This window comes from Streptomyces sp. NPDC047886 (genome assembly GCF_043204435.1).
Taxonomy (GTDB): Bacteria; Actinomycetota; Actinomycetes; order Streptomycetales; family Streptomycetaceae; genus Streptomyces.
Window position 1 is genome coordinate 451,243 of the sequence record NZ_JBIDCF010000005.1, and the last position, 57,671, is coordinate 508,913.

General features: G+C 72.0%; 39 protein-coding genes (1 of these 39 running past the window's edge). 13 read left to right on the forward strand and 26 right to left on the reverse strand.

What is annotated here, in order from left to right; genetic code table 11:
- Window positions 1-130: 130 nt before the first annotated feature.
- From ACGF5U_RS19980 to ACGF5U_RS19990, 3 genes are all read left to right on the forward strand, one after another.
- The gene (locus tag ACGF5U_RS19980; protein ID WP_392713660.1) at window positions 131-1,423 is read left to right on the forward strand and encodes an HRDC domain-containing protein; all 1,293 of its coding nucleotides are present in this window, start codon (window positions 131-133) and stop codon (window positions 1,421-1,423) included.
- A gap of 220 nt (window positions 1,424-1,643) precedes the next feature.
- Window positions 1,644-2,870: a thiolase family protein gene (locus ACGF5U_RS19985; RefSeq protein ID WP_392713658.1), complete on the forward strand. Its 1,227-nt coding sequence runs from the start codon at window positions 1,644-1,646 to the stop codon at window positions 2,868-2,870.
- Entirely contained in the window at window positions 2,867-4,996 is a 2,130-nt protein-coding gene (locus tag ACGF5U_RS19990) for a 3-hydroxyacyl-CoA dehydrogenase NAD-binding domain-containing protein (protein WP_392713657.1), read from the forward strand. The genes ACGF5U_RS19985 and ACGF5U_RS19990 overlap by 4 nt, the downstream gene beginning before the upstream one ends.
- Window positions 4,997-5,087: 91 nt before the next feature.
- On the opposite strand, the gene recQ is transcribed toward ACGF5U_RS19990, so the two are convergent.
- Both recQ and ACGF5U_RS20000 read right to left on the reverse strand, forming a co-directional pair.
- Window positions 5,088-6,938 carry a DNA helicase RecQ gene (gene recQ / locus ACGF5U_RS19995; protein WP_392713655.1) on the reverse strand — a complete coding sequence of 617 codons (1,851 nt, stop codon included), beginning with the start codon at window positions 6,936-6,938 and terminating at the stop codon, window positions 5,088-5,090.
- A 161-nt stretch (window positions 6,939-7,099) separates the two neighbouring features.
- On the reverse strand, window positions 7,100-8,164 hold the full coding sequence (locus ACGF5U_RS20000) for a hypothetical protein (RefSeq protein ID WP_392713653.1): 1,065 nt from the start codon (window positions 8,162-8,164) through the stop codon (window positions 7,100-7,102).
- 221 nt (window positions 8,165-8,385) lie between these two features.
- On the opposite strand from ACGF5U_RS20000, the gene ACGF5U_RS20005 reads away from it, so the two are divergent.
- A complete protein-coding gene (locus tag ACGF5U_RS20005; protein WP_392713651.1) occupies window positions 8,386-8,793 on the forward strand; it encodes an NTP pyrophosphohydrolase in 408 nt (135 codons plus the stop codon).
- 147 nt (window positions 8,794-8,940) lie between these two features.
- On the opposite strand, the gene dxs is transcribed toward ACGF5U_RS20005, so the two are convergent.
- From dxs to ngcE, 8 genes are all read right to left on the reverse strand, one after another.
- A complete protein-coding gene (gene dxs / locus ACGF5U_RS20010; protein ID WP_392713649.1) occupies window positions 8,941-10,884 on the reverse strand; it encodes a 1-deoxy-D-xylulose-5-phosphate synthase in 1,944 nt (647 codons plus the stop codon).
- Between the two features lie 207 nt (window positions 10,885-11,091).
- On the reverse strand, window positions 11,092-12,399 hold the full coding sequence (locus tag ACGF5U_RS20015; RefSeq protein WP_392713647.1) for a sugar ABC transporter permease: 1,308 nt from the start codon (window positions 12,397-12,399) through the stop codon (window positions 11,092-11,094).
- A complete protein-coding gene (locus ACGF5U_RS20020) occupies window positions 12,396-13,190 on the reverse strand; it encodes an ATP-binding cassette domain-containing protein (RefSeq protein WP_392713746.1) in 795 nt (264 codons plus the stop codon). The genes ACGF5U_RS20015 and ACGF5U_RS20020 overlap by 4 nt, the downstream gene beginning before the upstream one ends.
- A 166-nt stretch (window positions 13,191-13,356) precedes the next feature.
- Window positions 13,357-14,454: a substrate-binding domain-containing protein gene (locus tag ACGF5U_RS20025; protein WP_392713645.1), complete on the reverse strand. Its 1,098-nt coding sequence runs from the start codon at window positions 14,452-14,454 to the stop codon at window positions 13,357-13,359.
- 121 nt (window positions 14,455-14,575) lie between these two features.
- Entirely contained in the window at window positions 14,576-15,787 is a 1,212-nt protein-coding gene (locus tag ACGF5U_RS20030; RefSeq protein WP_392713643.1) for an ROK family protein, read from the reverse strand.
- Window positions 15,788-16,113: 326 nt separating this feature from the next.
- Window positions 16,114-16,938, reverse strand: a complete 825-nt coding sequence (locus tag ACGF5U_RS20035; RefSeq protein WP_392713744.1) for a carbohydrate ABC transporter permease — start codon at window positions 16,936-16,938, stop codon at window positions 16,114-16,116.
- 305 nt (window positions 16,939-17,243) lie between these two features.
- A complete protein-coding gene (locus tag ACGF5U_RS20040; protein WP_392713641.1) occupies window positions 17,244-18,167 on the reverse strand; it encodes a carbohydrate ABC transporter permease in 924 nt (307 codons plus the stop codon).
- A gap of 98 nt (window positions 18,168-18,265) precedes the next feature.
- Complete coding sequence (gene ngcE / locus ACGF5U_RS20045) at window positions 18,266-19,723, reverse strand: N-acetylglucosamine/diacetylchitobiose ABC transporter substrate-binding protein (protein ID WP_392713639.1); 1,458 nt, start codon at window positions 19,721-19,723, stop codon at window positions 18,266-18,268.
- A 441-nt stretch (window positions 19,724-20,164) separates the two neighbouring features.
- Here ngcE and ACGF5U_RS20050 point away from each other — a divergent pair, with 441 nt between their 5' ends.
- The 3 genes from ACGF5U_RS20050 to ACGF5U_RS20060 all read left to right on the forward strand — a co-directional run bounded on the left by ACGF5U_RS20050 (window position 20,165) and on the right by ACGF5U_RS20060 (window position 25,919).
- Window positions 20,165-24,040: a GH92 family glycosyl hydrolase gene (locus ACGF5U_RS20050; protein WP_392713637.1), complete on the forward strand. Its 3,876-nt coding sequence runs from the start codon at window positions 20,165-20,167 to the stop codon at window positions 24,038-24,040.
- Between the two features lie 319 nt (window positions 24,041-24,359).
- Window positions 24,360-25,013 carry a DUF1326 domain-containing protein gene (locus tag ACGF5U_RS20055; RefSeq protein WP_392713635.1) on the forward strand — a complete coding sequence of 218 codons (654 nt, stop codon included), beginning with the start codon at window positions 24,360-24,362 and terminating at the stop codon, window positions 25,011-25,013.
- A 309-nt stretch (window positions 25,014-25,322) separates the two neighbouring features.
- Window positions 25,323-25,919, forward strand: coding sequence for a DUF4291 domain-containing protein (locus ACGF5U_RS20060; RefSeq protein ID WP_392713633.1), 597 nt, complete (start codon window positions 25,323-25,325; stop codon window positions 25,917-25,919).
- A 55-nt stretch (window positions 25,920-25,974) separates the two neighbouring features.
- On the opposite strand, the gene ACGF5U_RS20065 is transcribed toward ACGF5U_RS20060, so the two are convergent.
- Window positions 25,975-27,084: a lytic polysaccharide monooxygenase gene (locus ACGF5U_RS20065; protein WP_392818855.1), complete on the reverse strand. Its 1,110-nt coding sequence runs from the start codon at window positions 27,082-27,084 to the stop codon at window positions 25,975-25,977.
- 575 nt (window positions 27,085-27,659) lie between these two features.
- On the opposite strand from ACGF5U_RS20065, the gene ACGF5U_RS20070 reads away from it, so the two are divergent.
- Window positions 27,660-28,208 carry a YbhB/YbcL family Raf kinase inhibitor-like protein gene (locus ACGF5U_RS20070; RefSeq protein WP_392713629.1) on the forward strand — a complete coding sequence of 183 codons (549 nt, stop codon included), beginning with the start codon at window positions 27,660-27,662 and terminating at the stop codon, window positions 28,206-28,208.
- A 132-nt stretch (window positions 28,209-28,340) separates the two neighbouring features.
- Window positions 28,341-29,234: an AraC family transcriptional regulator N-terminal domain-containing protein gene (locus ACGF5U_RS20075; protein ID WP_392713627.1), complete on the forward strand. Its 894-nt coding sequence runs from the start codon at window positions 28,341-28,343 to the stop codon at window positions 29,232-29,234.
- A gap of 310 nt (window positions 29,235-29,544) precedes the next feature.
- Here ACGF5U_RS20075 and acnA read toward each other — a convergent pair whose 3' ends face one another.
- Window positions 29,545-32,262, reverse strand: a complete 2,718-nt coding sequence (gene acnA, locus ACGF5U_RS20080; RefSeq protein ID WP_392713625.1) for an aconitate hydratase AcnA — start codon at window positions 32,260-32,262, stop codon at window positions 29,545-29,547.
- Between the two features lie 172 nt (window positions 32,263-32,434).
- Between acnA and ACGF5U_RS20085 the strand changes: the two genes are divergently transcribed.
- On the forward strand, window positions 32,435-32,821 hold the full coding sequence (locus tag ACGF5U_RS20085; RefSeq protein ID WP_392713742.1) for a DUF6193 family natural product biosynthesis protein: 387 nt from the start codon (window positions 32,435-32,437) through the stop codon (window positions 32,819-32,821).
- Here ACGF5U_RS20085 and ACGF5U_RS20090 read toward each other — a convergent pair.
- Window positions 32,812-32,940, reverse strand: coding sequence for a hypothetical protein (locus ACGF5U_RS20090; RefSeq protein WP_392713623.1), 129 nt, complete (start codon window positions 32,938-32,940; stop codon window positions 32,812-32,814). The two genes, ACGF5U_RS20085 and ACGF5U_RS20090, sit on opposite strands and share 10 nt — an antisense overlap.
- A gap of 99 nt (window positions 32,941-33,039) precedes the next feature.
- Between ACGF5U_RS20090 and ACGF5U_RS20095 the strand changes: the two genes are divergently transcribed.
- A complete protein-coding gene (locus ACGF5U_RS20095; protein ID WP_392713622.1) occupies window positions 33,040-34,569 on the forward strand; it encodes a UDP-N-acetylglucosamine 1-carboxyvinyltransferase in 1,530 nt (509 codons plus the stop codon).
- Between the two features lie 212 nt (window positions 34,570-34,781).
- On the opposite strand, the gene ACGF5U_RS20100 is transcribed toward ACGF5U_RS20095, so the two are convergent.
- Both ACGF5U_RS20100 and ACGF5U_RS20105 read right to left on the reverse strand, forming a co-directional pair.
- Window positions 34,782-37,079 carry a hypothetical protein gene (locus tag ACGF5U_RS20100; protein ID WP_392713621.1) on the reverse strand — a complete coding sequence of 766 codons (2,298 nt, stop codon included), beginning with the start codon at window positions 37,077-37,079 and terminating at the stop codon, window positions 34,782-34,784.
- A 33-nt stretch (window positions 37,080-37,112) separates the two neighbouring features.
- Window positions 37,113-38,603 carry an ankyrin repeat domain-containing protein gene (locus ACGF5U_RS20105; protein WP_392713620.1) on the reverse strand — a complete coding sequence of 497 codons (1,491 nt, stop codon included), beginning with the start codon at window positions 38,601-38,603 and terminating at the stop codon, window positions 37,113-37,115.
- A gap of 260 nt (window positions 38,604-38,863) precedes the next feature.
- Between ACGF5U_RS20105 and ACGF5U_RS20110 the strand changes: the two genes are divergently transcribed.
- Window positions 38,864-43,840: a hypothetical protein gene (locus ACGF5U_RS20110; RefSeq protein WP_392713619.1), complete on the forward strand. Its 4,977-nt coding sequence runs from the start codon at window positions 38,864-38,866 to the stop codon at window positions 43,838-43,840.
- Window positions 43,841-43,891: 51 nt separating this feature from the next.
- Here the strand turns inward: ACGF5U_RS20110 and ACGF5U_RS20115 are convergent, their stop codons facing one another.
- From ACGF5U_RS20115 to ACGF5U_RS20135, 5 genes are all read right to left on the reverse strand, one after another.
- Window positions 43,892-45,496, reverse strand: a complete 1,605-nt coding sequence (locus tag ACGF5U_RS20115; RefSeq protein ID WP_392713618.1) for a molybdopterin-dependent oxidoreductase — start codon at window positions 45,494-45,496, stop codon at window positions 43,892-43,894.
- Between the two features lie 179 nt (window positions 45,497-45,675).
- On the reverse strand, window positions 45,676-47,193 hold the full coding sequence (locus ACGF5U_RS20120; RefSeq protein WP_392713617.1) for a YfcC family protein: 1,518 nt from the start codon (window positions 47,191-47,193) through the stop codon (window positions 45,676-45,678).
- 1 nt (window position 47,194) lies between these two features.
- Window positions 47,195-48,130: a carbamate kinase gene (gene arcC, locus ACGF5U_RS20125; RefSeq protein WP_392713616.1), complete on the reverse strand. Its 936-nt coding sequence runs from the start codon at window positions 48,128-48,130 to the stop codon at window positions 47,195-47,197.
- Window positions 48,131-48,162: 32 nt separating this feature from the next.
- On the reverse strand, window positions 48,163-49,164 hold the full coding sequence (gene argF / locus ACGF5U_RS20130) for an ornithine carbamoyltransferase (protein ID WP_392713614.1): 1,002 nt from the start codon (window positions 49,162-49,164) through the stop codon (window positions 48,163-48,165).
- Window positions 49,165-49,365: 201 nt separating this feature from the next.
- Entirely contained in the window at window positions 49,366-50,589 is a 1,224-nt protein-coding gene (locus tag ACGF5U_RS20135) for an arginine deiminase (RefSeq protein ID WP_392713613.1), read from the reverse strand.
- A 374-nt stretch (window positions 50,590-50,963) separates the two neighbouring features.
- Between ACGF5U_RS20135 and ACGF5U_RS20140 the strand changes: the two genes are divergently transcribed.
- Window positions 50,964-51,923: a universal stress protein gene (locus tag ACGF5U_RS20140; protein ID WP_392713611.1), complete on the forward strand. Its 960-nt coding sequence runs from the start codon at window positions 50,964-50,966 to the stop codon at window positions 51,921-51,923.
- A gap of 85 nt (window positions 51,924-52,008) precedes the next feature.
- Here ACGF5U_RS20140 and ACGF5U_RS20145 read toward each other — a convergent pair whose 3' ends face one another.
- From ACGF5U_RS20145 to ACGF5U_RS20170, 6 genes are all read right to left on the reverse strand, one after another.
- Window positions 52,009-52,692 carry a GntR family transcriptional regulator gene (locus ACGF5U_RS20145; protein ID WP_392713610.1) on the reverse strand — a complete coding sequence of 228 codons (684 nt, stop codon included), beginning with the start codon at window positions 52,690-52,692 and terminating at the stop codon, window positions 52,009-52,011.
- 80 nt (window positions 52,693-52,772) lie between these two features.
- The gene (locus ACGF5U_RS20150) at window positions 52,773-53,774 is read right to left on the reverse strand and encodes a proline racemase family protein (RefSeq protein ID WP_392713609.1); all 1,002 of its coding nucleotides are present in this window, start codon (window positions 53,772-53,774) and stop codon (window positions 52,773-52,775) included.
- Between the two features lie 103 nt (window positions 53,775-53,877).
- Complete coding sequence (locus ACGF5U_RS20155) at window positions 53,878-54,783, reverse strand: dihydrodipicolinate synthase family protein (RefSeq protein WP_392713607.1); 906 nt, start codon at window positions 54,781-54,783, stop codon at window positions 53,878-53,880.
- 70 nt (window positions 54,784-54,853) lie between these two features.
- On the reverse strand, window positions 54,854-56,227 hold the full coding sequence (locus ACGF5U_RS20160; protein WP_392713605.1) for an FAD-dependent oxidoreductase: 1,374 nt from the start codon (window positions 56,225-56,227) through the stop codon (window positions 54,854-54,856).
- A complete protein-coding gene (locus tag ACGF5U_RS20165) occupies window positions 56,217-56,525 on the reverse strand; it encodes a (2Fe-2S)-binding protein (RefSeq protein WP_392713603.1) in 309 nt (102 codons plus the stop codon). Before ACGF5U_RS20165 ends, ACGF5U_RS20160 begins: the two co-directional genes overlap by 11 nt.
- Window positions 56,522-57,671: the 3' portion of an NAD(P)/FAD-dependent oxidoreductase gene (locus tag ACGF5U_RS20170; protein WP_392713601.1), read on the reverse strand. It continues 38 nt past the right edge of the window; only the last 1,150 of its 1,188 coding nucleotides appear in the window; the start codon falls outside the window, past its right edge; the stop codon is at window positions 56,522-56,524. Before ACGF5U_RS20170 ends, ACGF5U_RS20165 begins: the two co-directional genes overlap by 4 nt.

The window sequence follows — 57,671 nt, forward strand, 5'->3', positions numbered from 1 at the left end:
GGCCCGGGGCCGGGCGGGGGGGCGGGCCCCCCGCCCCCCGCCAACACCCCCGCCCCCCCCCGCCGGGGGGCGCCCCTCCCCCGGCCGGGCCGGCCGCGGCCCCCCTTCCGTTCACAGATACCCTTGTCAGGTGACCGACGCCCAAGAGACCGCAGCAGAGACAACACTGCGAACCACCGGGGGCGGCCCCCCGGACGACGGCGTCGCAGGCGTCGGCGCCGACGGGGCGCCGATCCCCTTGCTGGAGCCCCGCGAGGGCATCCCGCCCGTGGTGGCCGACGAGGCCGCCCTCGCCGACGTGATCGCCGCTTTCGCGGCCGCGAGCGGCCCGGTCGCCGTGGACGCCGAGCGGGCGTCCGGCTACCGCTACGGGCAGCGGGCCTACCTGGTCCAGCTGCGCCGGGAAGGCGCGGGCACCGCCCTGATCGACCCGGTGGGCTGCCCGGACCTGACGGGGCTCGGGCGGGCGCTCGACGGCGCCGAGTGGATCCTGCACGCCGCGACCCAGGACCTGCCGTGCCTGCGTGAGATAGGCATGGTCCCGAACGGCCTGTTCGACACCGAGCTGGCGGGGCGGCTCGCCGGCTTCCCGCGCGTGGGGCTCGGCGCGATGGTCGAGTCCGTGCTCGGATACGTACTGGAGAAGGGCCACTCCGCGGTGGACTGGTCCACCCGCCCGCTGCCCGAGCCCTGGCTGCGGTACGCCGCGCTGGACGTCGAGCTCCTCGTCGACCTGCGTGACGCGCTGGAGAAGGAGCTCGACCGGCAGGGCAAGCTGGAGTGGGCGCGCCAGGAGTTCGACGCGATCTCCACCGCCCCGCCGCCGCCCCCGCGCAAGGACCCCTGGCGCCGCACGTCCGGCATGCACAAGGTGCGCCGGCGCCGCCAGATGGCCGTCGTACGGGAGCTGTGGACCGCCCGCGACCGGATCGCGCAGCGGCGCGACGTGTCGCCCGGCAAGGTCCTCAGCGACGCCGCGATCGTGGAGGCCGCGCTCGCGCTGCCGAACGACGCGAACGCGCTGTCCGCGCTGGCCGGGTTCGGGCAGCGGATGGGCAGGCGGCAGCTGGAGCAGTGGCAGGCTGCGGTCGACCGGGCCAAGGCCCTGCCGGACCCGGCGCTCCCCCAGCCCGGCCAGCCGGTGACGGGTCCCCCGCCGCCGCGCGCCTGGGCGGACAAGGACCCGGCGGCCGCGGCCAGGCTGTCGGCCGCCCGTGCGGGGGTCTCGGCGCTCGCCGAGACGCTGAACCTGCCGCAGGAGAACCTGATCACGCCGGACACGGTCCGGCGCGTGTGCTGGGAGCCGCCTGCGGACCTCACGCCCGACGCGGTCGCGGACGCGCTCGCCGGGTACGGGGCGCGGCGCTGGCAGATCGAGCTGGTCACGCCGGTGCTGGTGAAGGCGCTGCGGGCGAAGGACTGAGCCGCCGGACACCGGTTCCGTGAGACGACGAAGGGGTGCTCCCGCACGGACGGGGGCACCCTTTCGCGTGCACGGGTTCGTCCGCTCAGGGGTGTGACCTTCAACGCTCCGGGCGGGGGGACTGTGCAGCATGGTTACCCGTAAGTAGCATGGGGGCAGCAAGCGCGCGCTTAGCCGCGTGCCGCAGCAGTGCCATCCCGCACCCTGGAGGAGAGCCATCGTGCCTCGTACCGTCAGGGACGTCGTCTTCGTCGACGGCGTCCGCACCCCGTTCGGCAAGGCGGGCCCGAAGGGCATCTACCACGAGACCCGCGCCGACGATCTCGTCGTGAAGGCCATCCGGGAGCTGCTGCGCCGCAACCCGGGCCTCGACCCCGCCACGATCGACGAGGTCGCCATCGCCGCCACGACCCAGATCGGCGACCAGGGGCTGACCCTGGGCCGCACGGCCGGCATCCTCGCCGGTCTGCCGCAGTCCGTCCCGGGTTACTCCATCGACCGTATGTGCGCGGGCGCGCTGACGGCCGTGACGGCCACCGCGGGCTCCATCGCGTTCGGTCAGTACGACGCCGTGATCGCCGGTGGCGTCGAGCACATGGGCCGCCACCCGATGGGCGAGGGCGTCGACCCGAACCCGCGGTTCGTGTCGGAGAAGCTGGTCGACGAGTCCGCGCTGTTCATGGGCATGACCGCCGAGAACCTGCACGACCGCTACCCGCACATCACCAAGCTGCGCGCCGACGAGTACGCGGTGCGCTCGCAGGAGAAGGCCGCCAAGGCGTACGCCGACGGCAAGATCCAGCAGGACCTGGTGCCGATCTCGGTCCGCCGCACCAGCCCTGAGGCCGGCGAGACCGGCTGGGGCCTGGTCACCGCCGACGAGCCGATGCGCCCGGGCACGACCCTGGAGAACCTGGCCGGCCTCAAGACGCCGTTCCGCGTCCACGGCCGCGTCACGGCCGGCAACGCCGCGGGCCTCAACGACGGCGCCACCGCGTCGATCATCGCGTCCGAGGACTTCGCCCGCGAGAACGGCCTCCCGGTCAAGATGCGCCTCGTCTCGTACGCCTTCGCGGGCGTCGAGCCCGAGGTCATGGGCTACGGCCCGATCCCGGCGACCGAGAAGGCCCTCGCCAAGGCGGGCCTGGCCATCGGCGACATCGGCCTGTTCGAGGTCAACGAGGCGTTCGCCGTGCAGGTCCTGGCGTTCCTGGACCACTACGGCATCGCCGACGACGACGCGCGCGTCAACCAGTACGGCGGCGCCATCGCCTTCGGTCACCCGCTGGCCTCCTCCGGCGTCCGGCTGATGACCCAGCTGGCCCGTCAGTTCGAGGAGCAGCCGGAGGTCCGCTACGGCCTCACCACCATGTGCGTCGGCTTCGGCATGGGCGCCACGGTCATCTGGGAGAACCCGAACCACAAGGACGCCGGAGGCAGCAAGTGAGTTCCACCGCTGAGCTTTTGAAGGGCGCCGCCGAGCTGTTCCCTGACGAGGTCGTCACGCAGGCGCACGTACGCCACCTCGACCTGCCGTTCGGCGCCGGCCGGTTCGCGCTGATCACGCTGGACAACGGCTTCGACCACACCAAGCCGACCACCTTCGGCCCGCAGTCGCTCGCCAACCTGAACACGGCGATCGACCAGGTCGAGAAGGAGGCCGCCGAGGGCTCCATCGTCGGTGTCGGCCTCACCGGCAAGCCGTTCATCTTCGCGGTCGGCGCCGACCTCAAGGGTGTCGAGCTGCTGAAGCGCCACGAGGACGCGCTCGCCATCGGCAAGGGCGGCCACGACGTCTTCAAGCGGCTCGCCGCGCTGGCCGTCCCCTCGTTCGCGTACTACAACGGCGCGGCGATGGGCGGCGGTGTCGAGGCCGGTCTGCACTGCACGTACCGCACGGTGTCGAAGGCCCTGCCCGCCTTCTCGCTGCCCGAGGTCTTCCTCGGTCTGGTGCCGGGCTGGGGCGGCTGCACGATCCTGCCGAACCTGATCGGCGCCGACCGCGCGGTCTCGGTCATCATCGAGAACTCGCTCAACCAGAACAAGCAGCTCAAGGGCGCGCAGGTCTTCGAGCTCGGCATCGCCGACGCGATCTTCGAGGGCGCCGACTTCCTGGAGCAGTCGCTGCTCTGGACGGCGAACGTCCTCAAGGGCGACATCGCCGTCGAGCGTCCCGAGGTGGACCGCGGCGAGGCGTGGGACGCCGCCGTGGCCCGCGGCCGGTTCATCGCCGACGGCAAGGTGCACGGCGCCGCCCCGGCCGCGTACCGCGCGCTGGACATCATCGAGGCCGCCAAGGACGGCGACCTCCAGAAGGGCTTCGACGCGGAGGACACCGCGCTCGCCGACCTGATCATGGGTGGCGAGCTGCGCTCCGGCATCTACGCCTTCAACCTGGTGCAGAAGCGCGCCAAGCGCCCGGCCGGTGCCCCGGACAAGAGCCTGGCCCGCCCGGTCACCAAGGTCGGCGTCGTCGGCGCCGGGCTGATGGCCTCGCAGCTGGCGCTGCTGTTCCTGCGCCGCCTCGAGGTCCCGGTCGTCCTCACGGACATCGACCAGGAGCGCGTCGACAAGGGTGTGGGCTACGTCCACGCCGAGATCGACAAGCTGCTCGGCAAGGGCCGGATCAACCAGGACAAGGCCAACCGTCTCAAGGCGCTGGTCACCGGCGTCCTGGACAAGGCCGAGGGCTTCGCCGACGCGGACTTCGTCATCGAGGCCGTGTTCGAGGAGATGTCGGTCAAGCAGAAGGTGTTCGCCGAGGTCGAGGCCGTCGCCCCGGCCCACGCGATCCTCGCGACCAACACCTCGTCGCTGTCGGTCTCCGAGATGGCGTCCAAGCTGCGGCACCCGGAGCGGGTCGTCGGCTTCCACTTCTTCAACCCGGTCGCGATCCTCCCGCTGCTGGAGATCGTCCGCGGCGAGAAGACCGACGACGCGTCGCTGGCGACCGCGTTCGGCGTCGCGAAGAAGCTGAAGAAGACGGCCGTCCTGACGAAGGACGCCCCGGCGTTCGTCGTGAACCGCATCCTGACCCGCTTCATGGGCGAGATCCAGAACGTCATCGACGAGGGCACCCCGGTCGAGACCGCGGAGAAGGCCATCGAGCCGCTCGGTCTGCCGATGTCGCCGCTGGTCCTGCTGGAGCTGGTCGGCCCCGCGATCGGTCTGCACGTCTCGGAGACGCTGAACCGGGCGTTCCCGGACCGCTTCACGGTCTCCCCGAACCTCGCCGCCGTCGTCAAGGCGGGCAAGCGCGGCTTCTACGTCTACGACTCGGGGAAGCCCGAGCTGGACCCGGAGGTCGCCGCGCTGCTGAAGCAGGGCGATGTCGTCCTGACCGAGGAGCAGGTCCGCGACCGTGTCCTGGACGCGGTGGCGCAGGAGATCGGCCTCATGCTGGACGAGGGCGTCGTCGCCGAGGCGCAGGACATCGACCTGTGCCTGATCACCGGTGCGGGCTGGCCGTTCCACCTGGGCGGCATCACGCCGTACCTGGACCGCCAGGGCGTGTCGGAGCGCGTGAACGGCAAGCGGTTCCTGGAGCCGGGCGTCGCGAGCGTCCCGGCGTAACCGCCGTTCGTACAGACGGCGACGGGCCGTACGGGAGCTGCCTTCCCGTACGGCCCGTCCGCGTGTGCGCCGCACTGTGCGCGGCGCCCGGTCAGTCCTCGGCGGCGAGGGCGTCGAGGAGCTGCTGCCCGTACTTGGCGAGCTTGTTCTCACCGACGCCGCTGACGCCGCCGAGCTCGGCGAGCGACGCCGGCGGGGCCGTGGCGATCTCGCGGAGCGTCGCGTCGTGGAAGATGACGTACGCCGGGACGCCCTGCTCCTTCGCGGCCGCCGCCCGCCAGGCCCGCAGCCGCTCGAAGACCGGTACGGCCTGCTCGGGCAGGTCCACGGGCGCGGACTTCCGCTTCCCCGGCGACCCGCCCTTGGCGGCCGCGCGGGCGGGCCTGTCCGGCTCGGTGCGCAGCGGCACCTGGCGGCGGCCCCCCAGGACGTCAGCGGCGTCCTCGGTGAGCACCAGGGTGTTGTACTCGCCCCGCACGGCCAGCAGCCGCTGGGCGAGCAGCTGGCGGACGACCCCGCGCCACTGGGCCTCGGTCAGGTCCGTGCCGATCCCGAAGACGCTCAGCGCGTCGTGATCGAACTTGATGACCTTGGCGGTCCTGCGGCCGAGGAGGATGTCGACGATCTGCCCGACGCCGAAGGACTGGTTCCGCTCCCGCTTGAGCCGTACGACGGTCGACAGGACCTTCTGGGCGGCGACCGTGCCGTCCCAGGACGTGGGCGGGGTCAGGCAGGTGTCGCAGTTGCCGCAGGCGGTGCTGGGCTGGCCGAAGTAGGCGAGCAGCTGCACCCGGCGGCACTCGACGGTCTCGCACAGGGCGAGCATGGCGTCGAGGTGGGCGGCGAGGCGGCGGCGGTGCTGCTCGTCGCCCTCGCTCGTGTCGATCATGCGGCGCTGCTGCACGACGTCGTTGAGGCCGTACGCCAGCCACGCCGTGGACGGCAGGCCGTCACGGCCTGCCCTGCCGGTCTCCTGGTAGTAGCCCTCGACGGACTTCGGCAGGTCGAGGTGGGCGACGAACCGCACGTCGGGCTTGTCGATGCCCATGCCGAAGGCGATGGTGGCGACGACGACGAGTCCGTCCTCCCGCAGGAAGCGCGACTGGTTCTCGGCGCGGGTACGGGCGTCGAGACCCGCGTGGTACGGGACGGCGTCGACGCCGTTCTCCACCAGGAACGCGGCGGTCTTCTCGACGGACGCCCGGGACAGGCAGTACACGATGCCCGCGTCGCCCGGGTGCTCGTCGCGCAGCAGGGCGAGGAGCTGCTTCTTCGGCTCGTTCTTGGGGGCGATGCGGTACTGGATGTTGGGCCGGTCGAAGCTCGCCACGAAGTGCCGGGCGTCGTCCAGCCTCAGCCGGCCGGCGATCTCCGTGTGCGTGGCGCGGGTCGCGGTCGCCGTGAGCGCGATCCTCGGCACGTCGGGCCAGCGCTCGTGCAGCTGGGACAGCTGGAGGTAGTCCGGCCGGAAGTCGTGCCCCCACTGAGCGACACAGTGGGCCTCGTCGATGGCGAAGAGCGAGATCTTGCCGCGCTCCAGGAGCCGGATCGTGGACTCGACGCGCAGCCGTTCCGGCGCCAGGTAGAGGAGGTCGAGTTCCCCCGCCGCGAACTCGGCCTCGACCAGGCGCCGTTCGTCCAGGTCCTGGGTGGAGTTGAGGAACCCGGCCCGCACCCCCAGGGCCCGCAGGGCGTCGACTTGGTCCTGCATGAGCGCGATGAGCGGGGAGATGACGACCCCGACGCCGGGCCGGACGAGGGCGGGGATCTGGTAGCAGAGCGACTTGCCGCCACCGGTCGGCATGAGGACCAGCGCGTCTCCGCCGCCTATGACGTGCTCGATGATCTCCCGCTGCTGCCCGCGGAACGAGTCGTAGCCGAAGACCCGGCCGAGCACGTCCAGCGCCGCGTCCGCCGTGGGGACATCTCCAGGGGAAGTCATCCGCCGATTCTACGAGCCCCCGGTGACAACCCCCGAAATCCAGCCGCAGCCCGCCCCGGTCGCCCGCCGTACCGCCCCGGCACCCGCCGCTGCCCCGCCCCGGCCGCCCGCCCGTGGGGCGGCCCCCGGGCGCGGTACGTGACGGCGGACCCGGCGCGCGGTCAGACGCGGGTCCAGGCCCCCAGGGCGAGGCCGTCCTCGTCCTTCTGCCGGGCGATCCGCAGGGTTCCGTCGGTGCCGACGGCCGCGAGGACGATACGGCCACGGCCGTCCAGGGCGAGCGCGGGCACGCCCGCGCACACGTCGCCGGTCGCGGACCAGACCGCGCCGGCCGGCTCGTCCTCCGTGGGGTACGCCGCGAGGGAGGGACGGCCCGAGGCGTCCCGCTGCGCCATCAGGGTGCAGTCGACGCCGTCCACCGGCGTGCGCAGCAGCGCCACCGGGCCGGTGCCGTGCTCGCCACCGAGGCGCTGCGGCGTACCGCCCACGCGCCAGGCCAGCACGGCGCCGCTGTCGGCGTCGCGCCAGAAGTGGGTGAGGCGGCCCTCTCCGGTGACCAGGGCCGACAGGCTGCCGTTGGCGGCGGCGAAGTCGAGCTTGCCGGTGCGGGGGAAGCCGCCGCCCGGCTTCTCCTGCGCCCAGCGGACGAGCACGCCGTGGTTGTGCCCGAGCACGGAGATCAGCCCGGCGTCGTCGGCCGCCGCGTGGATCGTGCCGGTGATGCCCTTGCCGGTGAACTCGGCCCAGCGGGCGTTCCAGCCGCCGTCGCGCGCCTGGCTGCGCAGCGACACGCCGCCCGCCGCGTTGCGGTGGAAGACCCGCAGGCCGCCGGCGGAGTCGATGGCCGCGACGGGCGGGCCGACGGGCAGCGGGCGGGCGCCCTCGTCGGGGGCGACGGGTGAGACGCCGAGCGGATGCCAGTCCCGCAGGGGGCGGCCCGACTGGTACTGGATGGCGTAGACGACGCTCTCGTCGAGGCGGCCGCCCGGCCCGGTCCTGCGCCGCAGCCCCGTCAGGTACACATAGCCCTCGCGGCTCTGCGTGATCGACAGGTACGGCACCATGTCCGGCGCGGGCAGCAGCTCGGGGCCGTGCCAGTGCGGGCCGCCGGGCCGGACCTCGGTCCAGCGCAGGACGCCCCCGGCGGTCGGGGCGTACGCGGTGAGCCGGCCGTCCTTGCCCCGCAGCAGCCAGTTCGTGGTGGGGTGCTCCGGCCGGACCTCCACGGCGGCCACGCTCTCGGGCCGGGAGGAGGGGACGGACGGTCCCGCCTTCTCGCTTTCTCGCCCCCGCGATCTACGCGCCGACCACACGGCCATGGTCTGCCGACCACCTTCCCAGACACCTTGGATCCCGCTGGATCCGGCGACAATAGTACGGGGGCGGATCGGGCGGCAAAGCCGGGGATCATGGCCGTCACCAGCGGGCGACGACAAGGACGATAAGCATGTTCGCGCAGGTTGAGCCGCTGTTGATCGTGGATGGGGCAAATGTGGTCGGTTCCGTTCCGGACGGCTGGTGGCGGGATCGCCGGGGCGCCGCCGAGCGGCTGCGGGACCGGCTCGCCCGACAGGTGGACGGGGCGCGGGAGGGCGGCGCGGCCGTGGCCGGGCTGCCGCCGGGACCGGTGGATGTGGTGCTCGTGGTCGAGGGGCGGGCGCGGGGCGTGGAGCCGGTGCCCGGCGTCCGGGTGGTCTCCGCCCCCGGCAGCGGTGACGACGCGATCGTGGACCTGGCCGAGGCGGCGCAGGCGGCGGGCCGGCCGTGCGTGGTGGTGACGGCCGACCGGGAGCTGCGCCGCAGGGTCGCGGCGCACGGCGCCGAGTGCGCGGGCCCGCGCGCGGTCCACGCATGAGGCGCGCGGTCCACCCCTGACGCGTACGGGCGCACGGGGGCGTACCGGGGGCGTGCCGACCCGACGTACCGGGCGTAACCGCGCGAGGGCCGGCGGCCACCCGTGAGGGTGTCCGCCGGCCCTCGGGGGCGCGGGGTCCGGTGGGGGTCAGTCGCGGGCGGACTCCACCGTCGCGCTCGCGTCCTCCGCCGCGTCCTCGTCCTCGTACCGGCCGTCCAGCTTCGACACGAGGCCGGTGACCTGGCGCGCGATGTCCGGGGCGGTGAGGCCGATCTCGGCCATGACCTCCTTGCGCGACGCGTGGTCGAGGAACTTCGGCGGGATGCCGAAGTCGCGCAGGGGGATGTCGACGCCCGCGTCGCGCAGGGCCTGGGCGACGGCCGAGCCGACGCCGCCGACGCGGCCGTTGTCCTCGACGGTGACGACGACGCGGTGCTTCTCGGCCAGCGGGGCCATGGCATCGTCCACGGGCTTGACCCAGCGCGGGTCGACGACCGTGGTGGAGATGCCCTGCTTGTCGAGGAGGTCGGCGATCTCCAGGCACATCGGGGCGAGCGCGCCGACGGAGACCAGCAGCACGTCGGGGCGGACGATGTCGTCGGCCGGCTTGCGCAGCACGTCCATGCCGCCGACGCGTTCCAGGGCCTCGACGGCGGGGCCGACGGCACCCTTGGAGTAGCGCACGACGGTCGGCGCGTCCTTGACGTCGACGGCCTCGCGGAGCTGGGCGCGTACCTGGTCCGCGTCGCGCGGGGCGGCGATCCGCAGGCCCGGCACGACCTGGAGGATCGACATGTCCCACATGCCGTTGTGGGACGCGCCGTCGGTGCCGGTGATCCCGGCGCGGTCGAGGACGAAGGTGACGCCGCAGTCGTGCAGCGCGACGTCCATCAGGACCTGGTCGAAGGCACGGTTCAGGAACGTCGCGTACACGGCGACGACCGGGTGGAGGCCGCCGGTGGCGAGGCCCGCCGCGGAGACGGCGGCGTGCTGCTCGGCGATGCCCACGTCGTACACGCGGTCCGGGAAGCGCTTGGCGAACTTGTCGAGGCCGACGGGCTGGAGCATGGCCGCGGTGATCGCGACGATGTCCTCGCGCTCCTTGCCCAGCTCGACCATCTCGTCGGCGAAGACGCCGGTCCAGTCGGCGCCGGACGAGGCGATGGGCAGACCGGTGTCGGGGTGGATCTTGCCGACGGCGTGGAAGCGGTCGGCCTCGTCCTGCAGGGCGGGCTGGTAGCCGCGGCCCTTCTCGGTGAGGCAGTGCACGATGACCGGGCCGCCGAACCGCTTGGCGCGCTGGAGCGCGGACTCGACCGCCTCGATGTCATGGCCGTCGATCGGGCCGACGTACTTCAGGCCGAGGTCCTCGAACATGCCCTGGGGGGCGATGAAGTCCTTCAGGCCCTTCTTGGCGCCGTGCAGCGTTTCGTACAGCGGCTTCCCCACGACCGGCGTGCGGTCGAGGATGTCCTTGGTACGGGCGAGGAAGCGCTCGTAGCCGTCGGTCGTGCGCAGGGTGGCCAGGTGGTTGGCGAGGCCGCCGATGGTGGGCGCGTAGGAGCGCTCGTTGTCGTTGACGACGATGACCAGCGGGCGGTCCTTGGCGTCGGCGATGTTGTTCAGCGCCTCCCAGGCCATGCCGCCGGTCAGCGCGCCGTCACCGATGACGGCGACCACGTGGTCGTCCCTGCCGAGGACCTCGTTGGCCTTGGCGAGGCCGTCCGCCCAGCCGAGGACCGTGGAGGCGTGGGAGTTCTCGATGACGTCGTGCTCGGACTCGGCGCGGGCCGGATAGCCGGACAGCCCGCCCTTCATCTTGAGCTTCGAGAAGTCCTGCCGGCCGGTGAGCAGCTTGTGGACGTACGACTGGTGGCCCGTGTCCCAGAGGATCTTGTCCCGCGGGGACTCGAAGACCCGGTGCAGGGCGATGGTCAGCTCGACCACGCCGAGGTTGGGGCCGAGGTGTCCACCCGTCTTGGCGACGGCGTCCACGAGGAAAGTCCGGATCTCCGCTGCCAGCTGGTCCAGCTGCTCCGGGGAGAGCCGGTCGAGATCGCGTGGGCCCGTGATACGGGTCAGCAATGCCACCCGTGCCTCCTTGCGTATTGAGCTGGTCGTGTTGAGCCGGTCGAGCTGCCGATTCCGCCGAGTCTAATGTTCCGTCCCGGACGGCCGACATCGGGCGTGGGCCGGTAGATCACACTGATGGCCGATATACCGGTACGTCATCAGACCGAGACGCACCGATGCCCGGCACCGGTTGAGGGTGCCGGGCGATAAGGGGTGTGAGGTGCGCTACGCGCGCCCCGCGTCCTTCTGGGTGCGCCGGGAGATCGAGTCGATGACCACGGCGGCCAGCAGCACCGCGCCGGTGATCATGTACTGGATCTCGCTGGCCATGCCGAGCATGTTCAGGCCCTGCTGGATCGACTGGATGACGATCATGCCGAGCAGCGCGGACCAGACCTTGCCACGCCCGCCGAAGAGGCTGGTGCCGCCGATCACGGCCGCAGCGATGACCAGCATCAGCGTGTTGCCGCCGCCCAGGCTCTTGGTGGCGCCGCCGGAGAGGCTCGCGACGAAGAGGCCGCCGAAGGCGGCGAGCAGGCCGGAGAGGCCGAACACGGTGATGCGGACGCGGTCGACGTTGATACCGGCGCGCCGGGCGGCCTCGGCGTTGCCGCCGACCGCGAACACCTGACGGCCGAACGTGGTGCGGCGGGCGACGAAGTCGGCGACGACCAGGACGGCGATGAACAGGACCAGGGCCAGCGGCAGGCCGCGGGCGCCGGCGGGCTCGTTCAGCACGTACGCGACGACGAAGCACAGGACGGCGACGACGCCGGTGCGCAGCAGGACCTCGCTCATCGGGCGCGAGGGCAGGCCGGCGGCCTTGCGGCGCCTGCTGTCCAGCAGCAGCGATCCGGCGTACGCGAGGACGGCGAACAGGGCGAGGCCGTAGGCGGCCGCCTTGTCCTCGAAGTAGAAGCCGGTGAGGTTCTCGACGATGCTGCCGGTCGGCGTGTTGATGGAGCCTTCCTTGCCCATCAGCCAGATCTGCAGACCGCTCCAGCCGAGGAAGCCGGCCAGGGTGACGACGAAGGCGGGCACACCGACCTTCGCGAAGAAGAAGCCGTGCAGCAGACCGAGGGCGAGTCCGGCGAACAGGGCGATCGGCACGGAGAGCGCGTCCCCGACGCCGTTGGTCACGCTGAGGACCGCCCAGACGGCGGCGCCGACGCCCGCGACCGAGCCGACGGAGAGGTCGATCTCGCCGAGGAGCAGCACGAAGACGATGCCGACGGCCATGATGCCGAGGCCGGAGCTGTAGACGGCGATGTTGGCGACGGAGCTGGCCGACAGGAAGTTGCTGTTCTGCGACTGGAAGACGACCGCGATGAGGATGAGGCCGATGAACACGGGCAGCGAGCCCAGCTCGCCGCCGCGCACCTTGCGGGTGAACTCGGTCCAGTAGCCCTTGAGGCCCTCCTCGCGGACGAGGAGGCGGGGGTCGACGGCCGGTACGGGCGCCGCCGACGACTGGTCCGTGGCGTCCGCCGGGGCGGTGCCGGGGCGCTGGGGGGTCTTGGCGAGGTCGCTCACTTCGCGTCCTCCTTCGTGGCCGTGCGTGCCTGCCGGCGGGTCACGGCGTTGTCCGTGGCGCCGGTGATCGCCGCGATGATCTCTTCGTGCGAGGTGCCCTGGACGTCGAAGACACCGTTGTTGCGGCCCAGGCGGAGGATCGCGGCGCGGTCCGCGACGGCGCGCACGTCGGCCATGTTGTGCGTGATGAGGATGACGCCGTGGCCGTTCTCGCGCAGCCGCTCCACCAGGTCGAGGACCTGGGCGGTCTGCTCGACGCCGAGGGCGGCGGTCGGCTCGTCCAGGATGACGACCTTGGGGTTGCCGATCAGGGCGCGGGCGATGGCCACGACCTGGCGCTGACCGCCGGAGAGCGAGGCGACCGGGATGCGGACGCTCGGGATGCGGATGGAGAGGGTGTCGAGGAGCTCCTTGGCGCGCTTCTCCATCGCGATCTCGTCGAGGACGGAGACGTGGCGGAGTTCGCTGCCGAGGAACAGGTTGGCGACGACATCGAGGTTGTCGCAGAGCGCCAGGTCCTGGTAGACGGTGGCGATGCCGAGGTCCTGGGCGTCGTTGGGCCGTCCGATGCGGACCTCCCTGCCCTCCCACTCGATGGCGCCTTCGTCGATCGGGTGGACACCCGAGATGGTCTTGACGAGCGTGGACTTACCGGCGCCGTTGTCGCCGAGCAGCGCGACGACCTCACCGGCGTGGATCTCCAGGTCTACGTCGGTGAGCGCCTGGACGGCGCCGAACCGCTTGGAGACTCCGCGCAACGCCAGCACGGGCGTAGCGGACACGTGAATCAGCTCCTTCGCCGCCTGTTCCGGCGGGGATGGTGGTGCCCGGGGGCACGAGGTGCGAGGGAGTCCGGCGCCCGCCCGCGCCGCGGGGCGTGTGAGCGGGCGGGCACCGGACCGGTGCAGGGGGCCCGCCGGCGGGGCGGGCCTCTCCTGTGGGGGTGTCGCGGCCGGCCTACTTGATGCCGGCGGCCTCGCAGGCGGCCTTGTACTCGGCCGTGCAGATGTCGGCGGCCTTGTAGACCTTGTCCGCGATGATCGTGTCGGCGATGTTGTCCTTGGTCACGATCTGCGCGTCGTACAGCTTGGCGGGCGTGCCCTTGTACTCACCGGTGAGGGAGTCGACCTTGGTCGGGGCCAGGTCGTCGATGGCCTTGCCCTGGAGGAGGCGGACGGCGATCTCGGCGGTGGTCTCGGCCTCCGGCTTGATCTGCTTGTAGATCGTGAAGGCCTGCTCGCCCTTCAGGATGCGCTGGAGACCGGCCAGCTCGGCGTCCTGGCCGCCGACCGGGACCTTGACGCCCTGCTTGTTGAGGGCGGTGATGATGCCGCCGGCCATGCCGTCGTTGGCGGAGTAGACGCCCTGGAAACCGTCCTTGCCGAGCGAGTCGATGGCGGCGCCCATCTTCTTGTTGGCCTCGTCGGGCGACCAGTCCGGGATGTCCTGCTCGTAGACGATCTTCTTGACCTGGCTGTCGAGAACGCTGTGCGCGCCCTTCTTGAACAGCGGGGCGTTCGGGTCGGTCGGCGAGCCGTTGATCATGACGACGTTGCTCTGCGCGGCCTTGTCACCGAGCGCCTTGACGAGGCCCTCGCCCTGCAGGCGGCCGATCTTCTCGTTGTCGTACGACACGTACGCGGAGATCGGGCCCTCGGCGAGCCGGTCGTAGGCGACGACCTTGACGCCCTTCTTGGCGGCCTGCTCGACCCAGGACTTGGTGGCCTTGTAGTCGACCGAGTCGAGGATGATGACCTTGACGCCCTGCGTGACCAGCGCGTCGAACTGCTTCTTCTGCGTCTCGGTGTCCTGCGCGGCGTTGTTGTACTTGACCTCGCAGTCGCCGCACAGTTCCTTGATCTTCGCCTCGATGATGGGGCGGTCGAACGTCTCGTAGCGGGTCGTCTTGTTCTCCGGCAGCAGCAGACCGATGGTCTTGCTGTCGCCGCCACCGCCGCCGGCGTCGCCGTCGCCCGCCTTGCCACAGGCGGCGAGGGACACGGCCATGGACACCGCGGCCGTACCTATGACGACGCGTCGCGTCATTGCGTTCATGTGGGTTGCCTCCCTGACGAGGCCGCGACGTTGCGGCCGAGGTGGCTGGAAGTCAACTCGGCCGCCACGCCATCGTCAAGGAGTAAATTCTTAACGAGATGACAACGGTGCCATCCGTTATCTAAGTGAACGCAGGCGTGGTGGCCGCGGGCGCGGCGGGCACGGCGTTCTCCAACAGGGTCGAATCACCCATCTCGCTCAGCACGAGAGCGAGCGCGCCCAGCACCTCGGCCCGGCCGCCGAGGGCCCCAGGGGCCACGGAGAGCTGCCGCGCGGCGCTGGGGATGGCGTACCGCGAGACGGACTCGCGGATGGGCGCCAGGACCAGTTCCCCGGCCTCCGCGAGGTCGCCGCCGAGCACGACCCGGCTGGGATTGAGCAGGTTGCACAGGTTGGCCACGCCGCTGCCGATGTGCCGCCCGACATCGGCGACCACCCGCCGGCAGCCCGGGTCGCCCTCCCGCGCGAGCTGCACGACCCGCTCCATGGTGAGGTCGGGGCCGTGCCCGGGACGGAGGAGCGGCAGGACGTAGCGGGCTGCCGTGAAGGTCTCCAGGCAGCCGCGGTTGCCGCAGCGGCACACCGGGCCCGACTCGTCCAGGGTGATGTGCCCGATCTCCCCCGCCGTACCGCCGGGCCCCCGGTAGATCTGCCCGTCGATGACGAGCCCGGCGCCCACACCGCTGGCCACCTTGATGTACGCGAGGTCCCTGACGCCGCGACCGGCGCCCCAGACCAGCTCGCCGAGCGCGCCGAGGTTGGCGTCGTTGTCCACGTACACGGGGACGCCGAGGCGGCCGGACAGCTCCTGGCTCGGATTGATGCCGGTCCAGCCCGGCAGGATCGAGGTCGACCCGAGTGTGCCGGACGAGACGTCGATGGGGCCCGGTACGCCGAGACCGACGCCGATCACCTTGTCCTGACCGATCCCGGTCGTCTCGATCAGCCGCTTGACCAGCCGTTCCGCCCGGTCGAAGCCCTCCGCCGACGAGGCGTCCACATCGAGCGGCTCGGACTCCTCGGCGAGCACCTGATGGGCCAGGTTTCCCACCGCGACCCGGAGGTGGGTGTGCCCGAAGTCGACGCCGATCACGATGCCGGCGTCCCCGCTGAGCGACACGCTGCGGGCCCGCCGGCCACCCGCCGACGTGGGCGTGACCTCGACGGTGCCACCGTCCTTCAGCTCCCGCACGATGTTGGAGACCGTGGCCGCGGAGAGGCCGGTGGCCCTGGCGATCTCCGCCTGGGTGAGGGAACCGGCCATACGCACCGCGCGTACGACCCGCTCGAGATTGGCCCGATGCAGAGATGTCTGCGACCCCGGAGTCTCCATCGACTCTCTCACTCCTGCCGTTTTCTCCAACATGTGAACTCTAAGCTGAGCGTTTAGGGTTGGCCCCCGTCAAGACCTTGAGCGTCACGAAGCTCCGATGAGCACATAAGGTCCGGAAATATCCGAATTATGCGGAATGCAGTAAATAAAACCGCCCGCCGGCGCGGACTCGCACCGACGAGCGGTTCACTCCTCATACCCACCCTCGGGAGGCGAACCCCCCGACCGCGAAGTCCCGGAAGCGGACCGTCCCCGCGAGGGGAAGCGGTGCCCGGTACGTCACGCGGGAGGGCTCGCGGCCTTCGCGCAGGGGCTCCGGCGGCCCGCTACTTCAGCGCCCCCGCCGTGAGACCGGACTGGACCTGGCGCTGGAAGATCGCGTAGACGATGAGCACGGGCAGCATCGCGATCATCATGCCCGCCATCAGGGCGCCCCAGTCGTTCTCGTAGCCGTTCTGCAGGGCGATCATCGCCAGGCCCTGCGTCAGGACGTACTTCTCCTCCTGCTGGTTGAGGACCATGGGCAGCAGGTACTGGTTCCACTGGCCCAGGAAGTTGAAGATCCCGATGCTGATCAGACCGGGCTTCGCCATCGGCACCATGACCTGGAAGAACGTCCGCGTGTGGGACGCGCCGTCGATCATGGCCGCCTCCGCCACCGAGGTCGGCAGCGTACGGAAGAACGCCGTCATGAAGAAGACGGTGAACGGCAGCGAGTAGGCGATGTAGACCAGGATGAGCCCGTGGTAGGTCGCCAGGAGCGTACTGCCGGGGAAGTCCCGCAGGACGAAGAAGAGCGGGATGACCAGCATGAAGACCGGGAAGGACATGCCTGCGACGAACAGGTAGTAGATGAACCTGTTCCCCGGGAAGGTGAACCGCGCCAGTACGTACGCCGCCATCGAGCCGAGCACCATCGTGCCGACGACCGAACCGCCCACCACGATGGCGGTGTTCAGGAAGTACTGGCCCATGTTCGCTTCGTTCCACGCGTTGGCCCAGTTCTCCCAGTGCAGGACGGTCGGCAGCCCCCACGGGTCGCTCAGGATGCCGTTGCTGTCCTTGAAGGCGCTCCACAGCACCCACAGCAGCGGCACGCCGACCATCAGCGCCCAGGCGATGAGGATGCCGTGGGAGAAGACGTTGAGCACACCGCCCTCGGAGGTACGGCCCGTCGTCGGTCCGAGCCTCCCGCTGACGGTGGAGGCGGCGCGGCCGGTGCGGTCGGCGGGGCCGGTGCGATCGGCGCGGTCGGTACGGCCGGCGGGGCCTGCCGGGGCGGTCGCCGGCTCGGCCTGCGCCGCCTGCGCCGTCTTCGTCGCCTTCGCCGTCACCGCGAACGCCTCGGCGGCTTCCGCCCTCCCGGTCGCCCCGGTCGCCTCCGCCGCTTCCCTCGACTCGGCCGCTTCCGTCGCGCCGGTCGGTTCGGTCTCTTCCGTCGTCATCCGGCGTACCCCTAGTACTCGATCCGCTCGCGGCGCCCGAGGCGCATCGCGAGCACTGCGAACGTCATCGTCACCACGAGCATCGCGACGCCCATGGCCGCGGCGTAGCCGAACTGGGTGTCCCGGAACGCCGTCAGGTACAGCCTCAGCGGCATGACGTCCGTGGCGCCGTCCGGGCCGCCCATGTTGACCGACATGATCTGGACCAGCGCGAAGGCGTCCAGGGCGATGATGCCCATGTACACCCAGCCGGTCTGGACGGTGTCCCACAGCAGCGGGAGGGTGATCTTGAAGAAGGTGTGGAAGCGGCTGGCGCCGTCGAGCAGGGCCGCCTCGTAGATGTCCCGGGGGATGGACGCCATGGCCGCCGAGAAGAGCACCACGTAGAAGCCGACGTGCCCCCAGACCATGACCGCGCTGATGCACCAGAGGGCGAGGCTCTTCTCGCCCAGCCAGGCGTTCTGCAGACCGTCCAGGCCGATCGCGCCGAGCAGTGAGTTGAGCATGCCGTCGTCCGGGTCGGGGTTGTAGATGTTGAACCAGATGACGGCGATGATCGTGATGGAGATGACCTGAGGGAAGAAGAAGACGAACTTGTAGAACTTCGAGCCGGCGACCCCGGCGACCGCCTCGTTCTTCCTGCGGCGGCCGCCCACGTTGAGCATGAAGGCGAAGAAGATCCCGAGCCCGAGCGTGACCACCGGGACCAGCGCCAGCATGTACACGTTGTGGCGGAGCGCGTTCCAGAAGTCGTCGTTGTCCCAGAGCCTGGTGAAGTTGTCCAGGCCCACGAACTCCGCCGTGCCGACCAGGCCGGACCAGTCCGTCATGGAGATCTGGAACGCCTGGACGAAGGGCGAGATCACGAACACGCCGTAGATGAGCAGAGGCAGGGCCAGGAAGCCCACGATGAATCGGTACTTGCCGTGCTGCATGGTGCTTCCCGGCCCTTCCCCTCTTCTGTCCGCCGGACGGATCGGCTGGAATCCCCAGGCGATGGGCGACCGGCGGTAGGCGGTGCGCTGGCGACGTGTCAGGCGGTGCGCTTGAACTTGGTGACGGAATCGTCCTTGGCCACCTTGTCGGCCTCCGCCTGGGTCTTCTTGATCCAGTCGGCGGCCTTCAGCTCACCTGCGAGCAGGTGACCGGTCAGGCCGCCGATCTTCTCGTCGGTGAGGGCGGGGTACCACTCCTGCAGCTGAAGGCTGATCAGGTTGTCCCCGGCCGCCTTGAAGACCTCGCTGGCGGAGGAGAGGCCGGGCGACAGGGTCATGCCCTCGGTGGCGTCCATGACGCAGGTCAGGGACTTCACCTTCGTTGCGAAGTTCTGCGCGTGCTTCTTGGAGAGCATGATGCGGAGCAGTTCCATGCCGCCCGCGGGGTTCTTGCCCTTGCTGGCGACGATGTACGGCTCGCTCGGCTCGGCGCGCAGCGTGCCGTGCGGCATCGCGTCGCCGGTGCCGTCGAAGAGCGCGCCGACCGCCATGCCGAAGTCGGCCGGTGTGGTCGGCGCCGCCTCGTTCTCCACCCAGGAGCCGTTGGGGATGAAGACGGCCTTGCCCTTGTTCCAGGCGGTCTGGGACTGGATGTGGGTCAGGCCCTGGCTGCCCTCCAGGAAGTACTTCTTCGCGGCGAGCTCCTCGTAGTGCTCGACGACCTCCTTGACCGCGTCGTTCGACGTCCAGGCGTTCGGCTCCAGGTTGTCGATCGCGATCCACTTCTCCATGCCGCCGATCTTGGCGATCTGCGCGAACAGGTTGAAGTGCACGTAGTACGGATACTTGCCCGCGTACGTCCAGGGGGCGATGCCCGCCTTCTTGATCTCGCCGCAGAGCGTGACCATCTCGGTCAGGGTCCTGGGGTACGCCCAGCCCCTGGAGTCCAGCAGCTTCCGCGAGTACCAGGTGCCGTAGATGGTGAAGGCGTAGTAGAGCACGTCGAACGTGTCGCCGTGCCTGCCCTTCTCGATGGTGCTCGGGTGGATGGTGTCCCGGACCTTCTTGGCCGGATCGTCCATGGAGGCGGCGTCGAGGAGGGCGGCCAGGTCCTGGAGCTGGCCCTGGGTGGAGAGCTTGTTCATGTCCAGGTGGTCGGCGCCGGAGTTGTCGATGACGTCGGGCGGGTTGCCGCCGGCGAAGCGCGGGGTGAGCTTGGGGCCGACCTGCTGGGTGCCGGTGTGCTTGACCTCGGCGCCGTAGGCCGCCCTGAAGTCGGCCTCCGCGTCCTTCGCGTACTGGTCGCCCAGCCCTCCCTTGAAGATGAAGGCCTCCAGCGGGGCGCCGTGCTTCACGCCCAGGGGGTTCTTCTCGGTCTTCTCGCCGCCGGGCGCCTTGGTCTCCTTCTCGTTGCCGCCCCCGCCGCCGGTGGCGCAGGCGGACAGGAAGCCCATGGTCGGGACGGTGATCGCGGCGAGCGCGGCGGACCGCTTGATCAGACTGCGGCGGCCGAGGCCCTCACTGTCACTGTTGTTGCGGGCGGAGGTGGATCCCATGCTCAAGTCCTCGCCTTCTCCAGGACTCAGGCGGTGTGCCGGTCGCCCGTACTGACTCGCCTGAGGCGAAGGGCCCCGCCACCGCGGTCTACTGCAAGCTGGGTCGTGCAGGGGGTCAGGGGGTCAGGGTCACGGCCGTCGTGAACGGCCGGGTGGACGCCGACAGGTATAGTCCACTTCACGTCAACTGGGCAAGATCGAGAACATGTTTCGCGGATACTCTTTCCCGAGTTGAGACCTGCGGGAAAACCACGCTCACGGCCATGCACGCAGATACCTTCGCAGGCCGGGCATTCGGCGGCGGTCACACTCGCCGGAAAGGCTGAATCCCGCCTTTCGACACGGTCAACACCCTTGACACAACCTGTCACTTGGCTCCCTACTGAGCCTGCCCCCTTGAACTGACAACGTTGTCCAGGTGTGTGTGGAGGCAGATCCGGGATGCGACGCAGACCCTTGTCCACGGCCGCCCTCGTGGCGGCCGCCGCCCTGCTCGTGACGGCCCTGCCGTCGGCCGCGCTCGCCCTTCCCGGGCGTCCCGGGACCGCGCCCGGCGACCGGCCCGCCGCTCAAGAGGCTTCTGCCGACCGGGAGTTCAGCACCTCGTTCGAGGCGGACGAGCCCGCTCCCGCGTGGCGCGACACCGTCGACACCGCCCCCGACGGCACCCCTCGGGCAGCCGGTGTCGACGGCGGCTTCGCCGCCGGGATACCGGGCAACGTGACCGACAGGGTCGCCCAGGTGGCCGCCAGCGGCGAGAACGCCGCCGCGGGCGAGACCAAGGAGAACCTGGTCGACCTCCAGCCGAGCACCAAGTGGCTCACGTTCACCCCCACCGCCTGGCTCGAATTCCGGCTCGACGAACCCGCCAAGGTCGTCACCTATGCCCTGACCTCGGCCAACGACCACGCCGAACGCGACCCGAAGAACTGGACGCTCAGAGGATCGGCGGACGGAACGGAGTGGCGGACACTGGACACCCGCGAGGGCCAGCATTTCGACACACGCTTTCAGACGCGGACGTACGACATCGGCAATGCGGCGGAGTACACGCATTACCGGCTGGAGATCACCGAGAACAACGGAGCCGTAGGCATCACCCAGCTCGCCGACGTCCAGTTCTCGAACGGGGACACCTCCACACCCGTCCCGCCGACCATGCGGACCCACGTCCACCGGGGGCCCGGCGGCTCCCCCACCGCCAAGGCCAACGCCGGGTTCACCGGAACGCGGGCGCTGCGGTACGCGGGCGCCCACCGGCCGGACGGCCGGGCCTACTCGTACAACAGGGTCCTCGACGTCCACACCGCCGTCCGCCGCGACACCGAGTTGTCGTACCGGATCTTCCCGTCCCTGCCCGAGACGGACCTCACCTACCCCGCGACCCATGTGGCCGTGGACCTCGCCTTCACCGACGGCACCTACCTGAGCGAGCTGGGCGCCGTCGACCGCCACGGCGGGGCGCTCACCCCCCGGGGCCAGGCCGCCGCCAAGCGGCTCTACGTCAACCAGTGGAACCAGGTCACAGCGGGCATCGGCACGGTCGCCGCGGGCAAGACCGTGGACCGGATCCTCGTCGCCTACGACTCGCCCGCCGGACCCGCCGTGTTCCAGGGCTGGATCGACGACATCGCGCTGCGCCCCGCCGCGCCCGAACCGCTGTCCGCCCGCCCGTCGGACCATGTGTCGACGGTGCGCGGCACCCACTCCAGCGGCTCCTTCTCACGCGGCAACACCTTCCCGGCGACGGCCGTACCGCACGGCTTCAACTTCTGGACGCCGGTGACCAACGCCGCGTCGAAGAGCTGGCTGTACGAGTACGCGCGCGGCAACAACGCCGACAACCTGCCCACGGTGCAGGCCTTCGCCGCCAGCCATGAGCCGAGCCCGTGGATGGGCGACCGGCAGACCTTCCAGCTGATGCCGTCGGCGGCCGACGGCACCCCGCCCACCGGGCGCGTGGCCCGCGCCCTGCCCTTCCGCCACGAGAACGAGACGGCGAAGCCGCACTACTACGGCGTCCGGTTCGACAACGGCGTACGCGCCGAGATCGCCCCGGCCGACCACGCGGCCGTGATGCGCTTCGGCTTCCCCGGCGGTGACGCCTCCGTCGTCTTCGACAACGTGACGGAGGAGGGCGGCCTGACCCTCGATCCGGCCGGCAGCTCGTTCACCGGCTACTCGGACGTGAAGAGCGGTCTGTCCACCGGTGCCACGCGGATGTTCGTGTACGGCGTCTTCGACGCGCCGGTCACCGACTCGGCGTCGGCGGGCGTCAAGGGCCATCTGCGTTTCGCCGCGGGCCCCGACCGGAGCGTCACCCTGCGCATGGCGACCTCGCTGATCAGCGTGGAGCAGGCCCGCCGGAACCTGGCCGCCGAGATCCCCCCGCACCTGTCCTTCGACGGGGTCAGGGCGCGGGCGCAGGCCGCCTGGGACCAGGTGCTCGGACGCGTCCGCGTGGAGGGCGCGACCCGGGACCAGCTGACCACCCTCTATTCCGGCCTGTACCGGCTGTACCTGTACCCCAACGCCGGTCACGAGAAGGTCGACGGACGGTACCGGTACGCGAGCCCGTTCTCGCCGCAGACCGGCCCGGACACCCCCACCCACACCGGTGCGAAGATCGTCGACGGCAGGGTGTACGTCAACAACGGCTTCTGGGACACCTACCGGACGACGTGGCCCGCGTACTCCCTCCTCACCCCCCGGAAGGCCGGCGAGCTGGTCGACGGGTTCGTGCAGCAGTACAAGGACGGCGGCTGGATCTCCCGCTGGTCGTCGCCCGGGTACGCCGACCTGATGACCGGTACGTCGTCGGACGTCGCGTTCGCCGACGCGTACGTCAAGGGCGTCGACTTCGACGCGGAGGCGGCGTACGAGGCCGCGCTGAAGAACGCGACGGTGGTGCCGCCGAGCCGGGGCGTGGGCCGCAAGGGCATGGAGACGTCGCCGTTCACCGGCTACGCGTCGACCCGGACCCACGAGGGCCTGTCCTGGTCCCTGGAGGGCTACCTCAACGACTACGGCCTGGCACGCATGGCGGACGCGCTGCACGCGAAGACCGGCAAGGCCCGCTACCGGGAGGAGTCCGCGTACTTCCTCAACCGGGCCCGGAGATACGTGAGCCTCTTCGACGCGAAGGCGGGCTTCTTCCAGGGCCGCGACGACAACGGCGACTGGCGGGTGCCGAGCGCGTCGTACGACCCGCGGGTCTGGGGACACGACTACACGGAGACGAACGGCTGGGGCTACGCCTTCACCGCCCCGCAGGACAGCCGGGGCCTCGCCAACCTGTACGGGGGAAGGGCGGCCCTCGGGAAGAAGCTGGACACGTACTTCTCGACGCCCGAGACGGCGTCGCCGGAGTTCGTCGGCTCCTACGGGTCCGTCATCCATGAGATGACGGAGGCCCGGGACGTGCGGATGGGCATGTACGGGCACTCCAACCAGGTCGCCCACCACGTCACGTACATGTACAACGCGGCCGGGCAGCCGTGGAAGACGCAGGAGAAGGTACGCGAGGTCCTGTCGAGGCTGTACGTCGGCAGCGAGATCGGCCAGGGCTACCACGGCGACGAGGACAACGGCGAGCAGTCCGCCTGGTACCTGTTCTCCGCGCTGGGGTTCTACCCGCTGGTGATGGGCAGCGGCGAGTACGCCATCGGCTCGCCGCTCTTCACCCGGGCGACCGTACGGATGGACAACGGCCGCACGCTGGTGGTGACGGCGCCCGGGAACAGCGCCCGGAACGTCTACGTGCGGAGCGTCCGGGTGAACGGCCGGGCGTGGACGTCGACGGCGCTGCCGCACGACCTGCTGGCGCGCGGCGGAACGCTGGAGTTCACGATGGGCCCGAGGCCCTCCACCTGGGGCACGGGACCGGACGCCGCGCCGGTGTCGATCACCACGGACGACGAGGTCCCGTCGCCGCGCCGGGACGTCCTGTCCCGGGCGGGCGCGCTGTTCGACGACACCTCCGCGACGGCCGCCGCGCTGGGCACCGGCCCGGTGGACCTGCCGGTGCCGCCGTCCTCGCCCCGGGCGGTGCAGTACACGCTGACGTCGTCCGCGAAGGACACGGCCCCGGACGGCTGGGTCCTGCAGGGCTCCACGGACGGCGTGACCTGGCAGGAGCTGGACCGGCGGGCAGGCGAGTCCTTCGCCTGGGACCGCCAGACGCGGGTGTTCGCCATCGCCCGGCCGGGGTCGTACGCGAAGTACCGGCTGGTGCCGACGGCTGCCGGCGGCGGGAGCGGTGGGAGCGGCGGTGGGAGCGGTGGGAGCGCGCTCGCGGAGGTGGAACTGCTCGCGTAGCACCGACGGAGCGTGTCCGGGGCGCGTCCCCTCGATTCGGCGCGCCCCGGGTGCCGGGGGCGCGTCCCGTCGATTCGGCGCGCCCCGGGTCCGGCGTGGTGGCATGGACAGGGGCGTGGGGCCAGGCGTGGCCGGGGCCGGGGGCCGCGCCTAGGCTGGAGGAAGGGACGCGGTGGGCACCGCCTCTCCGCTCCCCCGGTCGGCATCGGCCGAACGTACCGGACGCAGGTCCATAGGTCTCCCCCTCCCTGTCGGCGGCCCGCTCGGCCCCTCGTGCCGACGGTCCACCGCGCCTGGACTGGACAAGGAGGAACGGGCGATGACCGAACAGCCCACGATCCCCCGCTGGCAGCTGACCGGCGGCTGGTTCGACACCTGCAAGTGCTCCATCCCCTGCCCCTGCACGTTCGCGCAGGACCCCTCCGATGGCGACTGCGAAGGCGTGCTGGTGTGGCACATCCGCGAGGGCCGCTACGGAGACGTACGGCTCGACGGCCTCAACGTCCTGATGCTCGGCTCCTTCACGGGAAACCCGTGGGAGCGCAGGCACACCGACCCCCTTGCGGCGGTGTTCCTCGACGAGCGGGCCGACGAAGCCCAGCGGGACGCCCTCGGCACGATCTTCGGCGGAGCCGCGGGCGGCTGGCCCCAGCAGTTCGGCGAGATGTTCGGCGCGGAGATTCGCGGGATGGACGTCGCGCCCATCCATGTCGAGATCGCCGCCGACCTCGGCTCGTGGAGCGCCGAGATCCCCGGCCGGGTCACCGCACGCGCCGAGGCCCTCGCGGGCCCCACCACCCCGGAGGGAGCCCGGGTCCAGGTCCACAACGCGCCCGGCGCCGAGGTCGGTCCGGGACAGGTCGCCACCTGGGGCCGCGCCACCCGGGACCGTGCCGACGCCTTCGACTTCACCTGGGACCGCAGCGGCAGGTCCAGCAAGTACTTCCCGTTCGACTGGTCCGGCCCGGACTGAGCCGCGAGCGAGCGGCACCGGGCAGCTGAACGGCACCGAGCAGCGAGCGGGCGCGGGACCCGGCAGCGAGCACCCGGCGGCTCGATCATCCGGCGGATCCGGCCGCCGCCGGACGTCACGGTGGCACCGCGCCCGGTCTTCCCCATCCCCGACGGTCAACGACCGTCGCTCCCACCGGCCCGGCCCGGCGCCCCGGCCCCCATGGCGTCCTCCGCCACCTCACCGACGCCACCGCGCCGCTCTGCCCGTCTGAACCCCATCCGGAAAAACGCCTGGCACCTGGAGCCGCCGGAACGCACCCTGATCGCCATGGACGACTCCCCGTACAGGATTCGCGCGGCCCACACCGACGCGACGGTCACCGTCTACCAGGCGTACGCGCCGCACATCGGCCTGGCCGCCGCGCGGGACGGCCGCTTTCCGGCGGCGTGGCGGCGCGACCGGATGACCTGGATCAAGCCGTCGTTCCTGTGGATGATGTACCGCTCCGGCTGGGGCACGAAGGACGGCCAGGAGACCGTGCTCGCCGTCGAGATCAGCCGGGAGGGCTTCGAGTGGGCGCTGCGCCACGCGTGCCTGGCCCACTACGAGCGCGAGTTGCACGGTGACCCGGCCAGGTGGAGACGGGAGCTGAAACGCGCGCCCGCCCGGGTCCAGTGGGATCCCGAACGGGACGTCCGGCTGCGGCCGCTGCCGTACCGGTCCCTGCAGCTGGGTCTGGCCGGTGAGGCCGCACGCCGGTACGCGGACGAGTGGACTCGGCGCATCACCGACGTCACGCCGCTGGCGCACCGGGTGCGTGCCCTCGTACGGGACGGCGAAGCCGAGGCCGCCCGTGCGCTGCTGCCGGTCGAAGAGCCCTACCCGGAGGCGGGCGGAGTGCTCGACGCGGTGCGGCGGGCGTGAAGCGGAGGGGAGGGGAGGGCGGGCGTGGCGGCTCCCTGGCACGCCCGCCCTCCGGTCAGCCGAGCGTGCAGCGCGGGGCCGTCGTGGTGTCCGGGCCGGGGCCCGAGGCGACGTACCCGAACGTGGCGCTGGCGCCCGGGGCGAGTGAGCCGTTCCAGTCGGCGTGGTGGACCATCACGGCCTGCCCGTGGGCCATCAGCCTGCCGTTCCAGAGACTGTCGATGGTCTGGCCGTCCGGGAGGGTCCAGTCGACCATCCAGCCGAGCATCGGCACCGTCCCGGTGTTGGTGACGGTGACCTGTGCCTGGTAGCCGCCCGACCAGGAGGAGGTCACCGCGCGGGTCGCGGTGCACTGGCCGGGCGGGGGCTCGGTGGGCGGGGTGCCCGGATCCTTGACGCCGGTCACCTCGCCGTTTCCGCCGTCGAAGACGATGTCGGAGCAGGAGTAGAAGGTCTCCCGGCTGTCCGAGCGCTCCCACACCATGTAGATGATGTGGCGGCCCGACTTGTTCGCCGGGAGGTCCCCCGCCCAGGAGTAGTTGCCCTCCACCGTGCCCGGCGAGCCGTTCAGCTGCGGGTGGTCCACCGTCAGGAACGGCTGGTCCTCGATGTCGTCCCAGGTGAGGGTGCGGGTCGGGTCGAAGCCGTCCTTGGTGATGTAGACCCGGAACCAACCGGGGTGGGCGGCCCAGGCGTTGTAGGAGAAGTCGATCCGGGCGCCGGCGGTGAGATGGGTGAGCGGCCAGTCCGCACGGGCCGCGTCGAAGCCCGTGAAGGTGGTGTTGCCGCCGCTGCACAGCTCGCCGTCGGGCACGAACCCGCGGGTGCGGCCCGCGCCGTCGGAGCGGAGGACCGAGAACCAGTTGTAGAACGGGGTCGTGCCGCCGGCCTGCGCGGCGGCCCGGCAGGCGGGGTTGACGGGCTTGATCTCGCCGGTGTCCGTCAGCCCGTCGCGCCAGCACAGGAACGTGCGGCTGCCCGGCTTCATGGGCGTGCCGTGGGCCTCGGCGTCGCCGCCGCCGGTGGCCACGATCAGCCCGAGGAGGACGGGGAGTACGGCCAGCAGGACGAGCAGTACTCGTGGGCGAGGCTCCGTGGTGACTCGTGACGGGTGCGTCGTGGTGACCTGTAATCGGTGCGTCATGGTGGGGTGTCGTCCCTTCATCGAGCGGCTCTTCGACAGGGGGATGGTGGGGGTGTGCCAGATGCGGAAGGTTCGAGGGGGCGGTGGGAGATGTGGGGCATGTGGAGCGTTGCACCGATGGATGGGAGCGCTCCCACTCACCGGTGCACTTCGGAAGCTAGCGCGTACATGACAGGTCGTAAACCCTCTCGCGGCACCGGAAACGCCGGAGGGCCGCACCCCGTTCGCGGCCGGACCGTCCGGCACCTGAGTGAGCGTCATGGACTCGACCTCTCGGGTGGCCACCGCGTCGAACACCCCCACCACTCCCAGGAGCGGTACGAGAACCCCGAACACCGCGGCCAGCGCCAGCGCCAGCCCCAGAGCGTCAACTCGGTGAACCCGAGTGAGTGCACCCGGGGAAGATCGTCGCTGCTGCCGGCGCTCGGTGACGTGCCCTCGACGCGACTCCCGCGCCTCGTGCCGGGTAAAGGCCGCGCGTTCTTGCACGATCCTCCCGTCGGCACCCGCCTTCCGCCGGATGCGTGTTCCGCTGGGGACGCGCCCCCGGCTCCCCGGGGCAGCACCCCGTCGCAGATATGAAGGAGACCAAGAAGTTGAGTGATCAGGTGCAACGGCGTCCGCTGCCGCACGACTTCCACCCGCAGGTACCCGAGCTGACGTTGAGCAGCACGGACGTGAGTGACGGCGGCACCCTCCCGGACGCCCAGGTGTACGCGAAGGGCAACTCCTCGCCGCAGATCGGCTGGTCTGCCGGACCGGAGGGTACCGGCAGCTACGCGGTCACGTGCTACGACCCGGACGCGCCGACCGGCAGCGGGTTCTGGCACTGGACGGTCTTCGACATCCCGGCGGACGTCACCGAGTTGCCTGCGGGAGCCGGAACCGGGGGCTTCGAAGGTCTGCCCGCCGGTGCCGTGCAGGTGCGGAACGACTACGGCAGCAGGGGCTTCGGCGGGGCCGCGCCTCCGGAAGGGGACGGCCCGCACCGGTACGTGTTCACGGTGTACGCCGTCGACAGGGAAAAGCTGGGTCCGGACGCGGACGCGACGCCGGCCCTGGTGGGATTCCATCTGCGGTTCCACGCCATCGCCCGCGGCCAGCTGACGGCCCTCTACGAGGAACAGGGCACCACGGGGTCGTAGTCGGACGCCGGGCTGCACGCCCGCGTCCCCTGCCGCCGGCCCGGCCGGGGGACTCGCCCGTTGTTCGCGCGTTCTTGCACGATCCTGCCCCCAGCCGGGGGATCCTGCCGGGTCTCGTGGTGAGATGGGGGCATGTCCCTCGCCGAGCTCCGCGACCTGCTGGGCCGCCATGCGCGGCCCGATCTGAAGACGGCCATCGACGGCGTCCGGATCTGCCGGGCCGAGCCGGGCGCCGAGCCGGAGTACGCGATGTCCGGCGTGGTGCTCGCGGTGATCGCCCAGGGGGCCAAACGGCTTGCGCTCGGAGACAGGGTGTACGAGTACGGCGTCGGTCAGTACCTGGTCGCCTCGGCCGACCTGCCCGTGGTCGGACGCATCGCCCAGGGACCCGAACTCGGTTTCGGCATGACGCTGGAGCCCGCCGTCATCGCGGAGCTGATGCTGCGGGCCGGGCCGGGCGACCTGCCGCCTTCGACCCGGTCGACCCGGCCCGGGATCACGGTCAGCGACGCACCGGCAGAGCTGATCGACGCGATCGTGCGGCTGCTGCGCCTGCTGGATCGGCCCCGCGACCGCCGGGTGCTGGTCCCCCTGGCCAAACGGGAGATCCTTTGGCGGCTGATGACAGGAGAGCAGGGCGAAGCCGTCCGGCAGCTCGGCCTGGCGGACAGCGGTCTGACCCACATCACCCGGGCCGTGGGCTGGATCCGCGACAACTACGCCGAGGCCTTCCGCGTCGAAGACCTGGCCCGGTCCTGCGGCATGAGCGTCTCCGCGTTCCACCGGAACTTCCAGTCGGTCACGGCGATGAGCCCGATCCAGTTCCAGAAGCAGATCCGGCTGCAGGCGGCGCGCCTGATGCTGGCCCGCCGCCCGTACGACGTGACCGGCGTCGCCTCCAGCGTGGGATACGACAGCCCCTCGCAGTTCAGCCGCGAGTACAAACGGCAGTTCGGCGCGCCGCCTCGGGCGGACGCAGCACGCATGCGCACCCGTACCGATCACGCCGCGGCCGCGCAGGCCTGATCGGGCCGGTACCGCTGCCCGGTCGGGACCGGCCCGTGAAGCCTGTGGTCAGAGGGGGCGGAGACCATGAGACCCCGTTTCAAGGGAGTTCAAGTGGTCTCGCATCTCTCATCGCCACACGCTCGCAAGGACAGAAGTACTCCGCACCTGGTACCAGGTGCGGAGTACTTCGTCGTCGTAGGTCGCGCAGCTCCGCTCCGGGAACAGATCGCCTGCGATCACGCTCGCAGGCGCGTCTTCCACCCCGTCACGCGCGAGCGCCCTGCCCCCGCGCGCGAGATGCAGGGGCAGGGCGCTCGTTCACGTCAGGTCAAGAACCGACAAGTTGACGCAGCACGTACTGCATGATGCCGCCGTTGCGGTAGTAGTCGGCCTCACCCGGGGTGTCGATGCGGACGACCGCGTCGAACTCCACGCCCGTGTCGGTGGTGACCTTGACCGTGCGCGGCGTACGGCCCTCGTTCAGCTCGGTCACACCGGCGAAGGAGAAGGTCTCCTCGCCGGTCAGGCCCAGGGACTGCGCCGAGGCGCCCTCCGGGAACTGGAGCGGCAGCACGCCCATGCCGATGAGGTTCGAGCGGTGGATGCGCTCGTACGACTCGGCGATGACGGCCTTGACGCCGAGCAGCGCGGTGCCCTTGGCCGCCCAGTCGCGGGACGAGCCGGAGCCGTACTCCTTGCCGGCCAGGACGACCAGCGGGATGCCCCGCTCGATGTAGTTGCGGGAGGCGTCGTAGATGAAGGAGACCGGTCCGCCGTCCCGCGTGAAGTCACGCGTGTAGCCGCCCTCGGTGCCCGGCGCGATCTGGTTGCGCAGGCGGATGTTGGCGAACGTACCGCGGATCATGACCTCGTGGTTGCCGCGGCGCGAGCCGTAGCTGTTGAAGTCGCGGCGCTCGACACCGTGCTCCGTGAGGTACTGGCCGGCCGGGGTGTCGGCCTTGATGGCGCCGGCCGGGGAGATGTGGTCGGTGGTGACCGAGTCGCCCAGCTTGGCCAGGACACGGGCACCGGCGATGTCCTCGACCGGGGCCGGCTCCATCGTCATGCCCTCGAAGTACGGGGGCTTGCGGACGTACGTCGACTCGGTGTCCCACTCGAAGGTGTTGCCGGTCGGGATGGGCAGCGCCTGCCACTGGGCGTCGCCCGCGAAGACGTCCTGGTAGGACTTGGAGAACATGTCCTCGCCGATGGCGTTGGCGACGACGTCGTTGACCTCGGCCTCCGTCGGCCAGACGTCCTTCAGGTACACCGGGTTGCCCTCGGTGTCGGTGCCCAGCGCGTCCCTGGTGATGTCCACCTTCATGGAGCCCGCCAGGGCGTACGCGACGACCAGCGGCGGGGAGGCCAGGTAGTTCATCTTGACGTCGGGGTTGATCCGGCCCTCGAAGTTGCGGTTGCCGGAGAGCACGGACGTCACGGCGAGGTCGTGGTCGTTGACGGCCTTGGAAACCTCCTCCGGCAGCGGGCCGGAGTTGCCGATGCAGGTGGTGCAGCCGTAGCCGACCAGGTTGAAGCCCACCTTGTCGAGGTACGGGGTGAGGCCCGACTTGTCGAAGTAGTCGGTGACGACCTTGGAACCCGGGGCGAGCGTGGTCTTGACCCACGGCTTGCGGGTCAGGCCCTTCTCGACCGCCTTCTTGGCCACCAGCGCGGCGGCGACCATGACGTACGGGTTCGAGGTGTTGGTGCAGGAGGTGATCGCGGCGACCGTGACGGCGCCGTGGTCGATCTCGTACGTCGAACCGTCGGGGGCCGTGACGGTGACCGGCTTCGACGGGGCGCCGTTCGGCGTGTTCGCCGGGGCGTCGGAGGCGGGGAACGACTCCTTGCCCGCCTCGTCCACGTCGTCGACGTAGTTGCGCACGTCCTGCGCGAACTGCTCGGCGGCGTTCGCGAGGACGATACGGTCCTGCGGGCGCTTCGGGCCGGCGATCGACGGGACGACCGTGGAGAGGTCGAGCTCCAGCTTCTCGGAGAAGTCCGGCTCGGCGGCCGGGTCCAGCCAGAGGCCCTGCTCCTTGGCGTACGCCTCGACCAGGGCGACCTGCTGCTCGCTGCGGCCGGTGAGCTTCAGGTACTTCAGGGTCTCGCCGTCGATCGGGAAGATCGCGGCGGTGGAGCCGAACTCCGGCGACATGTTGCCGATGGTGGCGCGGTTGGCGAGGGAGGTCGCGGCCACGCCCTCACCGTAGAACTCCACGAACTTGCCGACGACGCCGTGCTTGCGCAGCATCTCGGTGATGGTGAGCACCAGGTCGGTGGCGGTGGTGCCGGTGGGCAGCTCGCCGGTCAGCTTGAAGCCGACGACGCGCGGGATGAGCATGGAGACCGGCTGGCCCAGCATCGCGGCCTCGGCCTCGATGCCGCCGACGCCCCAGCCCAGCACACCGAGGCCGTTGACCATGGTGGTGTGCGAGTCGGTGCCGACGAGGGTGTCGGGGTACGCCTGGCCGCCCCGGACCATGACGGTACGGGCCAGGTGCTCGATGTTGACCTGGTGGACGATGCCGGTGCCGGGCGGGACGACCTTGAACTCGTCGAAGGCGGTCTGGCCCCAGCGCAGGAACTGGTAGCGCTCCTTGTTGCGGCCGTACTCCAGCTCGACGTTCTGGCCGAAGGCGTCCTTCGTGCCGAACTTGTCGGCGATGACGGAGTGGTCGATGACCAGCTCGGCGGGGGCCAGCGGGTTGATCTTCGCAGGGTCGCCGCCGAGCTCCTTCACGGCCTCGCGCATGGTCGCGAGGTCCACGACACACGGCACACCGGTGAAGTCCTGCATGATCACGCGGGCCGGCGTGAACTGGATCTCCTGGCTGGGCTGCGCCTGCGAGTCCCAGCCGCCGAGGGCCCGGATGTGGTCGGCGGTGATGTTCGCGCCGTCCTCGGTGCGGAGCAGGTTCTCCAGGAGGACCTTGAGGCTGTAAGGGAGGCGCGCGGAGCCCTCCACCTTGTCCAGCCTGAAGATCTCGTACGACTCGTCGCCCACGCGCAGCGTGCTGCGGGCGTCGAAGCTGTTCGCCGACACGACAGTCTCCTTCATCAATGTGCGCGTTCTACCGCATCCTGCCGCCACGACATTTCGCCGATCCGCTAAGGTAAGGCTTAGTTAGGTGACCCTTACCAGCTGGCGGCCGCGGTGCGTCTTCGGCGGATATCTCGATGTCGAGATAACTCTAGTACATCACCGCTGCCCGGTCATGCCCGGCCGCGCCTGTCACGGAACCGGCGGGCCGGACCGGAGGCCGGACCGGCGGTCAGACCGTCGGCAGTCGCACCACCGGCGGCCGCACCGCCCGCAGACGCCCTGTCGGCGGTCGCCCCATCGGCGGTCACACTGTCGGCATGGACGGGAACGCCTACGCCGAGGCCCGGGAGACCGACTCACCGAGGCGCCGACAGGGGTGGCCCGACTCGACGGACGGTTCGAGGTGAAGGCCGACCGGTGGGGCGACGTCATCGGCGAGACCGACTCCGCCGAGGAGGCCGTCGCACTGATCGTGGCCCATCTCCCGGAGCGCCTCGACGCGGCCGGAACCGGGACGGACGGGCCCACCGGCCCGCACCGCGCCGCACATCACCCGTAATGCTCCAAATGCTCGGTTTGACCTGTTTCGCCGCGCTCCATCTCGTTTGCCGATTGACGGTACGTCTGTTCACGTTCGGCGGCGTTCGGGTGGCGGAGGCGCGGCAGATCGGCGAGCATCGAGTCGCACCGCGCCCAACTCCCGCCAGACCGGGGCCATCACCCCGACGGCCCACCCTGGATGCGGGGTTCATCTCATATCTGAGATAGCCTGCCGCCATGGCAGACGACTACCTCGTACGCATCGGCAGGCTCATCCGTGACGCCCGGCAGCATCGTGGATGGACACAAGCGCAGCTCGCCGAGGCGCTGGCCACCAGTCAGAGTGCCGTCAACCGCATCGAGCGCGGCAACCAGAACATCAGCCTTGAGATGATCGCCCGCATCGGGGAGGCCCTCGACAGCGAGATCGTGTCCCTCGGCTACGCCGGACCGATGCATCTGCGGGTCGTCGGCGGACGGCGGCTGTCCGGTTCCATCGACGTCAAGACCAGCAAGAACGCGTGCGTGGCCCTGCTGTGCGCCACCCTCCTCAACAAGGGCCGCACGGTCCTGCGCCGGGTCGCCCGGATCGAGGAGGTCTACCGCCTGCTGGAGGTACTCAACTCCATCGGCGTCCGCACCCGCTGGATCAACGACGGCATGGACCTGGAGATCGTCCCGCCGGCGGAGCTGAACATGGAGGCCATCGACGCGGACGCCGCCCGGCGCACCCGGTCGATCATCATGTTCCTCGGACCGCTGGTGCACCGCCTGCGGGCCTTCAAGCTGCCGTACGCGGGCGGCTGCGACCTCGGCACCCGCACCATCGAGCCGCACATGATCGCCCTGCGCAGGTTCGGCCTGGACATCACCGCCACCGAGGGCCTGTACCACGCCGAGGTCGACCCGGACGTCTCGCCGGACCGCCCGATCGTGCTGACCGAGCGCGGCGACACCGTGACCGAGAACGCGCTGCTCGCCGCCGCCCGCCACAACGGTGTCACCGTCATCCGCAACGCCTCCTCCAACTACATGGTCCAGGACCTGTGCTTCTTCCTGGAGGCGCTGGGCGTACGGGTGGACGGCGTCGGCACGACGACCCTGACCGTGCACGGCGTGCCCCACATCGACGTGGACGTCGACTACTCCCCCTCCGAGGACCCGGTAGAGGCGATGAGCCTCCTGGCGGCCGCCGTCGTCACCGAGTCGGAGCTGACGATCCGCCGGGTGCCGATCGAGTTCCTGGAGATCGAGCTCGCCGTACTGGAGGAGATGGGCCTCGACCACGACAGGTCGGCCGAGTACACCGCGGACAACGGCCGCACCCGGCTCACCGACCTCACCGTGCGGCCCTCCAAGCTGGAGGCGCCCATCGACAAGATCCACCCGATGCCGTTCCCCGGCCTGAACATCGACAACGTGCCGTTCTTCGCGGCGATCGCCGCCGCCGCCCAGGGCCAGACCCTCATCCACGACTGGGTCTACGACAACCGGGCGATCTACCTCACGGACCTGAACCGGCTCGGCGGCCGCCTCCAGCTGCTCGACCCGCACCGCGTCCTGGTCGAGGGCCCGACCCGCTGGCGCGCGGCCGAGATGATGTGCCCGCCCGCCCTGCGCCCCGCCGTGGTCGTCCTCCTCGCGATGATGGCCGCCGAGGGCACGTCGGTGCTGCGCAACGTCTACGTCATCAACCGCGGCTACGAGGACCTGGCGGAGCGCCTGAACTCGGTGGGCGCACAGATCGAGATCTTCCGGGACATCTGATAGGCGAACGCCGCCGCACCCTGTCGGAACTGCTCTATGGCGGACCAGGACGGGGGGCGGCGGCGCCCGTGTGACCTCTCTGGGACTTCACGCCTGAGCCGGCCTGTGGGCCGATGTCCGGGACCGACGGCGCCTGGGCCGAGGTTCGGTCCCGGGCACCTGGTCGACGTCCGAGAGGGGTCGGGCGACCGGTTGCGTGGCGGGTGAGGAGGTCACCGGCCGTCTCCGAGGGCCTGGTGGACGCGCTGGGCCTGCCGCCACGCCTGGAACCCGGGCAGGGCCGCGATGTCGGTGAAGTCGCCGAAGGACGGGTCGCGGGTGAGGACCTGGTCGACGACCCGGTAGGCGTCGTCGGTGCGGCCGAGGGCGAGCAGGACGCGGACCTGGGTGTCCCGGATGAAGTCGTACTCCGGGGCGTAGGCGACCGTCAGGGCCTGTTCCACAGCGGCCAGGGCGCGCTCCGGTTCGCCGCTGTGCAGCAGGTGCCAGGCGAGGGCGTTGCCGGTGCGGCGCCTCACCTCCTCCTGGAAGGCGCCCTCGTCGGTGAAGTGCCAGATGGTGTCGGGTATCAGGGAGAGGGCCTGTTCCGCGTAGTGGAGGAACGTGGCCGTCAGGGCGGGGCGCTCGGGGTCCGGTACGCCATCGGCGAGGTGGCCGAGGGCGTCGACCAGGCCGTAGTGGGCGTAGAGCTGGTCGTAGTCGGAGTAGCGGGCGCCGACGACGCAGAGCGCGATGGCTTCCTCGAAGGCGGCCGCGGCTCCCTGGCGGTCCTGCGCGTGAAGCCTGGCCGCCCCGTCCTTGACCAGCGCGTGCACCGACTGCCAGTTCGGGTCCCGGACGTCCTCCTTGCCGCCGGTGTCGCGGAGGTCGATGCGGACGGCCGGAAAGGTGCCGCGCAGTCGCTCCAGGGTCGACTGGTCGAGCCGGGAGTACCGCAGGCCCACGAAAGCCAGGTGACGCAGGGCGAAGAACGGCTCGGGGAGGGTGGTGAGTTCGTTGAACGACAGGTCGATGTGCCGCAGGTTCGGGGTGCGGGCGAACGCGTCGTCCGGAAGCGCGCGGAAGGGCTCGCGCACCTTGGCGCCCTCGAAGACCTCCTTCCCCCAGCGGTCGATCTCCAGGTGTTCCAGCGTGGTGATGTCCCAGATGCCGGAGAGCAGGTCGCGGTGGGGTGGACGCTGGTCGGTGGACGGGGTCTGGCCGCTGAGGCGCAGTACGCGCAGGCGGGGCAGCCGGGCCAGTTCGGGCAGGCGGGACACTCGGGCGGACAGGCAGTCGTCGAGGTTGAGCTCCTCCAACTCCCGCAGACTCAGCAGTTCGTCCGGGACCGAGGTCAGCCGGGTGCCGGACAGGTCCAGGGAGCACAGCCCGGCCAGCCGGGTGACGACCTCGGGGAGGTCGACCGGGGTGTCGGAGACGTAGCGCCCCTGGCGGAAGCGGGACAGGTCCAGTTCGCGCAGTGAGCGCAGCCGCACGACCGCCGCCGGGAGAGGGCAGGTGAGGTGCGAGGCGCGCAGTACCTCCAGCCGGCCGAGGTCGCCCAGGGAGTCCGGCAACCCCGTGCGGGTGGTGAAGTCGTTGTCGGAGATGTCCAGGACTCGCAGGTTCTCCAAGGCGCCGATGGATGGGGGCAGTTCGGTCAGTCCGGTGCCCGAGACGTCGAGTTCTTCGAGGGCGGTGAGCTCGCCGACGCGCGGGTCGAGACGGCCGAGGTCACCGTTGTCCGCGAGGGACAGAACGCGCAGCCGGGGGAACGCGAGCAGCTGCTCCGGGAAGTGCCTCAGCCGCCTTGCCGACAGGTCGAGTTCGGTGACCTCCCGCGCCCGGTGCAGCAGTGCGTCCAGCTCCTCAAGGGCGGCCAGGTGGCTCGGGCGCACGCCCGCTCGCACCACCTGCCGCCCCTCGCGCAGGGCCTGCTCGATCCTCCGTGCGTCCGCCTCGCCGTGGCCGTCGAGGAGTTCGGGCAGCAGGAGGGCGGGCAACTCGTCGTCGCCGAAGTCGATCGGGCAGTTGCTGCGGTGGCGGTCGGCGACGAGCAGGGCCTGCGGCTGCTCGGCGAGAACGAGTTCGAAGTAGAGCATGCTGATCACGAGTTGGGCGCGGGTGCTGCCGCACACCGTGAGGATGCCGCCGTCGTCGCCGTACGAGCAGCAGACGCCGCCCGTCACCTCCAGGTCCCCGCGCACCACCACGCTGGGACAGCCCGCCAGGATCACGTTGCGGGCCCGCAGGCTGCCCGTCACGACAAGGAAGTTGCCGCCGCTGTGGTCCCACCAGTCCAAGTCGCCGTCGACGGTGAGGTCACCGTCCACGATGGTGTTGTACGGCACCCAGTCGTCGTCGCCCTCCGGCGCCAGGTGCCCGACGGCATGCAGTCCGCCCTCGTACAGGCGGATCTCCTGATCGTCCGCGAAGTCGGCGTACGGGTACCACACATCGTCGGAGATCCGGAAGCGCTTCTCGGCCTCCTCGACGGTGATGACGCGGTAGCCCGGGGGCGAGTGCACCATGTGTGTCTGCTCCATTGGTCGGGGGCGGGTCGCTCAGGAGGCTCGGGGGGCCGCGTCGGAGCGGAAGACCGGCAGACCCTCGCTCAGCCGGGCGTGAAGCAGGCAGTGGTCGAACATCTCCTCGTCCTCGTCCTCGTCCTCGTCCGCGGCGAAGACCTCGTCCACGAGGAGTTCACGCAGCTGCTCCTGGACGCCGTCGCCGTACCCCTGCTGGTACTCGAACACGTCGAAGTAGAGGTCGGCTCGCACGCTCGCGATCGTCTCGTGCTCGTCCTCGATGACCAGGCGGGCGCGGATCGTGCCCGCCTGGAGGGTGTGGTCGTTGTAGTAGCCGTGGACGACCTCGGCCTCGATGTCGCCACCGACGTACATCTCGCCGTCGGTGAACACACCGCGGGCCGCCACCCCGCCACCGATCGCCACCACCGAGTCCGGGCCGCTGTCGGCCAGCACACCGTCGACCGTCAGCGAACCGGTGACCACGAAGGGCGCCACCACGCGCAGGGCGCCCTTCACCACCAGATCACCGTGGTGGAAGAACGGCGCGTCCAGCTGCTGATCACCGGTCAGGGTGCGTGCCGTGCCGGTGTCGCCGAGGGCGGCGGCGCAGAGCCGGGGCACCGACGGCAGCAGGTCGGGGTCGCAGGTGTGGCCCAGTTCGGAGGCCAGGTCCTGGTAGCTGTCGAAGTCCGGCGCGACCAGCCGAGCGAGACTGCCGCTGTCGGCGGGGACCCCGGCAGCCTCGCACGCCGCGGCCTGCTCGGCCCGCATCACCGCGGCGGCCCGGCGGATCGCGTCCATGTCGATCGGCAGCGGCCCGCCCTCGACCACGGTCAGACTCACATGTGCCGGGGCATCCGCCGCCTGCAACAGGGACACGATCTCGTGCCGTGCCTGCCGCTGCCGGGCGCTGTGCTCCGGCAGACGCATCGCGATACCCAACGGGGTCTGGCCGAGGCGGTTGACGGCGGCGGTGTCGGCACCGCGCTCCAGCAGGAGCCGCACCAGCGCAGGCCGCTGGGACCGTACGGTCACGTGCAGCGGAGTGTCGCCGTGAGCGTCGACCTCGTCGATCGGTGCGCCGTGGTCGAGCAGGAACGCGTACACCGGCACGGCCGCGGTGCTGTGGTGAGCCAGAGATCCCCCGGTGGTGAGGCCGCTCGGGCCGTCCAGTCGGGCACCGTGCTCCACGAGCAGCGCCAGCACCTGCAACGAGCGTTCCACGCGCGCCGCCGGATCGGAGTCGTTCGAGGCCACGGCCCACCCGGCGGGGGCGGCACCGCGGTTGTCGACGGCGTGCACATCCGCACCGCACTCCAGCAGCGCCCGTATCACCTCGAGGGACGGCAGCGGGTCGTCCGCGCCGTACGCGGCCTTCACCGCCCGGTGCAGCGGGGTGGCCCCGCTCGCGTCACGCGCCGAGACATCCGCGCCGTCGGCGGTCAGGGAGCGGACCAGTGCGGCACGCTCGGTGGGATCACTACCATGAACAGCTGCGACGGCAGCAAAAAGGGATTCACTCATGACTTCGCTCATCTGAGGACTGAAGGGCGGCCCGCTGGCACCTGCCTCGGCGATCCGGTCGCCGGACCTTAGCAACGTAGAACGAGTGACCCGGCCCGCCGGCCATGAGCAGGCAGGATCCGGTGGCTTCCGTGGCTGATTCCGTAGTTCTACTGATGGATCTGTTCCTGCCCGGAGTCGAGGAGTGTCGGCGGGGCTCAGCGGTGTCAGGTAGGGCTCTGGCGTATGTGGTGTCAGTGGGGCGTGCGACGATCCGGAACATGATCGTCTCGCTTGACGCCCTGCTGCCCACCGCCGGACCGCACACCTCCACCACCTACGCCGACTGGGTCGCCGCCCACGACCCCGACGCCGCCGGGACCGCGCGCGATCTGATCGACGAGATGCGCGCCGAACTCAACCGGTCCTGGACCAAGCCGGGCCGGTTCGTGGACGCGATGGCGGCGCGGGCGCGGCGGCTGCCGCCCGCGCACCTGCCGTGGTTCTGGGACACCGTGGGGCATCGGCTGATCGGATACGGGAGCCGGCCGGGCGGGCGGGCCTACGCGGCGGCGCGGGCGGCCGAGGCCGAGCACGGGCTGCCGGTGGACTCCGGCTACCGCCGCGCCAACGCGCTGCTGTTCGCGGCGGGCGGCGCCATGCCGGCCAAGGAGTTCCGGGCGCATCAGCGGTTCCTCGCCGAGACGCTGGAGCCGGAGGCGGCCCACGCGGCCCTGGACGTGTTCCTGACCGCGTGGGCCGGTTCACCGGCGGACCTGCCCGCGGATCTGGTGCGTGGCATACGGGCCTCCGCCAAGGCGGCCGGGCACGGGGACGAAGAGGTCGCGCGGCTGGTGGGCGCGATCCTGTCGGTCACCCGGAAGAAGTCCGTGCCGGACGCGCTGCTGGCCGCCGCCGGCCCGGTCCTGGCGGCCCATCCGCCGGTGGACGCGGTCGCCGCCGGGCTGGTGGAGATCTTCCCGGACGGGGCTACCGACGGCGGGGAGTGGCTGCGGACGCTGATCGGCTGCGGTGCGGCGGAGGCGATGGAGGCCGGGCGGGTGGTGCCGCAGGGCGGGCTGCGGCAGTGGGTCGGCACCTTCGTCCACATGTACCAGTACACGGCGCGGTCCGGCGGCGGAGTCGGGCGGCAGCCGCTGCCGGAGGAGTTCCTCGACCTGGTGGGCCGGTTGGGGCCACGGCTCAGGGCGGCGGGCGCCCCGGTGACGCTGCACACCACCCGGCACTACTACCAGGGCTTCGACGCGGACGTGCTGGACGCCTGTCTGGCGGCGGGGGTCACCGTTGTCGACCCGGGCCCGGAGATCGGGATGCGCTTCTGGGGCGAGCGGTCCCGCCGGGACCTCGCCGCGCTGGCCGCCGACCCGGTGTTCGGCCCCCGGCTGGAGGGCACCGTCCACGCGGACCTGATGCCGAGTCGCTTCCCGGCGGGTCGGCGCCGCCCCGGGTCGGCGGTGACCCTGCTGCCCGGCAACGAGGGCATCGCCCACGAGGTGGCGGGGCGCGTCGGCAAGTTCCTCGACACGGTCGCGGGCGGCGGCATGGCGGGCGCCGAGGAGGCCGTGGCCGAACTGGAGACGCTGCTGGACCGGCCGACGGTGGCGGCGCTCGGCGGGATCGCCGACGCCCTGGCCGGGGCGAGCGCGGCGGGGGCGCTGCGGCGCTCACTGGCGGCCGGTCTGCCGGAGGAACTGGCCTGGCCCGCCCTGGAGTCGGTGTACGCCCGGTTCGCGGCGGACGCCGATGCCGGAGGGAGGGGGGACGGTGTCGCCGGAGGGGCGGGCGACGGTGTTGCCGGAGGGGCGGACGCCGAGGCCGGAGGGGTGGCGGGCGGCGAGAGCGGAGGGGTGCAGCTCGCCTATGCCGGAGGGGCGGGGGGCGGCGAGACCGGAGGGGCGGGGGACGGTGTTGCCGGAGGGGCGGACGCCGAGGCCGCACGGGCGGCGGACGGCGAGGCCGTACGGGCGACGGGCGGCGTTGCCGGTCGGATGGGCGACGGTGTTGCCGGGGTGACCTGCACCTGGCCGGTGCTGACCGTGTTCGGGCGCGACCGGGCGGTCGCCGTCGCGCCGGACGGGGTGCGGGGCTCCTGCCGGTACACGGTGCCGGAGGACGCGACCATGTTCGCCGTCCATTACGTGGGCGGCTCCTTCCTGGTGAGCTGGACCCTCGCGGCGAACCCGTACCACTGCGACACCGCCGTCTGGGCCGACCGTCCCGAGGAGCCGTTCACGCCGGACGAGGTGGGGGGTCTCGTGCCGTTCGGCGGCAGCCTGGACGGCGCCTACGGCTTCCAGTTCGAGACCGCCGACGCGGGCGGGCGGCACGGCGGGCGGCGGGTGCTGCGTCCTGGCGGTACGGAGGGCATCGACGGGGACGAGTTGCAGCTCGGCGACGGCTCCCGGATCTGGACCAACACCGTCTACGGGGACCGGCCGTGGGAGGTCGTGGACCCGGTCACCGGGGAACCCCGGGGCGCGACGCCGCTGCCGGACTTCCCGGGCCGGGCCGCGAGCTCCGATCCGGCCGCTGCGCCGTCGGAGGCGGGGATGGCCCTGGCGGTGGAGGCCCTGCAGCTGGCGCCGCTCCCCGCCGGACTGGCCGGATCGCCGCTGGGCAGCCGGGACGGGCTGGTCGGTACGCGGGTGCTGTTCCGCACCCGGCACCGGGACCACGCGCCCGACCACTTCCTGGTGGAGAGCGTGGACGGGCGCACGGCCCGGTTCGACATCGACCGGCCGGGGCAGGAGCCCTGGGGGCTGTGGGCGCCGCCGGAGGGCGCGGCGCAGGACGTGGTACTCGCCGAGGCGCAGACCCGGACGGGGGTGCGCGCGTACGCCGCCGACGGCGTCCTGCTGTGGGAGCTCGACGGCCACCCCTCACCCCGGCATCGGCGGGTGAAGCCGGCCAGGCCAGTCACCGTGTCGGGGGGTGTGGCCCTGCCGCCCGCGTTCTGGTACCTGCTGCGGACCAGGGACGCGGCCGGGTCCCGGGCCCTGCGGGCCGTGGGGCGGCCCGCGGCCGAGACGCTGCTGGCGGCCGCCTTCGACGGCGCGGATGCCCTGCGTACGGCTGTGGCCCGGGAGTTGCCGCAGGTCACCGATCCGGTGCTGGTGGAGGCGGTCGTGGCCGTGGCGGAGCGGGCCGCGCGGGTGGAGGAGCGTCGGCGTGCCCTGCACCGGCGCGTCGCCCTGTTCGCCGAGGCTCCGCAGGCCCTGCCGCGCCGGTCCGCGCCCGACAGCGAGTTGGTGCCCGCCCTGTTCGGGCTGGTGTCGGACGGGGAGCCCGATCCGTGGCGGCGGACCCCGCCCGTGGCCCTGCCGGCGACGCTGAGCGCGCTGGCCGCCGACGGCGCCTGCCTGGCCGGGACGATGGCGGAGGAGGTCCGGCGGCTCTCCCCGCCGGCGCCGCCGCACGACTGGTCGCAGCTGCTGGGCACGGTCGACGCGGCGGCGTGGCGGGCGGCGGTGGCACCGACCCCGGACGCGGCGCGGACCGCTCTGCTGGCCCTCCTGGACACCTGGGCCGACCAGCCGTTCGCGCGTGCGGGCGGCCGGTGGTGGGTGGGCCGCGTGTCGGACGCCGGGATCCTGGACGGATTGCGGGCGGGTGGGACCGCCGTGGCGTCCGCCCCGGTGCGGACCGGGGAGTCGGCGTGCTGGTTCGTGGCGCCCGCCACCGGTGATCCCGGCGGCGACCCGGTACCGGCGGCGGTCCCCGAGGCGCGGTGCGTGCGGGTGGAGCGGGACGACGCCGCCCGGCTCCGGGTCCTGGTGGCCGCGGTCGACGCGCACGGGCCGGTCCCGGTGCCGGAGTCGGCGGCCGCGCGCTTCGCCGAACTGACGGGCGTGCGAAGGGCGGTGGCCCGTCTCGTGGTGGCCGGTCTGGTCGGCAGGCCCGGCCAGGACGAGGACCGCGCCCTGGTGCGCAAGGCCCCCTACCGGGCGAGCCCGATGACGGCCGAGTCGTACGAGCGGCTGCGCGCCCGGCTTGGGCCCGCCGGTCGGCGGGCCGTGCTGGCCGCCGCCCTGCCCGAGGACCCGGCCGAGCTGTGGCGGCCCGGCGGAGTCGACGCGGCCGTGGAACGGATGGCCGGGGTGTGGCGGGAGCTGATCGGGACCCTGCCCGCCGTCGACGACGAGGCGGCCGACGCCCTGGAGGCCGACCTGGGTCTCTCGGAGGTGTGGGCTCGGCGGCTGCGGGGCGGCTACGAGGCCGCCGACGACGGAACGGTTCCCGCGGCCGGCTGGGAGCTGGCGGCGACCCCGTACGGCATCGGCGCGGAGGTCAGGGCGGTGCCGCCGGAGGGGCTCGAACCGCCCTACGGCACTCCGGCGGGTCTCCCGCTGGGGCTGGTCGCCGGCGCGCTGGTGTGGGCGTGGACGGACCGGCCCGTCGGCGATCCGGCCGTGGCCGGCGCGATGGCGCTGTACGAGCGGCTGCGGGCCGAACTGGACCGTGCGGAGCTGCTGCTGGCGCTGCCCGGCGGGCGGGTCGGTGACACGTCGGCGCGGATCGCGGAGCGGTTCGGGCCCGCGCGGCTGCCGGTCGCGGAGGACCGCCGCAAGGAGGCGGGACCGGTGCCGCTGGTCGCGTACGACTCCGGACCGCTGGTGGTGTGCGCGCCCGGCGGTGCCTCCTTCCTGCGGCCGGCGGCGGTCGCCGACCCGGAGGTGTGGCGGCGGGTCCGCGAGGTCACCGACCTCGCCGAAGAGCTGGACCGCGTGGCGCCGCTGCTGGCCGGTGGCGGTCTCGACCGGATGATGCGCCGGGCCCGTTCGGGAGCGGTGCCGGCCGGCGCGTACGAGGCGGATCCGCGCCGGTCCTGCCCGGAGCTGGTCACGCGCGCGGCGGCGGACCTCGGCGTGGGTGCGGACGCCGCGACGCTGTACCTGCAGGTGGCGACGCTCGCCACGCCCACCGACCGGAACGTGCGGCGGTGGAACGGCTGGTCGGCCAAGCGGCACGCTCAGGTGCGGGCGGAACTCCTGGCCACCGGCGCGGTGGTGGAGGCCAGGCGGGCGCGGGCGGGCCGTACGGTGTTCCTGCCCGGCGAGTGGACCGAGCTGAAGGCGCCCCATCTGCCGCTGGAGACGGTCAAGTTGGCGACCCACCTGGTGCGGCCGCTGTGGCGGAACGAGATCCGCGCCCCGTTCGGCCGGGTGCTGCCGACGGCGCCGCTCCACGAGATGTTCACGGAGGCCTGGGAGCGGCTGTCCGGCGGGCGCGGGCGGTGAGGCGGCCCGGTGGAGGCGGCCGGACGCCGTCGGCCGATGGCGTCGCGCGGGTCATTCGACGGTGACGACCACCGAGTGCCGGCCGCTCGCCCCGTCGGGGACGGTCTTGGTGCGCCGTTCGGTCTGTACCCGGCCGGTGCGGTCGGTGGCGCGGACGGTCAGGGTGTGGTTGCCCGGGGTGGCCTTCCAGGGGAAGGACCACTGGCGCCAGGTGTCGCGGGTGTCCTCGGCCGCGAGGTCGGCGGGGCGCCACGGGCCGTCGTCGACGCGGATCTCGACCTTGTCGATGCCGCGGTGCTGGGCCCAGGCGACACCGGCGACCATGACCGTGCCGGCCCGGGGCCGGGCGAAGGGCTTGGGCGTGTCGATGCGCGACTGGGTCTTGACGGGCGCCTCACGGGCCCATGAGCGCTTGACCCAGTACGGGTCGTACGCGGCGAACGTGGTCAGTTCGATGTCCTGGATCCACTTGCAGGCGGAGACGTACCCGTACAGGCCGGGGACGACCATGCGTACGGGGAAGCCGTGGTCGAAGGGGAGCGGCTCGCCGTTCATACCGACCGCGAGCATGGCGTCCCGTCCGTCCATGACGTCCTCGACCGGCGTGCCGAGCGTCATCCCGTCCACGGACCGCGCCACCAGCTGGTCGGCCCGGCCACCGCGTGACGGAGGCTTCACACCGGCCTCCTTCAGCAGGTCGGCGAGGCGTGTGCCGATCCAGCGGGCATTGCCCACGTACGGTCCTCCCACCTCGTTGGACACGCACGTCAAGGTGATGTTCCGCTCGATCAGTTCGCGGTCCAGCAGGTCCTGGAAGGTCAGTGTGAGCGGGCGCGCGAGTCCGAGGCCGTGGATCCGCAGCCGCCAGGTCGTGGCGTCCACCTTGGGCACGACGAGCGCGGTGTCGACCCGGTAGAAGTCCTTGTTCGGGGTGATGAACGGCGCGATGCCGGGGACCCGCAGCCGCGCGGCCGCCGGGGTGGCCGGGGCGGGAGAGGCGGGTGGGGGAAGCGAGACGGCGGCGCGGGAGGCGGCGGCGTCCTTGCCGCGCCCGGCGCCCAGCGCACGGCCGAGCACCGCCGCGCCGGCCGAGGCCGCGGCGGCGGCCGACGCGGCGACGAGGAAGCCGCGCCGGTCCCAGCCGATGTCCCGGTCACCCTCGCGGTCCCCGCCGGCGCCCGGTGGCGAGCCCCGGTGTGCCGTGAGTCGTCCGATGAGCAGCCACAGCAGGAAGGCGGCCGCGAGCGCCCCGAGCACGGAGGGCGCCGCGTCGGTCGGCCCGGCGGAATCGGGGCGGCTCAGCGCGGCCGCCGCCCCCACCGCGCCGAAGAGCAGTACGGCCGCGGAGCCCGTCCGCCGGTACCGCGCCGCCAGCAGGCCGATGAGGGCCGCGAACAGGGCCAGGGTCGCGACGATCCCGAGCTGGAGTACCAGCTTGTCGTTGGTGCCGAAGGTGCGGATCGCCCAGTCCTTCACCGGCGCCGGCGTGCGGTCGATCGCCGCGCCGCCCACCGCCGTGACGGGGCCCGCCTGCGGACGGACCAGGGCGGCCACCAGTTCCGCCACGGCCAGGGCGGCGCAGCCCGCCAGCAGACCGCTCAGCGCGGCGAGCGCGCGTCGTGCCGTTCTCGTCCCGAAGATTCTCACGCCCCTCATTCGGAACCCGGCGCCCCGCGGATGGGGTCCGGAGGGGAACCGGTCGCGCACCCGGCCCGGCGGCCCGCGCCGGTCACTGTCGACGGTACGCCGAACGGCCCCTCCCCGTCGTCAGCGTGACGAGGAGGGGCCGTTCCGTCTCGGGCCCGGACCGGCCCGCGGGACCGCGCCCGCCGGCTTCAGCCCACTACGGCCCCCAGGATCAGGAACCCGGCGACGGTCGCGAACAGTACGCCCATGAGGGGTGCCACGAACCGCAGGTACTGGTCGTAGCGGACCTTCGCGAGGGCGAGGCCGCCCATGACGACCGCCGAGGTCGGGGTGATCAGGTTCACCCAGCCCGACGCGGACTGGTAGGCGGTGACCACGAGGTCGCGCTTGACCCCGGCGAAGTCGGCGAGCGGTGCCAGGATCGGCATCGCGAGCGCCGCGTGTCCGGACGAGGACGGGACGAAGAAGGCCAGCGGCAGGTTCACCAGGAACATCATCACCGCGAAGATCCCCGAGGAGGTGCCGGACACGGCGTTCTCCAGGCTGTTGAGGATCGTGTCGGTGACGGCCGCGTTGTTCATGATGACCGTGACGCCGCGGGCCAGCATGATGATCATCGCCGCGCCGATGAAGTCGCCGGCGCCCGCCACGATCCCTTCGGCGGTGCCCTTCTCGCCGAGCCCGGCGACCAGGCCCACCACGACGGCGGCGACGATGAACAGGGCCGCCAGTTCGGGGAAGTACCAGCCGAGGGTCGGCAGGAAGGTGACGCCCAGGTCGGACCAGGGGATCACGGCGAAGATCATGAAGAGGAACGTCGCCCCGAAGAGCCACAGCACCACCTTCTGGCGGCTGGTCAGCGGTTCGCTGACGGAGCCCTCCGCCCGCAGCTCGTCGTCCTCCGCGATGGCCGGGACCAGGGAGCGGCCCGGCTCGGAGCGGACCCGGTTCGCGTAGCGGACCAGGTACACCGCGGCCACGGCGGTGAGCACGGCCCACATCAGCAGCCGCAGCACGATGCCGTCACCGGTACCGATGCCCGCGCTGTCGGATGCGACGCCGGTGGCGAACGGGTTGACCGTGGAGGCGAGGGTGCCCACGCCCGCGCCGACCATGATGACGGCGGCGCCGGTCATCCGGTCGTAGCCCAGCTTCAGGACCAGCGGGATCATCAGCGCGTAGAACCCGAGGGTCTCCTCCGCCATGCCGTACGTCGTACCGCCCAGCGAGAACAGCGCCATCAGGACGACCAGGAGCAGCGTCCGGCGCTTCTCCAGCCGGTGGGCGAGGCGTGCCACACCGGAGGTGAGGGCGCCCGTCCGCAGGGTGACGGTGATGAACGCGCCGACCGCGAGGACGAAGAGGAAGACGCCCGCCGCGCCGGCGAACGAGCCGTCGGCGCCCGGTGTGGTCAGGCCCGTCTCGCCGTCCGTGACGCCGTACAGACCGTTCACCGGTGAGAGGAACAGGTCCTTGAGCCGGTCTCCGAAGCCGGTGGCCAGCTCGGTCGCCTGGTACGTGTCGGGGATCGGCGCGCCGTCCTCGGTCAGCTTGTACCGGCCGGAGGGGATGACGAACGTCAGCGCCCAGACGATGAGGGTGACCGCGACGAGGACGGTGAAGGCGGAGGGGAAGCGGAGCTTTCTCTTCGCCGGGGCCGTTTCGGGTGGTGGTGGGGCGGCGGGGGTGTCGGGCAGAGTGGTCATGTCAGGTCCTCGGGGTGTCGATCCACTGGCCGCTGGGGGTGATGACGGTGCCCGCGGTGCCCTCCAGGAGTGCCTGGGCATCGGTGAGGGCGCCGATGGCGGCGATACCGCCGGTGAGTTCCACGAACCGGCACGCCGCCTCGACCTTGGGTCCCATCGATCCGGCCGGGAAGTTCTCCTCGCGCATCCTGACCGGGGTCGTACGGGTGATGGGCTTCGCCTGCGCGGTGCCGAAACCGCTGATCACCTGCGGTACGTCGGTGAGCAGCAGCAGCGCGTCGGCGTCGAGCGCCTCGGCGAGGAGGGACGCGGTCAGGTCCTTGTCCACGACGGCGTCCACACCGGTCAGCCGGCCGACCTCGTCGCGTACGACGGGGACTCCGCCGCCGCCCGCGCAGACCGCCACCGCGCCCGAGTCGAGCAGGAGGCGGATCAGCCGGGTCTCCACGACGCGCTGCGGGCGGGGCGAGGGGACGACGCGGCGCCAGTGCGTTCCGTCCTCCTTGACGGTCCAGCCGCGCTCGGCCGCTATCTGCTCGGCCTCCTCCCGGCCGTAGACCGGTCCGACGAACTTGGTGGGATCGGTGAACGCCGGGTCGGCGGCCGAGACGAGCGTCTGGTTGAGCAGGGCGCACACCTGGCGCTCCGGCAGGGCGTTCTGGAGTGCCTGGAGCAGCCAGTAGCCGATCATGCCCTGGGTTTCCGCGCCCAGGACGTCGAACGGGTACGGGCTGGTCAGGGACTGGTCGGCGGCGTTCTGCAGAGCCAGCAGCCCCACCTGGGGGCCGTTGCCGTGGGTGACGACCACCTCGTGCTGCCGGGTGAGCGGCGCGAGGGCGGCGACGGCCGCTCGTACGTTGGCCTGCTGGACGGCGGCGTCCGGGCGGTCTCCCCGCTGGAGCAGGGCATTGCCGCCGAGGGCGACGACGACACGCATGACGTGTTCCTTCTTTCCGTGCGGGTCGGTGATCAGTCGCCGAGGGTGGCGACGAGGACGGCCTTGATGGTGTGGAGGCGGTTCTCCGCCTGGTCGAAGACGACCGAGTGCGGGGACTCGAAGACGTCGTCGGTCACCTCCAGCGCGGTCATGCCGGTCCGCTTCAGGATGTCGGCGCCGACCGTGGTCTCGCTGTCGTGGAAGGCCGGCAGGCAGTGCAGGAACTTCACGCGCGGGTTCCCGGTCGCCTTCACCGTGTCCATGGACACCTGGTACGGGCGGAGGAGCTCGATCCGCTCGTCCCAGACCTCCTTGGGCTCGCCCATGGAGACCCAGACGTCCGTGTAGAGGAAGTCCACGCCGTCGACGCCTTCGGCGACGTCCTCGGTGAGGGTGATGCGGGCTCCGGTCGTCGCCGCGAGCGCCTCGGCCTCGGCGACGATCTCCGGGGCGTTGCGCAGGCTCGCCGGGCCGACCATGCGGACGTCCATGCCGAGCATCGCGGCGGTGATGAGAAGGGAGTTGCCCACGTTGTTGCGGGCGTCGCCGAGGTAGGCGAACGAGACCTGGTGCAGCGGCTTGTCGGTGTTCTCCCACATGGTGAGCACGTCGGCGAGCGACTGCGTGGGGTGCCACTCGTCGGTCAGGCCGTTCCACACCGGGACTCCGGAGTAGGCGGCGAGGTCCTCGACGATGGTCTGCGAGCTGCCCCGGTACTCGATGCCGTCGTAGAAACGGCCGAGGACCCTGGCGGTGTCCTTGATGGACTCCTTGTGCCCGATCTGGCTGCCGGACGGCTCCAGATACGTGACGTGGGCGCCCTGCTGGTGTGCGGCGACCTCGAAGGCGCAGCGGGTGCGGGTGGAGGTCTTCTCGAAGATGAGGGCGATGTTCTTGCCCTGGAGGCGCTGCTGTTCGGTGCCGGCGTAGCGGGCGGCCTTGAGCCGGGCGGACAGGTCCAGCAGGAAGCGGAACTCGGCCGGGGTGAGGTCCAGTTCCCTCAGCAGGGAGCGGTGGCGCAGGTTGACGGCCATGATGAAGCCTTTCTCGTTCTCAGGTCCGGGGTGGGGCGGGCGCGGGCCGCCGCTCGGTGGCGGCGCACGGGCGGCTGTCGCTCGGGCGGCGAACGCCCTGACGGTGGTCGCCCTGACGGTGGTCGCTCGGGCGGCGAACGCCCTGACGGTGGTCGCCCTGACGGTGGTCGCTCGGGCGGCGGTCCGCGGTGGCGGACGCGCTCAGGCGGCGGTCCGCTCGATGGGGCAGCTCATACAGCGCGGCCCGCCCCGGCCCCGGCCCAGCTCGCTGCCGCGGATGGTGACGACCTCGATGCCGTGGCGGCGGAGGAAGGTGTTGGTGGTGACGTTCCGCTCGTAGGCGAAGACGACGCCCGGTTCGATCGCGAGGACGTTGCAGCCGTCGTCCCACTGCTCGCGCTCGGCCGCGTGCACGTCCTGCGTGGGCGTCAGCACGGTGATGGAGTCCAGGCCGAGCGCGTCGGCGATCGCCTGGTGCATGTACTCCGGCGCGTGGTCGGTGATCCGCAGCCCCCGGCCCTCGGGGCCGGGCTCGATCGTGCAGGACGGCAGCATGCCGAGGCCCGCGTACTTGGTGAAGGTGTCACCGCTGACCATCGTCATCACGGTGTCGAGGTGCATGAAGCTGCGCGCCTTCGGCAGGTCGATCGCGACGACCCGGCGTGCCGAGCCGGCGGAGAACATCCGCAGGGCGAGCGCCTCGACGGCCTGCGGCGTGGTGCGCTCGCTCATGCCGATGAGGACCGCGCCGTTGCCGATGACCAGGACGTCGCCGCCCTCGATGGTGGAGGGGTAGGCCGACTGTCCGTCGGTCCACTGGCGGAACTCCTGCTTCTCGAACAGCGGGTGGTGCTGGTAGATCGCCTCGAAGTGGACGGTCTCGCGGCGCCTGGCCACCTTCTTCATCGGGTTGACGCTCACGCCGTCGTAGATCCAGCACGAGGTGTCGCGGGTGAAGAGGTGGTTCGGCAGCGGCGCCACGACGAAGTCGTCGGGGGCCATGGAGTGCAGGCGCACACTGGGGATCGGGCCGGTGCGCTCCAGCAGTTCGCGCTGGGTGATGCCACCCACGAGGAAGGACGTCAGCTCGGCGGACTCCAGCGAGTCGAAGAAGCCCCGGATGCGGTCGGTGGCCAGATGGCCGTACTCGCGCTCGTCGAAGACGCGGTCGTGGATGAGCGTGCGCGCCGCGGGGCGTTCGAGCGCCTCGGTGAGCAGATCCGCGAACAGGTGGACGCGGACGCCGCGTTCGCGCAGCGCGTCGGCGAAGGCGTCGTGCTCTTCGCGGGCTCGCTTGACCCACAGCACGTCGTCGAAGAGCAGCGCGTCCTTGTTGCTGGGCGTCAGCCGCTTGAGTTCGAGGTCGGGCCTGTGCAGGATGACCTGCTTCAGTCGCCCGGTCTCGGAATCGACATGGAAGGACATGGTTCTCCTCAGGGTGGGGCGGGGAGGGGTACCGCCGCCGAACCGGCCGTCCCGGGCGCGACGGAGGAAGCCGGTTCCGGCTCCGTTGCCGCACCGAGGCGAATCGGTGAAATCACCTGAACCCTGTCATCCGGGTCGTACCGCGAGAGCATGCGGAAAGTCCTCGGCCGCCGGCCGGGCGGTACCGCCTCCGGTGGCCCGCTCCGGCCGGAGGCAGCGGGCCGTTCAGCCCTGGCGCGGACGCCGCCAGGACCGGGGGCCCGGGGGCGGGGCCCCTTCGGCCCTGGTACGGGTGTCCCGTCCGGCGCGAAGGTGAGCGTGCGCCGGCGTATGCCGGTTCGGCACCTGCCCCCGAGCCGTCCTGGAGGATTCCCATGTCACGTACCGTCATCGTCGGAGTGGACGGCGCGGCCGAGTCGCTGGCCGCGGCGGACTGGGCGGCACGCGAGGCCCTGCTGCGCGGACTGCCCCTGAAACTGCTGCACGTCTGGCAGTCGTGGACGCCGGCGTACACGCAGGCGCCGCTGCTCGGCTCGGTGCCGGCGCAGTACACGACGGAGGGCGGCGACGCGGGGCGGATCACGGCGGACAGGACGCGGTACTGGGCGGAGCGAATTCCCCGCGAGACGTGCGAGCGGCTCCGTGAGCGGCACCCGGGTCTCGACGTGTCCTTCGAGCAGGCCGACGGACGCCCGATCGCGGTGCTGGACGCCGCGTCGCTGCGGGCGGACGTCCTGGTGCTGGGTTCACGCGGGCTCAGCGCCCTGACCGGCTTCCTCATGGGGTCGGTGTCCATGTCCGTGATCGCCCACGCGGAACGCCCGGTCGTGCTCGTACGGGCCGGAACACGCGCCGAGGACGCGTTCCGCCCGGCGCCGGGCGGTGGCGCGCCGCAGGAGGGCGCCTACCGCGACGTCGTGCTCGGCCTCGATCTCGCGGGGCCGTGCGACGAGCTCATCGCGTACGCCTTCGAGGCCGCGGCGGCACGCGGGGCGGCACTGCGGGTGCTCCACGGCTGGAGCCTGCCGCCCGTGTTCGGCTACGACCCGGCGGGCATCGACCCGGGCCACAGCACGGAGCTGGAGGTCCTGCGGGCGCGGGCCCTGAGCGACGCCCTGAACCCGTGGCGCGACAAGTACCCGGACGTCGAGGTGATCGCCCAGTGCGTGGTGGGGCGCGCCGCCGACCATCTGGTCGAGGCCGCGAACGACGCGTCGCTCGTGGTGGTCGGCCGCCGGATCCGCCGCTCCCCGGTCGGTGCCCACATCGGCCCGGTCACGCACGCGGCGCTGCACCACGCGACCACGCCGGTCGCGGTGGTCCCGCACCACTGAGACCGCCGTCGCAGGCGGGCGGTCGCGGCGGTCCCGGCGGTCACGGCGGTCACGGCGGTCGGCCGGTGCGGTCGGCCGGTGGCCGTCACTCCGGTTCGGTGTCCGACGGGTTGGCCCACAGCGAGCGGACATGGCCGAGGTGACGCCTCATGCAGGCCTCGGCGGCCGCCGCGTCCCCGGACAGCATCAGGTCGAGCAGCTCGTGGTGCTCCTGGGCCGAGGAGACCAGCAGCCCCCGCTCGTCCAGGGCCGTCAGGCCGTACAGCCGCGAGCGCTTGCGCAGCTCGCCGACCGTCTCGACGAGCCGGTCGTTGCCGTGCAGGGCCAGCAGGGACAGGTGGAAGCGGCGGTCGGCGTCCAGGTAGCCGATGAGGTCGTGGTCGCGTGCGGTGACCACGATCTCCTCCGCGATCGGGCGCAGCTCCTCCAGCTGTTCGGGCGTGGCCGAGCGGGTGACCCGGCCGACGGTCGGCACCTCGATCAGCGCCCGCAGCTCCGTGTACTGGTCGAGGTCCCGTTCGCTGACCTCCGTGACGCGGAAGCCCTTGTTCCGTACGGGCTCCACCAGTCCTTCGCGGGCCAGGTCGAGCATGGCCTCCCGTACGGGGGTGGCGGAGATGCCGAAGTCCGCGGCGAGCGCGGGCGCGGAGTACACCTGCCCGGGGTGGAGTTCACCGGAGATCAGCGCGGCACGCAGCGCGTGGGCGACCTGGTCGCGCAGGCGCTCCTGGGCGGTGATCAGATTGTGCTGCTTCAGATGGCCACCCATGGCCTACCTCCGGTTGTGCGGACCACGTGACGGCACGGCACGCGGTGACGGAACTGCGCGAGAGGAACCGCGCGAGCACCTCAGAGTAGGAAACCCGCGGGGAAGGGGTCGGACGGGTCCAGGAAGTACTGCGCGGTTCCGGTGATCCAGGCACGGCCCGTCACGGTGGGTACGACGGCGGGCAGCCCGCAGACGGTCGTCTCGCCGACGAGGCGGCCCGTGAACCGCGTGCCGATGAACGACTCGTTGACGAAGTCCCGGTCGAGCGGCAGTTCACCGCGCGCGTGGAGCTGCGCCATCCGCGCGGACGTACCGGTTCCGCAGGGGGAACGGTCGAACCAGCCGGGGTGGATCGCCATGGCGTGCCGGGAGTGCGCGGCGTCGGAGCCGGGTGCGGCGAGGTAGACGTGCTTCACCCCGCCGATCTCCGGGTTCTCGGGGTGCACCGGGCGGTCCGCGGCGTTGACGGCGTCCATGATCGCGAGTCCGGCGGCCAGCAGGTCGTCCTTGCGCGCCCGGTCGAAGGGCAGTCCGAGCGTGTCGAGCCGTACGAAGGCGTAGAAGTTGCCGCCGTAGGCGAGGTCGTAGGTGACCGTGCCGAGGCCCGGCACCTCGACCTCGCGGTCGAGCGCCGCGCAGAACGCCGGGACGTTGGTGAGGGTCACGGAGGTCGCCTCGCCGTCGTCGACCCGGACGTCGACCGACACCAGCCCGGCCGGGGTGTCCAGCCGGACGGTCGTGACGGGCTCCGTGACCGGCACCATGCCGGTCTCCACGAGGACCGTCGCCACGCCGATGGTGCCGTGGCCGCACATGGGCAGCAGCCCGGAGACCTCGATGTACAGCACGCCGTAGTCGGCGTCGGGTCTCGTGGGCGGCTGCAGGACGGCTCCGCTCATGGCGGCGTGGCCGCGCGGCTCGTACATCAGCAGGGTGCGGATGTGGTCCAGTTCCGCGATGAAGTGCCGGCGGCGCTCGGCCATGGTGGCGCCGGGAACGGTGCCGACCCCGCCGGTGATGACGCGGGTGGGCATGCCCTCGGTGTGCGAGTCGACAGCGTGGTAGACGTGCCGGGTCCGCATGACGGTCCCCCTTCGGTCGGGCGGGGTCGGTGGGTGGATGGGGTGGGGTGGGGTGGGTGGGCTGCGTGGCTCGGGTCGGTGCGGTGGGGGCTGTGGGCGTCCGTCAGTCGAGGCCCTCTGCCAGGGCCTTCTCCGTGGCCGCGCGTACCGCGGCTGCGTGTGCCTCCGCGAGCGGCGAGCGCGGTGGGCGGGTGGGGCCGCCGGGGCGGCCCGCGATGTCCATGGACAGTTTGATGGCCTGGACGAACTCGGGCTTGGAGTCCCAGCGCAGCAGCGGGTGCAGGGCGCGGTAGAGCGGGAGGGCGAGGTCCAGGTCCTGGCCGACGGCGGCGCGGTACAGGGCGGCGCAGGCGCCGGGGAGGGCGTTGGGGTAGCCGGCGATCCAGCCGACCGCCCCGGCGACGGCGAGTTCCAGGAGGACGTCGTCGGCGCCGATCAGCAGGTCGAGCTCCGGGGCCAGTTCGGCGATCTCGTAGGCGCGGCGGACGTCCCCGCTGAACTCCTTCACGGCGACGACGCTGCCGTCGGCGTGGAGCCGGGCGAGCAGGTCGGGCGTGAGGTCGGTCCGGGTGTCATAGGGGTTGTTGTACGCCACGACGGGGAGGCCCGCCTTGGCCACCTCGGCGAAGTGCGCCCGTACGGCCGGCTCGTCGGCGCGGTAGGCGTTGGGCGGCAGCAGCAGGACCGACCCGGCGCCCGCTTCGGCGGCCTGGTCGGCCCAGCGGCGGGACTCGGCGCTGCCGTAGGCCGAGACGCCCGCCATCACGCGGGATCCGTCGCCCGCGGCCTCGACGGCGACGCGGACGACGCGGGCGCGTTCGTCGTCGGTGAGGGTCTGGTACTCGCCGAGCGAGCCGTTGGGGACCACGCCGTCGCAGCCGTCGGCGATGAGCCGCTCGACGTGCCCGGCGAAGGCGTCGTAGTCGACGGAGAGGTCGTCCCGGAGGGGAAGCGCGGTGGCGACCATGATGCCGTGCCAGGGGCGCGGGCGGGTGTCTGCGGCGGTCATGCTGGGCTCCTTGGGTCGGGTTGTCGTTCGTGTGGTGGGCGGGGTCCGGCCGTCGGCGGGCTAGCCGCCGTCAGAGGTCGGCGAGGTGGCCGAGGGGTACGGGGCAGGAGAGCGGGCGTCGGTCGGGGGCCGGGTCCTCACCCGCGAGGCAGGCCACCGCCTGGCCGCACACGCGGCCCTGGCACCAGCCCATTCCGGCGCGGGTGAGGAGTTTGACGGTGCGGGCGTCGCGGGCGCCGAGTTCGGTGACGGCCTCGCGGACACGGCCGGCGGTGACCTCCTCGCAGCGGCACACCTCGGTGGTGTCGTCGAGCCAGTCGGTCCAGCCGGGTCCCGGTCGGTGGGCGGCGGCCATGGCGTCGGCGAAGGCGCGCAGGCGGGTGCGGCGGCGGGCGAGGGCGGTGGGGCGGTACGGGGTGCCGCGCAGGGTGTGGGCGATGGCCGTGGCGGCGATCACTCCCTCGGTGAGGGCGAGTTCGGCGCCGCCGACGCCGCCGGTCTCGCCGGCCGCCCAGACGCCGGGGACGGAGGTGGCCTGGTCGGGGTCGAGGGCCAGGGCGGGGGTGCCGTCGGGTGTGCGGCGGGTGGCGCAGCCGAGGCCGGTGGCCAGTTCGAGCTGGGGTACGAGGCCGTGGCCGACGGCGAGGGCGTCGCACGGGACGCGGCGGGCGGTGCCGGGCAGGGGGCGCCAGTCGCGGTCGAGGCGCCGCACGGTGACCGCTTCGACGCGGGTGGTGCCGTGGGCGGCCGTGACGGCGTGCCGGGTGAGGAGCCGGGTGGAGTGGCGGAGGAGTCCGCCGCCGTGGAGGGCTCCTTCGGCGAGTTTGCCGGGGTTGCGGAGGAGGGCGGGCAGTTCGCGGGCGTACGCGGTGTAGTCGGCGGCCTCCACGACGGCGGGTACGCGGGCGCCGGCGGCGGCGAGCGAACCGGCGACGGCCAGCAGCAGGGGGCCGCTGCCCGCGACGACGACGCGCCGGCCGGGGAGGACGAGGCCGGACTTCAGCATCGCCTGGGCGCCGCCGGCGCCGACCACGCCGGGGAGGGTCCAGCCGGGGAAGGGGAGTTGCCGTTCGTACGCGCCGGTGGCGAGGAGGACGGTCCTGGCGTGGACGGTGGCGGGTGTCTCGTCCGGGCCTGCGACCGCGTGCAGGCGCCAGTGGTCGGCGTCCCGTACGACCGTCCAGACGTGGTGGGCCGGGAGGTGCGTGACGCGGGGGGTGTCCAGGCGGCGCAGCAGGGTGGCGAACCGGCGCCAGCCGTGGTGCAGCGCCTCGGGGCGGGCGGCGCGGAGGCCGGGCGCGGGGTGGCGGTAGAACTGGCCGCCGGGCCGCTCCCCCGCGTCCAGCAGGGTGACCCGCAGGCCGAGGCCGGCGGCGGTGACGGCGGCGGCGAGCCCGGCGGGGCCCGCCCCGACGATGGCGAGGTCGGCCGGTTCACTGGTCATGGCCGGTGCCCTCCTGGGTCGTGACGGTGTCGCCGGGGCGTACGGGGACGAGGCAGGCCCGCTGGTTGGGGCGGCCGTTGACGGTGGCGAGGCAGTCGTGGCAGACGCCGATGCCGCAGAACGCGCCGCGCGGGGCGCCGCCGCCGCGGGTGGTGCGCCAGGACAGGATTCCGGCGGCCCACAGGGCGGCGGCCAGGGTCTGGCCCGGCAGCGCGGTGAGCGTGCGCCCGTCGAAGGTGAAGGTGTACGGGGTGGCGGGCTCGGCCCGTACGAGTGAGGCGGGGGTGCGGTGCTTCACTGGGGTGCTCCCGGTGCGGAGAAGCGGGCGGGGTCGAACGGGGCCGGGTCCAGGGGCGGGTGGTCGCCGCGCAGGGCGGCCGTGATGAGGAGGCCCGTCGCGGGGGCGAGGCCGATGCCCGCGCCCTCGTGGCCGCACGCGTGGTGCAGGCCGGGCACGCGCGGGTCGGGTCCGATCGCCGGGAGGTGGTCCGGGAGGTACGGGCGGAAGCCGTGGTACGCGCGGATCGCGCGGGCGCCGGCCAGGACGGGGAACAGGGCGGTGGCCTGGCGCGCCAGGCGGCGCAGGGCCTCGGTCGACAGGGTGCGGTCGAAGCCGACGCGTTCCCTGGTGGCGCCGATGAGGACCGGTCCTGCGGGGGTGCCCTCCACGACGGCGGAGGACTGGAGGTCGGCGGAGCCGCTGGCGACATCGGCGATGTAGTCGGCGGCGTACACCTTGTGGCGGATGAGGCCGGGCGGGAGGGGTTCGGTGACGAGGACGAAGCCCCGGCGTGGCAGCACCGGGAGGTCCGTGCCGGCGAGGGCGGCGAACCGGCCGCCCCAGGTTCCGGTGGCGTTGACGACGGCGGGGGCGTGGAGGTCGCCGTGTGCGGTGCGGACGCCCCGGACGGCGCCGCGCGGGTCGGTGAGGAGCGCCGTCACCTCTTCGCCGAGCCGTACGTCGGCGCCCAGGTCGCGGGCGGCGCGCAGGACCGCGGCGGCCGCGCGGGCGGGCTGGACCTGGGCGTCCTGCGGGTAGTGGAAGGCGCCGGCCGTGCCGGGGGCGAGGTGGGGTTCGAGGGTGTGGACGGCGTCGGGCGGGACCTCCCGTGCCTCGACTCCGGCGTCGCGCTGGCCCTTGGCGAAGGTCCGCAGCGCGGTGAGGGCGGTCTCGTCGGGTGCGATGACGAGACCGCCCTTGAGCTCGTACTCGGTCTCCGCCTCCGGTGGGAGGGCGGCGGCGAGTTCGCGCCACAGTCGTGTGGACAGCAGGGCGAGGTCGAGCTCGGGTCCCGCCTCCTTGTCGGAGACGAGCAGATTGCCTTCACCGGCGCCGGTGGTGCCGCCGGCGACGGGGCCCCGGTCGACGACGGTGACGGCGAGGCCGGAGCGGCTCGCGTAGTAGGCGCAGGCCGCTCCGACGATTCCGGCGCCGACGATGACG

Bases quoted from the DNA above. Each gene is read 5' to 3' on its own strand.
- ACGF5U_RS20055 (WP_392713635.1), top strand. From the start codon at position 24,360: ATGACCGAACAGCCCACGATCCCCCGCTGGCAGCTGACCGGCGGCTGG.
- ACGF5U_RS20140 (WP_392713611.1), top strand. From the start codon at position 50,964: ATGTCACGTACCGTCATCGTCGGAGTGGACGGCGCGGCCGAGTCGCTG.
- ACGF5U_RS20025 (WP_392713645.1), bottom strand. From the start codon at position 14,454: ATGAACGCAATGACGCGACGCGTCGTCATAGGTACGGCCGCGGTGTCC.
- ACGF5U_RS20115 (WP_392713618.1), bottom strand. From the start codon at position 45,496: ATGAGGGGCGTGAGAATCTTCGGGACGAGAACGGCACGACGCGCGCTC.
- arcC (WP_392713616.1), bottom strand. From the start codon at position 48,130: ATGCGTGTCGTCGTCGCCCTCGGCGGCAATGCCCTGCTCCAGCGGGGA.
- ACGF5U_RS20085 (WP_392713742.1), top strand. From the start codon at position 32,435: ATGCCCGGCCGCGCCTGTCACGGAACCGGCGGGCCGGACCGGAGGCCG.
- ACGF5U_RS20050 (WP_392713637.1), top strand. From the start codon at position 20,165: ATGCGACGCAGACCCTTGTCCACGGCCGCCCTCGTGGCGGCCGCCGCC.
- ACGF5U_RS20150 (WP_392713609.1), bottom strand. From the start codon at position 53,774: ATGCGGACCCGGCACGTCTACCACGCTGTCGACTCGCACACCGAGGGC.
- ACGF5U_RS20090 (WP_392713623.1), bottom strand. From the start codon at position 32,940: ATGCTCGCCGATCTGCCGCGCCTCCGCCACCCGAACGCCGCCGAACGT.
- ACGF5U_RS20155 (WP_392713607.1), bottom strand. From the start codon at position 54,783: ATGACCGCCGCAGACACCCGCCCGCGCCCCTGGCACGGCATCATGGTC.
- ACGF5U_RS20160 (WP_392713605.1), bottom strand. From the start codon at position 56,227: ATGACCAGTGAACCGGCCGACCTCGCCATCGTCGGGGCGGGCCCCGCC.
- ACGF5U_RS20075 (WP_392713627.1), top strand. From the start codon at position 28,341: ATGTCCCTCGCCGAGCTCCGCGACCTGCTGGGCCGCCATGCGCGGCCC.
- ACGF5U_RS20030 (WP_392713643.1), bottom strand. From the start codon at position 15,787: ATGGAGACTCCGGGGTCGCAGACATCTCTGCATCGGGCCAATCTCGAG.
- ACGF5U_RS20105 (WP_392713620.1), bottom strand. From the start codon at position 38,603: ATGAGTGAATCCCTTTTTGCTGCCGTCGCAGCTGTTCATGGTAGTGAT.
- ACGF5U_RS20095 (WP_392713622.1), top strand. From the start codon at position 33,040: ATGGCAGACGACTACCTCGTACGCATCGGCAGGCTCATCCGTGACGCC.
- ACGF5U_RS20135 (WP_392713613.1), bottom strand. From the start codon at position 50,589: ATGTCCTTCCATGTCGATTCCGAGACCGGGCGACTGAAGCAGGTCATC.
- ACGF5U_RS20100 (WP_392713621.1), bottom strand. From the start codon at position 37,079: ATGGTGCACTCGCCCCCGGGCTACCGCGTCATCACCGTCGAGGAGGCC.
- ACGF5U_RS20005 (WP_392713651.1), top strand. From the start codon at position 8,386: ATGTTCGCGCAGGTTGAGCCGCTGTTGATCGTGGATGGGGCAAATGTG.
- ACGF5U_RS20060 (WP_392713633.1), top strand. From the start codon at position 25,323: ATGGACGACTCCCCGTACAGGATTCGCGCGGCCCACACCGACGCGACG.
- ACGF5U_RS20145 (WP_392713610.1), bottom strand. From the start codon at position 52,692: ATGGGTGGCCATCTGAAGCAGCACAATCTGATCACCGCCCAGGAGCGC.
- recQ (WP_392713655.1), bottom strand. From the start codon at position 6,938: ATGACTTCCCCTGGAGATGTCCCCACGGCGGACGCGGCGCTGGACGTG.
- argF (WP_392713614.1), bottom strand. From the start codon at position 49,164: ATGGCCGTCAACCTGCGCCACCGCTCCCTGCTGAGGGAACTGGACCTC.
- ACGF5U_RS20120 (WP_392713617.1), bottom strand. From the start codon at position 47,193: ATGACCACTCTGCCCGACACCCCCGCCGCCCCACCACCACCCGAAACG.
- ngcE (WP_392713639.1), bottom strand. From the start codon at position 19,723: ATGGGATCCACCTCCGCCCGCAACAACAGTGACAGTGAGGGCCTCGGC.
- ACGF5U_RS20110 (WP_392713619.1), top strand. From the start codon at position 38,864: ATGATCGTCTCGCTTGACGCCCTGCTGCCCACCGCCGGACCGCACACC.
- ACGF5U_RS20040 (WP_392713641.1), bottom strand. From the start codon at position 18,167: ATGCAGCACGGCAAGTACCGATTCATCGTGGGCTTCCTGGCCCTGCCT.
- ACGF5U_RS20065 (WP_392818855.1), bottom strand. From the start codon at position 27,084: ATGAAGGGACGACACCCCACCATGACGCACCGATTACAGGTCACCACG.